Source organism: Methylophilus glucosoxydans, assembly GCF_042676145.1.
In the GTDB taxonomy this organism is placed as follows: domain Bacteria; phylum Pseudomonadota; class Gammaproteobacteria; order Burkholderiales; family Methylophilaceae; genus Methylophilus; species Methylophilus glucosoxydans.
The window spans coordinates 1,719,942-1,777,612 of record NZ_JBHTJW010000002.1 but is presented as its reverse complement, the minus strand read 5'-3'; the positions used below and the strand labels follow the sequence as shown (position 1 = coordinate 1,777,612).

Below are 57,671 nucleotides of genomic sequence, written 5' to 3'. Positions count from 1 at the left end.
AACATTCCGTCCAGCATGCCATTGCCGCCCAGCGTTTGTATCAGTTCGCGGTCTTGCATGTCGGTGGCTGTGAGTCCCAGCATCTCGGCCACTTCTGCGCTATAGGCGATCAGTTGCGGGTCTTTGACCGGGGTGGGTTGTACGGCAGACCATAGGCAGTCACTGACTTGTCTGGTGTAGTTATGGCGGATCGGGTCGCCCGGTAGTTCTCGGACAAAACGGTTATCAAAAGTTAAAGGGCGCATATGAAATGGACAATGCCGTGCATCAATAGTGCTTTAATCATAACATTTTCATCCATGCTAAACTCTGGCGCATCAAATCCCGTGCCTTTGCAGTGTTCGCACAAAACTGTTTTTGAAAGTCGTTTTCCCCTATGAACCATCTGCAAGGTTTAAGTTTTCAAGACGTCAAAAAGTTGAAAGGCGTGTTGATATTTTTTTGTCTGTTTATCGTTATGCAGCAAATGTGGTTGAGTGTTGCCGATACCGGCGTAGGGGCATGGTGGATCAACAAGGTCATTACCCGGACATTGGCTTTTACGATAGGCTGGCTGGCGGACGAACAAGTGACGGTGGCAGGCAGCCTGCTGACAGGCGCACATGCCAGCATGAATATTGCCAATGGCTGTGATGGGGTGGACATGATGCTAATGTTGATCGCTGCACTGTTAAGCTCAACATTAAGCCTGCGGCAAAAGCTGCTGGGTGCCTTATATGGGTTACTGTTTTTATTTTTAATCAATCAACTACGGTTGCTGCTGTTGTTTGAGGTATTGCAGCACGATCGCCAGTACTTTACCTTTACCCACGGTATTCTTGCGCCTTTTTTAATGTTGGGCGCCACCGGAATATTTTATGCATGGTGGCTGGCCGCCTCTACCCAACCTCTGGCGGATGATGAGTCCATATGCGCTTTGCAATAATGTTTTTCTGTTATGTCTTGGGCATTGGGCTGGCGCTCAATGCATTTTTCAGTCCCTGTATCCAGGCACTTTTACCACTTTTTAAGGGGCTATTGACTTTGATTGATGGTCATTTCGAGGTGATCTCTGCCCAGGTGACGACAGTAGGCGATGCGCAAGTCATCGACTTTGAGGTGAGATTGGCAAAGTCTTTCTGGTTGGGAAAACATTTTATTGCAGTGGACCCCACCGGCGTTGCGCATGCCAGTACGACGCTGGTGCATCTTTGGCAAAGCCTGGCTGTATGCCTCGCGCTGATCTTGTCCTGGCCAGAGATCCTTATGCGTAAACGCCTGTTGGCCCTTGCTTACGGGCTGTTAGGTACGCTGCTGGTGTGGTGCATCGATGTGCCATTCGTTTTGCTGGCGGCCTTGTGGCAAATGATTGATGCGCACTATGGCATTGCAGACTTTTCAATCTTGACTGATTGGCAACAGATACTTGAAAACGGTGGCCGGTTAATATTGGGATTGATGATAGGCTGTTTGGCCATTTTTTTGGCTTAGCTGCTTGAGAGTACAGCGGGGACTTGCCATGGTCCCTCATTACCCCCATCCATGCTGGGCATGGTTCTGCCTTCATCAAGCCTTCATAAATAAAAATTAGCATCTGTAAGCTACTGACAATTCATTATTGATAGCGCAAGATGCCTTTTTTACTGCTGTATTTCCTCATCACTTTTTCTACCTTTTCTCATGCAGCAGACATTGAGCCAGAAATCCTGACCCGTTTTAATCAGGGCGAGACACAGGATTTAATTGTTGAATATGATGATGCGTCTGTGAATAAAAGCCTGATCGCAACCCGCTTGAATAAGCGGCTCAAGACCGATAATGACGATGTGTTGGCAATCAAGCGCAAGGCGTATGCTTCGCTTAAAAGCCAAATGAAAACGCTAGAGCTGCAGCAGGGCATCCAGGCAGTCAAAGACTATCCATACTTGCCACTGAGCTTAAAGCGTTTTAAATCACTCAGGTCGCTCAAAACCTTCATGGCCAATGGCAACATCAAGGCCGTGTATGTTGACCGGATCATGCACAAGGTACTCACGCAGAGCTTGCCTTTGATCAATCAGCCTGTGGTCAGCCAGGTTAATTACAAAGGGGCAGGGGCCACCGTGGTCGTGATTGATGATGGCATCGACTTTACAAAATCGGCGTTTGGTCCTTGTACTGCTGTGGCGACGCCCTCGGCGACGTGTCGCGTGGTGGTGGCTAACACCATCGTCAATTCTGGCACAGCCAATGCCAGCCCAAATCATGGTAGCAATGTGGCGGCGACGGTATTGGGCGTGGCGCCAGAGGCCAAAATTGCAGCAATCAATGTCTTCAATAATAGTGGCGGCGCTTATACAAGCGATATTTTAAGTGCGATCAACTGGGCGGTTGCCAATCGATCCACATACAATATTGTGGCCATTAACATGAGCTTGGGGGCGTCGGATAAAAATACCAGTCCCTGCCAGTCCAATCCTTTTACCAGCCCGATACAACGGGCAAAGGATGCCGGCATTAATGTGGTGGTCGCCGCAGGCAATGATGGATATCTGGATGGCATCAGCACACCTGCTTGCGCGCCAGCGGCCATTTCAGTCGGGGCGGTGTACGACAGTAATGTTGGAGGCTTGGCCTATAGTAACTGTACCGATACGACTTCGGCCGCGGATAAAGTCACTTGTTTTTCAAACAGTGCCAATTATTTAACCCTGCTGGCGCCGGGTGCTTTAATCACTGCAGCAGGGATCACGATGGCAGGCACTTCTCAAGCATCTCCGCATGTGGCAGGGGCGGTCGCCGTATTAAGGTCAGCGTTTGTTAATGAAACAGCTGATCAAATTCAAGCGCGATTGACCAGTTTTGGCAAACCTGTCACAGATAGTCGTAACAGTCTTGTCAAACCCAGGCTGGATTTAAGCGCTGCAGCCCGTCCACAAAATGATTCATTTTCTAATCCCGCCTTGATGAGTGGCGACTCTGGCAGTGTCAGTGGCACCAATCTGCTCGCGACGGCAGAAGTGAGCGAGCCAGCCCATGCCGACCTGGCAGCGCAAAATACGGTCTGGTTGCAGTGGACGGCACCAGCTTCTGGCCAAGTAACGCTTACCGTCAATGGCAGTGTTGCGAACCCCAGACTTGCGGTGTATACCGGGACAGCAATCAGCGCATTAACGCCTAAAGCAGGCATTGATAATGCGAATTCCCCCCTGTATTTTCAAGCTAGCGCAAATACCCAATACCATATCGCCCTCAACACCAATCAAACGGATGCCGGTAGTTATCAACTGTCATGGCAATTGAACACGCAGGCAAATGCCAATTTATCCGTTACTTTTAGTGGCCCTAACCAACAACTTGCGGTGGCCACGCCTTATCTTTACACCTTAACTGTTGCCAATGGCGGGCCCTCGAATGCCACCAATGTTGCCGTACAACTGAGTTTGCCAACGGGGGCGGATCTGGTCAGTGCAGACCAACGATGCCAATTGCAGGGTAGAACACTGACTTGCCGCGTTGCACAGTTGAATGTCGGGAGTTCAAGCAGTTTTAATGTACAACTGTCGTGGACCAATACGCAGGATGTCCCACCGTTGGTCATCTCTGTGAATTCTGACTTGGCGGATGCTGACACTGGCAATAACTCGACAACATTTTCGTTAGCAGCCACTCAGGCCTCCACAGTGACTGATGTGCCGACGCTGCCTGAGTGGGGGCTCATTCTCCTGGCTTGTATGTTGATTTTTTTGAACCGCAGAAACCTCCAGAGAGTTTAGCGCTCCCTTTTCTTTTTTCATCTCGGCATTTCTTGCACGCTGAATCAAACGCGCTAAGGTATCATTACGGCTGTATTTTAAAGAATCAGTTGAATGAACGTATTTTATGAAGAGGATGGCGGCTTTAAAGTCGCCTCCATCATGTCCGAGGCCGATAGCAGCATGCAGGTCGAAGCGAGCTCGGGCAAGCGCAGCAAAATCAAAACCGCCAATGTCTTGATGCGGTTCGAAGGGAGTTTGTCCGGTTTTCTGGAGGCCGCCCAGGCCGAAGCCGAAACCCTGGATACCGATTTTTTATGGGAATGCTGTGGCGAGGATGAGTTTGGTTTTGAAAGCCTGGCCGAGGAATACTATGGCGGCAAACCCAGTCATCAGCAAGCTGCTGCCATTGCCATTAAATTGCATGGCGCGCCCATGTATTTTTACCGCAAAGGCAAAGGACGCTACAAGGCTGCGCCTGAGGACACGCTAAAAGCGGCATTGGCGGGGATGGAGAAAAAGCGCCAGCAAGCTGAACTGTTGGCACAGATGGTTGCACAACTCAAAGTGCACAGTTTGCCAGACGGCTTTGCAAGCAAACTGGACCAATTGCTCTACGCGCCGGATAAAAACAGCCTGGAGTGGAAAGCGCTGGATCAGGCGGCCAGCGAACTCAAGCAACTGCCGGTGCAAGTGCTGCATGCCAGTGGCGCCATTGCCTCGATTCATGATTATCACCTGGGGGCGTTTTTACGCGAATATTTTGCCAATGGCACGGAGTTCCCGGCCTTTACGTTGGCTGATCTCCCCGAGGCACTGCCTTTGTCAGCGGTGCAGGCCTTTAGTATTGATGACAGCACCACCACCGAAATTGACGATGCCTTATCGGTGACCGCGCTGCCTAATGGCAACACGCAGGTCGGGATTCATATTGCTGCACCAGCCTTGGGTGTGTCGCCGCATGCGTCGCTGGATAATGAGGTCATGAAGCGGCTGTCTACGGTATACATGCCCGGGCATAAAATTACCATGTTGCCAGAAGCGGCCATCCGTCCGTTTAGCCTGGATGCCGGCCAAGTAAAGCCGGCTTTGTCCCTGTATCTTGAAGTGGCACCTGATTTCAGCATTGTTAGCCATCAAAGCCGCCTGGAGCAGGTAACCATCATCGAAAACCTGCGCCACGACACGCTGGAGCCTTATTTTAACGAGCAGACGCTGGCCGAGGACAGTGGCCATCCGCTATGGCAACCGTTGGTGTTTTTGTTCCGCTTTGCCGAGAGCCTGGAAAAAGCGCGCGGTAAATATGACCCGACCCGGCCACAACCGGTGGATTACAATTTTTATGTGAGCGAGGGTAAGGTCAGCATTATCAACCGCCAGCGCGGCTCTCCCATGGATAAACTGGTGGCCGAGCTCATGATTGCCGCCAATAGCCAATGGGGCCTGTTACTGGCGCAAAACGAAGTGCCCGGTATTTATCGCGCACAAAATGGTGGCAAAGTGTACATGACCACCAAAGCCGAAGGCCATCAGGGCCTGGGCGTGGCGCAATATGCCTGGTGTACCTCGCCGTTGCGCCGCGCGGTGGATTTGATCAACCAGCGGCAACTGATCAGCGTGTTGACCCTGACGCCGCCAGTCTACCCGGCCAACAGTGATGAAATTGTCGGCCATATGCGCAATTTTGATCAAACTTATAATGCCTACAACGAGTTCCAGACACGGATGGAGCGCTACTGGTGCTTGCAGTACCTGATCCAGGAAAATATCACGGAAATCGACGCAACGGTCTGGCGTGAGAATCTGGTACGCCTGCAAAACTTGCCTTATATGACCAAGGTACACAGTTTGCCAGCGACCAAGCCCGGCAGCAAAGTCCGGCTGGCGGTACAAAAAGTCGATACTTTACTGATGGAGCTGGACTGTAAATTTCTGCACCTGATCGAAGAGACCACAGAACCCTCAACTGAAGCCGAGGCTGCGGTGGAAGCAAGCATGGAGGCGCCTAATGTTTAAATTTAACCGTAAAGTGCACAAAGCAGTCTCCGACTTTGAAATGGTGGAAGTCACCGAAATGGATGGCGTGCGCTCCATGCACTTGGGCTCGCCGACCATACAGAGCAGTATGAGCGTGAAAGACCCGTTTGCGCTGGTCCTGGCCTATTCCTGGGGCGCCCTGAGCAGCTTGTTGTTCAAGCCGGATGCGCGCAAACTGTTGCTGGTTGGGCTGGGCGGCGGGTCGATTGCCAAGTATGTATGGAAATATTGTCCGCAGATCAAGCAAACGGTGGTGGAACTCAATCCGCAAGTGATCCAGGTCGCCCGCAGCCATTTTTTTGTGCCGGATGACGATGCGCGATTACAGATCATCGAAGGCGATGGTATTGCCTATCTGCAGCAGCATCCTGGCAGTGTCGACTGGCTGATGATGGATGCCTTTGGCAGCAACGGCTTACCGCCAGACTTTTGCACCCAGGCTTTTTTTGACGACTGTGCCGATGCACTGACGCCGGATGGCTTGTTTACGATTAACCTGTGGGGCTCGGACAAAAAGTTTGATATCTACATGCAGCGCATGGAGCAGACGTTTGACCAGCGCGTGCTCATGATGCCTACCGGCAAGCCCGGTAACATCATCGTGTTCGGCTTTAAAGCCGAACTGCCCATCCCGGATCTGGCGACGTTGCGCAAACGTTCGCAAGACGCCATGCAGACGCATCGTATCAACTTTCCCGACCTCATAGACCGCCTGCAAGGCGCAAACCCCAATAACGGCAAGGAGTTTCAACTCGGTGGCTAATTTTCTGAATCATTTTTTCGCAACCTGCCCACGTGGCCTGGAAGCCATTCTCGTCGACGAACTCAAGCAGAGCGGGGCGCGCGACATTAAAGCCACCGATGGCGGTGCCAGTTTTAGCGGCGAGTTGTCGGTGTGCTATCACGCCAACCTGCATTCGCGTGTCGCCACGCGCATTCTCATGCAAGTGGGGCGGGGCCAGTATCTGAAAGAGGACGATATTTATCAGGGCGCGCTCAAAATTAACTGGCCTAACTGGTTTGATGTCAAACACAGCATGATGGTCAAGGTCACGGCCGTGCGCAGCCCGCTCAAAAGCCTGGAATTTATTACCCTGCGCGTCAAAGACGCGATTTGCGACAAATTCCGCCAGGCCGTCGGCAGCCGCCCGAACATTGATACACGCGAACCCGCGGTGCGTGTCCACGTCTACCTGACCAGCGACAACTACCAACTGTATGTCGATACTTCCGGCAACCCGCTGTACCAGCGCGGCAACCGCAAAAACAGCATAGAGGCGCCGTTGCGTGAAAACCTGGCTGCGGGCATTCTCAAGCTCACCGGCTGGCAGCCGGGCCAGGCCTTGCTGGATCCCATGTGTGGCAGTGGCACCTTTTTGCTCGAGGCGGTGATGATAGCTCTCAATATTGCGCCTGGTTTAAATCGCAATTTCGGCTTTGAAAAACTCAAAAACTTTGAATCTGATACTTTCCGTAAAATCCGCAATGCCGCAGCCAAAGCTGCCAAGCCGGTCAGTTTCCAGAGCATTTACGGCTCGGATATGGATTTACGTGCCGTACGCGTCACCAAGCAGAACCTGGAAATGGCCGGCTGGCTGGACGCCGTACAACTGACACACTGGGAATTCACGCAAGTGGTGCCGCCCGCTGACAGCGGTGTTCTGGTCGCCAACCCGCCTTATGGCGTGCGTATTGGTGAAGATGAGACCTTGGCCGCCTTGTACCCCGAAATGGCCGCTGCGCTCAAACAGAAGTTCTCTGGCTGGAATACCTATTTCCTGACCAACGACTTGCGCCTGCCCAAGCTCATGCGTCTGAGCCCCAGCAAGAAAACACCACTGTATAACGGCCCATTGGAATGCCGGTTGTTTGAAATCAAGATGGTGGCAGGAAGTAACCGTAAATAGGCAGTTGTATTCTTATCCGTCGATGCCTTATGCATCAATTTAGGTCGCATGTATTCATCCGCTGCAATCTCTAGTGTCTGTGAAGGACGACAGGTGCTGGCAGATTGCATTGCAGTCTCAAAGTGCACGCTTGGATCAAATGTTAATGATTGTTTTATCTGAACCGCATTTCTATTGTTTAGTATAAATTATAGTGGCAAATATTATCGTTAGCATTTCTTATGCTGAACGTGATTAAGCAGATTTAAGTCGTCACATTTCAACAATGAAGAATCAACTAAGAGGCTGCTATGGATGCTTTGTTGAGTTTGTTGGTCCCTGATAACTTCATGCCCCATGGCCATTGCTATTTATGGACGCCTGTCCTGTTGTGGATGTATGTTGTTTCTGACACTGTCATTGCGATTTCTTACTATACGATTCCGATGGCATTGCTTTACCTGGTTAAAAAACGCGCTGACTTGGAGTTTAACTGGGTATTTTTCATGTTTTCCCTGTTTATCTTTGCCTGTGGAACAACGCATTTGATTGCAATTGCAACCATTTGGGAGCCAGCTTATTGGCTTGATGCCACAATGAAATGCTTAACAGCCGTGGCTTCAGGGATCACGGCAGTGATGCTGTGGCGCTTGATGCCAGTTGCGTTGACGATTACCAGTACCAAGCAGCTAAAAACAACCATTGCCAGGCTAGAGTCCGAAGTGCAGAAACGATTGCTCGCAGAACAGGCCTTGGCAAAATTGAATTTGAATCTTGAGCATCTGGTCAAGGCGCGTACGGAAGATCTGAGCAATATCAATGCGAGTTTAAGACTGGAGATCGAACAAAGAAAACGCACAGAACTTGAGCTGTTTAACCAGAAACAATTGGCAATTGTCACGCTGGAGTCCATCGGCGATGCGGTGATCACCACCAATATGCAGTCCGAGGTGACTTATCTGAATCCAGTGGCCGAAAAAATGACAGGCTGGAGCAAAGCCGAGGCAATGGGGCGGCCGATTCTGGAGGTGTTCAGGATTTTGAATGAAAGCACCCGCAAGCTGGCTGCTAACCCAGTGGATGTGGTGCTGGCGCACAACAAGGTCTGCGGACTGGCCAATCATACCTTGCTGATCGCCAAATCTGGCGCTGAATACGCGATTGAAGATTCTGCGGCGCCGATTCGTGATCAGGATGGCAACATTCTAGGGGTCGTGCTGGTGTTTCATGATGTGAGTGATGCACGTCAGATGGCACAAAAAATGACCTACCTTGCCGAGCATGATTATCTGACCGACTTACCGAATCGACTGTTACTGACAGACCGTATTACGCAAGCGATCAGTGCAGCGAAAAGAAGGGGTTCCAAGCTGGCCATTCTGTTTTTTGACATAGATCATTTCAAGCGGGTGAATGATACCCTGGGCCATGAAGTGGGCGATCAATTGCTCAAAGTATTGAGCAAAAAGCTGCAAATGTGCATTCGTGCCTCTGACACGCTCAGTCGCCAGGGCGGGGATGAGTTTGTAGTGTTGTTGCCAGAGTTAACAGATGATGCCGTCCCAGCCGAAATTGCACAAAAAATACTGTTTTCCATCAAGGACCCGATCAGCATCGCAAATCACGAGTTGTTTATCACGGCCAGTATTGGGATTGCCGTATATCCTGATGATGGCGACAATGTCGATGTGCTGACACGACATGCGGATGCGGCAATGTATCATGCCAAAAATTCAGGTAGAAATAATTACCAGTTTTTTACCAAGGAAATGAGTGCACGTGTCGCGGCTCAGCTTACGATGGAAAACAGTTTGCAAAAAGCAATAGCAAACAATGAGTTAATGCTTTTTTATCAGCCAAAAGTCAGCATCAAAACCGGCAAGATCATCGGCGCTGAGGCTCTGATCCGATGGGTGCATCCGCAATGGGGTATGATGATGCCAGATCGTTTTATCAAGATTGCCGAAGACTCTGGCTTGATCAGAGGCATTGGTCATTGGGTATTGCGCGAGGCGTGTACGCAAAATAAAAAGTGGCAAGACTCCGGTTTGCCCGAGATTCCCATCGCGATTAATGTTTCGGTGGTTGAGTTGCACCATGCGCACTTTACACAAGAAGTGACTAAAGTGTTATTACAAACAGGCCTGCAACCCTATCATCTCGAACTGGAGGTGACTGAAAGCGTTGCGATTCAGACTGAGGTGACCGTGATTAACGATTTGAACAAGCTCAAAGAGATGGGTGTCCGGTTATCAGTAGATGATTTTGGGACAGGATATTCCAGTCTGTCATATCTCAAGCTATTGCCGGTAAATACCATTAAAATCGATAAAAGCTTTATTCGTGATATACAAGTGGATGCTAACGATGCGGCAATTGTCACTGCGATTATCAAAATGTCACAAAGTCTGGGATTAACAGTGATCGCAGAAGGGGTAGAAACCCAGGCACAGCTCGAATTTCTGCAATCGCATGACTGTGACGAGATGCAAGGTTATCTATTTAGCCGTCCCTTGCCTGCCGATGAATTTGCAGCGCTGCTTGCGCAGCAATAAAGCTTCCTATCTTATTGTTTTATTTAGTTTATTTATGACTGAACACCAACACCAAACGACTGACTCTTTACTGAAATTGCGTGAGCGCATTAATGCATTTGTGCAGGCACGTGACTGGGCGCAGTTCCATTCCCCAAAAAATCTGGCCATGGCCATGATAGTTGAGGCGGCAGAAGTGGTTGAGCATTTTCAATGGATGACTGAGGGCGACAGCCGCCAGTTGGATGCCGCCACGCGCGAAAAAGTGGGGCAAGAGCTGGCCGACACCTTTGTTTACCTGCTGCGGATTGCCGAGGTGTGTGACATAGACTTGATTGCGGCCACCAACGCCAAGATTGAGTTGAATGCGCAAAAATACCCGGTTGAGAAATGCAAGGGGAGTAATGCTAAATATACAGAATATCAATAGGGCACTTTTCTAAACTCAATTTCCGTCGCTATACTGCGTTGCGTATAAAAAATGTCTCCTTATATATCCACTATATGCGACGTCAAAACTTTTTAGTCGCGTCTTGTCTGACTTAGCAACTTGCATTGATAGAAGCACCCGCGCATTTAAATGTTGAATTTAATGTAGTTTGTTATATTGAAGGAATAGCCATGCGTGTAACTTTAGATTCCCCGGTAACCCGTTTGCTCGAGCAGCAACACATCGCGTTCGAGGTCATCGAAATCCCGCTCAGCGAAGACAAAAAACCGATTCGCAGCCTAGAAGAGCTGCTAACAGCACAAGGCCTGGATCCACAATCGGTCGTGCGTAGTGTCGTGTTTAAAGGGGAGCATACTGGCTTTAGTCTGCTCGCGGTGACGGGGGCTGGCCGTGCTGATTGGGCCTTGTTGCGCGCGCACTTGAGTGAGCGTAAGTGCCGTATGGCAGAATATGACGAAGTGCCTGAGGCCACCGGCTATGTGGTTGGTGCAGTGCCGCCGATTGCTTTGCCCGCTGGCTTGCGCGTGCTGGTTGACCAAAGCGTGTTGAGTTACGATCGGGTGGTGATTGGCAGTGGTGTGCTGGGCTATGCACTGGCGCTGAGTGGCAGTGATTTGCAAGCCTTGTTGAGCGCATACCCGGTTGGGCAGTTTGTGAAGGTTTAACTTCAGCTTAGAAGCGCACAGCATTAAGTGCCTGGCGTCGCAGGGATGTTAAGACTCGCCCACTGCGTGGTGAGTCCAGTCGTCAGTCAGGCTGAGCGGCTTGCCGACTTATTTGTTGTTGAAGATCGTATTCAGGGAGTTACTTTTACTGCGCTCGACCATCACGGCTGCCTGACCTGGGTTCTTGCTGATGGTGCTAGCCCAGTCCTGACTGCTGCTGTCTGACTCCTCAGCGTTATTGCCAAGCATACCAGGCAGTGCATCCTGATTGGCGTCGTCGCTGTTGTCACCAAACATTACTGTAGCGTTGTCGAGCTGGTACTGGCGTAATTGTTGCATCAAGCCTTGCGCTGTGTAGGTTTGTGGCGCCTGTTGGCCCCCAAGAATCACTTTGGCGCTTTCAACAGCGGCTTCTGCCGCGGTTTGCGGCGTCTCAGCCTGTTTGCTGTCTGTGGTTTGCACCTTGCCGGTCGCAGCACTGTTATCCGTGTTGTAAGCCTTGTTCAATAACGACGACACATTGCTGTTTTGTATACTTGAAATAGACATGATCGAAGCCCTTAATCATTATTTCGCTCACATTACCGCGTATCTTGTTAACGGCATGCCAGAAAAAAACTTTAGAACACCCTTTAATTCTTTTAATTTGCCGCATTTTTCAAGTGTGCTGGCCTGCATTTTGGGCCGGCCACCCGTCAGTGCCTGCAGATTTATGGTAAGGTTCAGCCTTGTTAGAAACACAGATATTTAATGGCGAAACATGAGTTTGGTGCGTTACTGCGTAAATGGGAGACTGGTGAGCGGCGTGAGTCCGACCAACCGCGGTTTTGCTTATGGCGATGGCGTTTTTCGCACCATGCGCCTGCTCGATGGTGAACTGCAAGACTGGCCCCTGCATTATCAAACCCTAGTTGCGGATTGCAGCAAAATCCTGATGGTCTGTCCGTCGGCTGAATTGCTGATGCAAGAATTCAAAAGCCTGATGTCTGCCGGTGAGGATGAGACCAAATTATCCGGCGTAGTCAAAATCATCATTACGCGTGGCGATGGTGCCCGCGGCTATGCGCCCCCCGCCATTGCCGAACCAACCCGCGTGTTTGTCTGGAGCCCTTTGCCAGTCTATCCTGAGGCCATATACACCCAGGGGGTCGCGCTCTATCAGTGCCAGACCCGACTGGCCAGTCAGCCATTGTTAGCGGGCATCAAGCACTTAAACCGACTAGAAAATGTCTTGGCCCGGGCCGAACTGAAAGACCCCCGCTTTTTTGACGGCTTGATGCTGGATTACCAGGATCAGGTGGTCGAAGCGGTAAGCGGTAATCTTTTCATTCGCAAGGCCGGGCAGGTCATGACCCCGATATTGGACCAGTGTGGCGTGGCCGGGGTCATGCGGCAAAAAATTCTGGACTGGTATAAAACGCAAGGCCAGCCGGTCAGCTTGACCCGGTTGACCGTACAAGATGTGCTCACTGCCGATGCCGTGATTATCACCAACAGTGTCTATGGCGTGTTACAGGTGACGCAGCTTGATGCGCAGCCATTGGCACACAATGATTGGGCACACACCCTTAGAACCCAGTTGCATTATGTTGTTCATTAAACGTTTTTTTCAATACAGTCTGGCCTTGTTGGGCCTGACGACACTGGCATTAGCCATCTGGATCGTGATCTTTTTGATCCGCCCGCTGCCCATGGCCTCAGAAACCATAGGCATGCAAATTCCGGCCGGGGCCAGTGTGCGTGCGATTGCCGACCAGTTGGTGGCTTCAGGCGTGCTCACCGAGCCTTACAGTTTTTTGCTGGTGGTGAAACTCACGGGCAGTGCCAACAAGTTGCAGGCGGGCGATTATGCCTTTAATACGCCCTTGCAAGTGATGGGCCTCATTGATGTGCTCAAGCATGGCACGTTTGACCAGTTCAAACTGCAATTGACCGAGGGTAAAACCTTTGCCGACTTCAGGCAAAAGCTGGCGCAAATGCCGGGTATCCGCCACGACACGCTCATGTTGTCCGACCAGGAACTGATGCAGCAGGTGAGTGGCCAGAACGATGCCCCCGAAGGCTGGTTTTTCCCGGATACGTATTTTCTGGATGCGCAAAGCAGTGACCTAGATTTGTATAAGCGCGCTTATCAAAAAATGGTGCAGCACTTGAATCAGGCGTGGGAACAACGCGCATCGGGCCTGCCTTACCGCACCATGTATGAGGCCTTGATTATGGCCTCGATTGTAGAGAAAGAAACCGGTGTGGAAGAAGAACGGCCGCAGATTGCCGGTGTGTTTGTGAACCGCCTGCGCAAAGGCATGCGCCTGCAAACTGACCCCACCGTGATTTATGGCATGGGCACGCGTTACCGTGGCAATATCAGCAAAAAAGACTTGCTGGCGGATACGCCGTATAACACCTATACGCGCAGCGGCTTGCCGCCGACACCGATTGCTTTGCCTGGCCTGGCCTCGATTCAGGCGGCATTGCATCCGGCCAATACCAACGCCTTGTATTTTGTTGCCAACGGCCAGGGCAGGCATGTGTTTACCGCGACACTCGAAGCGCATAACCAGGCGGTGCGGGCGTACCAGTTAAAAAAATAGTTGTCGTAAAGTTAAAGGGAAATCGGGACATGGCAGGGTTGTTTATTACGCTGGAAGGCATGGATGGTGCGGGTAAAAGTACGCATATCCCCACTATTCTTGAGTTGCTGCAAGCGACCGGCAGAGAAGTGGTGTCTACGCGCGAACCCGGTGGCACGCCTTTGGGCGAAGAGCTGCGTGCCTTGCTCTTGCACCGTGAGATGCATGTGGAGACAGAGTCGCTGCTGATGTTTGCTGCGCGCGCCGAGCATTTGCAGCAAGTCATTCTGCCCGCCTTGCAGCGTGACGCGATTGTGCTGTCAGACCGTTTTACCGATGCTTCTTATGCGTATCAATGTGGCGCACGTGGCCTGGCCATGGAAAAAATGCAGCAGCTTGAGCAGTGGGTGCAGGGCGATTTGCAACCAGACCTGACCTTGCTGTTTGATGTGCCGGTAGAGGTGAGTCTGCAACGGTTGGCGGGCGCACGCACCCCGGATAAATTTGAAGCGCAGGGCTCGGCGTTTTTTGAGCTGCTGCGCGCGCAATATCTGGCGCGGGCTGCCCAATATCCGCAACGCTTCAGAGTCATAGATGCCAATCGCCCCCTGCTTGACGTGCAGCAGAGTGTTGCAGAAATCATCCTCCAATGTTGATTACCCAAGAGTACCCATGGCAGGCCACGTTATTTGCACAATGGATGCAAGCAGGCCAGTCACGCCACCATGCGCTGTTGTTGCATGGCAAAACTGGCATCGGCAAACTGGCTTTTGCGCGCGCGATGGCCGCTGCCTTGCTGTGCTTGCAGCCTGAACACGGCCATGCTTGCGGTCAGTGTCAGTCCTGTCACTGGTTATCCGAAGGCGCGCATCCTGATTTTAGGGAGATCACGCCAGAAGATGAAGACAGCGCTGAGGGCAGCAAAAAGAAAACCCGCAAGCGGCAGCAAATCCTCATCGACCAGATTCGCGCCTTGCATGATTATTTATCGCTGAGCAGTCACCGTGTTGAAGGCATGCGCGTGGTGTTGATTCACCCGCTGGAAGCCATGAATGTCGCGGCGTCCAATGCCTTGCTCAAGTTGCTGGAAGAACCGCCGCAACGCACGCAGTTTTTGCTGGTCTCACATCAAAGACAAGCGTTGCTGCCGACCATCCTGAGCCGCTGCATGCAGGTGGAGATGCCGGTGCCCAGTGAATCACAAGGCTTGCAATGGATGCAGTTACAAGGCATTGCTCAACCCGAATGGCTCTGGCACTACAGTGGCGGGGCGCCCATTACCGTGCTGCAAGACGACCTGGACTGGTATGCCTGGTATCAGCAGTTTCAACCGCACTTACGCCGCGGTGCCGAGGTGGACGTGGTGGCTGCGGTGCCGGTGCTGATCAAGCAAGGTATGGAAGCGGCGATACAAGTGCTGCAAAAGTGGTTGCTGGACGTTTGGTTGTCCTGCCATCAGCAACCTTTGCGCTACCACCCCTCAGAGGCAGCTGCTTTGCAGGGGCTGGCCGGGCGTGTGCAGTTATCGCGGCTGCTGGCGTTTCAGCAACAGCTAAATCGTTTTAAAATGACCGCACAACATCCGCTCAATCAGGAGTTGCAGTTGGAGCAGCTGTTGTTGCAATACAAAAAAATATTTGAGGATAAACCGAATAAGTGAGTGCGCGAGATCAGATGCAAGGCGCGCGGTGTTAGAAACAACAACGTGCAACGCAGTATTGTGCTCAAGTAGTCACTATCCCTGTATCCTTCATTAACCGCTCACGTACTCTGGAGCTGATGTCATGACCGAGATGCAACCTTCTGCAGCGGCAAAACCTGGTGTGTTGTCGCTGGCGATTCGAGAAAAAGCCGCCCTGTTTGCGGCGTATATGCCTTTTGTCAAAGGCGGGGGCTTGTTTATCCCCACCAGCAAGTCTTTTAAAATGGGCGAAGAAGTGTTTATGTTGCTCACTTTGCTCAATGATCCAAACAAGCTCAAAGTGGTAGGTAAGGTGATCTGGATCACGCCGCAGGCGGTCAACAACAAGCCGCAAGGCATAGGCATTCAGTTTAGTGACAAAGATGGCGGTGCCGAAGCCAAAAAACGGATTGAATCTATCTTGGGTGCCGCACTCAAATCTAGCCGACCGTCGAATACCATTTAGTGATTAGCACGCAGACAGAAAGAATATGTTAGTAGATTCCCATTGCCACCTGAATTTTCCCGAGCTGGTCCAAAACATGGATCAAGTATTGGAGAGCATGCGCAGCAACCAGGTGGGGCATGCCTTGTGCGTCTCGGTCACGCTGGATAAATTCCCCGAAGTACTTGCCATTGCCGAGCAGTATCCCAACATTTATGCCTCAGTCGGCGTGCATCCTGATTACGAAAACATTACCGAGCCTACCGTACAAGGCCTGGTTGAACTGGCCAATCATCCACACGTGGTGGCGATTGGCGAAACCGGACTGGATTACTTCCGTTTAACTGGTGATTTGTCCTGGCAGCGCGAGCGCTTCAGAACGCATATCCGGGCGGCAAGGCAGACGGGTAAACCCTTGATCATCCATACCCGTAATGCGTCCGAGGATACGATCAAGATTATGCAGGAGGAGGACGCGGCCGAGGTCGGGGGCGTCATGCACTGCTTTACAGAAAGCTGGGAGGTGGCCCAGGCCGCGATTGCCATGGGTTTCTATATCTCGTTTTCCGGCATCGTGACTTTTAAAAATGCCCAGGCGCTCAAAGACGTCGCGCAAAAGGTGCCGCTGGCATCCATGTTGGTAGAAACCGACTCCCCCTATCTGGCACCTATCCCATTCCGTGGCAAAACCAATCAGCCCGCTTATGTGCGGCATGTGGCAGAAGAAATTGCGCGCCTGCGCGAGCAGCCATTACAGCAGATCATGGACGCAACCACCGCTAACTTTTTTAAACTGTTCAAGCACGCCCAGCCATGCAACTGACCATACTAGGCGTAGGCTCCAGCGCAGGCACGCCCGCGATCGGCTGCCAATGCGCCACATGCAGCTCGACCGATACGCGCAACAAGCGCACACGTTGCTCCAGTATGGTCACACTGGATGACGGCCGCGTGATCCTCATAGACACCTCGCCAGACCTGCGCCTGCAAGCTTTGCGCCAACAGATGCGCAGGGTGGATGCCGTGCTGTACACGCACACCCATGCAGATCACCTGCACGGCATTGATGATTTACGCGCGTTTTGCCAGATCAACCGCTGCCAGATCCCGCTCTACAGTTATCCCGAGGCGGTTACCCATATTCAGGAAAAGTTCGGTTACACCCTGCGTGACCCCATCCCCACCTACTGGGACTTACCCGTTTTGGCTGCACATACCATCGAGGGCCCGTTTGAAGCGGCTGGTCAGCACATTATTCCCATCCCCATCATGCACGGCAAAATCCGCATCTACGCCTACCGTATCGCTAACTTTGTCTACATGACCGATGTCTCCGAGATCCCGGAAAGCGCGTATGCCTTGCTGCAAGGGGTAGACCTGTTGCTCATAGATTGCCTGCGCGAAAAACCGCACCCCACGCATGTCAACGTTGAGCAATCACTGGCCCTGATTGAGCGCATAGGCGCCAAGCGCAATGTGCTCATTCATATGACCCATGAGCTTGAATACCAGGCCCTGCAAGCCAGGGTGCCTGCCAATGTCCAGGTCGGTTATGACGGCATGCAACTTGATTTTTAAACGGTGCACCAAGGGCTTTAAATCTTGCCCTAAAGCCAACTAGCCGATTAGCCAGGTCAACCAAAGCCAGACATAAACAGTTATACTTGCACAAAACAATAATTCAGCAATTTGATTTTGGATAACAGGAAGTAAACATGAAGGTATACACCCATCTTATGACCGCCTTGGTCACCGCCACACTTGCTCTGGCTGCAACCAGCGCACTGGCAGGCAAAACCTACGATGAAAACGACTTTATCAACGGCTTTAGCGGAAAATCCAAAAAAGTGGTGCTCGAAAAACTCGGCCAACCCTTTAAAAAACAGCAATCCGTCAAACCCACCAACGCCAACAGCATGATCGCAGGCATTGGCAAACAACAAGACAGCTCAAAACCTGTACAGGTTGAGATGTGGTACTACAAAAACCTGGTCAAATACGACAAAAAGAACACGTACAAAGAAACCGAAGTCACTTTTGTGAATGACAGAGTGATGAATATTGGGTTCTTTAATAATCGCTAGGCAATTCAGTTGCTGGATTAAAAAAAGCCTCGGCAGACCGGGGCTTTTTTATTTTTCCATTAACAAGTAATGATTATGCGAGGTTTATGTTGCAATGCCATGCCGCTTAAATTTTGCTTATACTTTTGACAATTAAATAATCAATGATGGATGATTATTATGAACAGTCTAATTGATTTCTTTGAACGGCTACTAACTAACTTCACATGGTCTCGACTCACATTTACATTCGTTTTGCTGTTTCTTCTGATTAGTGCAATCTTTGCATATGAAGCGTATACACAGCACTTTGCTCTGGAGAGGCTTGATAAGCAAGTTAAAATTTTCGATCAATTAGTAACATTATCTGAAAAGCTAAACTTGGAGGAAAATGACAAGGTGCTAAATGAATCCTTTAAAAGCCTAGTAGCTGGGTTTAACTCTCAGGTAAATTATAAAAGCTATGTAGGTGTGGATGGGGCAAGTTTAACTACAAGGTATTCGTTCCCTGAGTGGTTTACAAAGAGTATTTATATTTTATTTCCTTGGCTGGTTTTAAGCTTTTTTTTGGTAGTCACCATGACCTCTGGTAGGGCAAGTGCGATGGGCGGAATAATGTTCGTGTCTTCATTTTTCCTACTCATAGGACTAATTTTACCCAGCTTTAAGGAGACACCTTGGGTGATGAAATGGGCCTACCCATGGGGTGCTATGATAATTTCGGTTTTTCTAATTGTTATTTTTGATAGAAGAAAAAAAGGAATATAGGTTTTGAAGTTTAAACAGAGTCAATTACCAAAGAGTGTTAAACTGACCACATGTTGATTCAAAAAACAGCCAAGAAAATTCTTTGTAATACACAAAAAACATTGTTTGCTTGGGAGTCTAATTTGGCACAGCTGGAAAGCTGCTTGATGGTGCCCAGAAGAGGACTCGAACCTCCACGTCGTTAAACACTAGTACCTGAAACTAGCGCGTCTACCAATTTCGCCATCTGGGCTAAAGAAGCTGTGCATTTTAAAGGAAGAATAAATATTGTCAACCAGAAAAACTAAAAAATCCCTGCGTGCAAATGACCCGCAGGCCCAGCGTGAAGCTGAGTTATACCAAACACCGCTGCCTAGTCGCGAGTTGGTGTTGCAGTTGTTGTCAGACCAGGGCATTCCCCTGAGTGCTGAGCAGATTTATGTGATGCTCGATATCAGCCATGATGAGCGTGACATTTTTAACCGCCGGTTGGGCGCGATGGAGCGCGATGGCCAGTTGATGCGTAACCGCAAGGGTGCGTTTTGTTTGCCGGATAAAATCCATTTGATTGCGGGGACCGTGTTCGGACATACCGATGGTTATGGGTTCTTGGTCCCCGATGATAAAACCAAAAATCCTGAAGATATCTTTTTAGGCCCCAAGGAAATGACCTTGGTCATGCATGGCGACCGCGCCATGGTGCGGTTGGCCGGGGTGGATCGCAGAGGTCGACCTGAGGGCAAGCTGGTTGAGGTGCTTGAGCGGGCGAATAAGACCCTGGTGGGGCGTGTGATTCGCGCCCAGGGCGTGACCATCGTTGCGGCTGAAGACAAGCGTATCAGCCAGGATATCCTGATTCCATACCATCTGGATATGGATGCGCAAGTGGGACAGGTGGTGACGGTTGAGTTAACCGAATATCCTTCTTCGCACTCTAACCCCATGGGCAAAATTGTCGAGATTTTGGGCAATTATGCGGATAGCGGCATGGAGATTGAGATTGCCTTGCGCAAGCATCATTTGCCGCATCAATTCAATCCTGCGGCGCTCAAGCAGGCAGAAGACTTTCCTAAAACCGTACAAGCCAAAGATTATAAAGGCCGCAAGGATTTGCGTGATTTGGCTTTGATCACGATTGATGGTGAAACCGCACGTGACTTTGACGATGCTGTGTTTGCTGAGCCGCAAGGCAAAGGTTGGCGCCTGGTGGTGGCGATTGCGGACGTGAGCTTTTATGTGCAGCCTGGGGACGCGCTGGATAAAGAGGCGTTTGACCGCGGTAACTCGGTGTATTTTCCGCGTCGTGTGATCCCGATGTTGCCGGAGGCTTTGTCTAACGGGCTGTGTTCGTTGAACCCGGATGTTGAGCGATTGTGCATGGTGTGCGATATGCAAGTGGACGGGCAGGGCGTGGTCAAGCAATACCAGTTTTACCCTTCGGTGATGCAGTCTAAAGCGCGCATGACGTACACCAAAGTCGCTGCCTTATTGCAGGGCGAAGATGCTGCGTTGAGTGAGGAATATACCTGGCTGTTACCGCATTTGCAGAACTTGAATAGCGTATTCAGACTCATGCTCACGCAACGCGAAAAACGCGGTGCGGTGGAGTTTGAATCCACTGAAACCATGATGGTGTTTAACGATAATGGCAAAATCGACAAGATTGTGCCGGTGGTGCGCAATGATGCGCATAAACTGATTGAAGAGTGCATGCTGGCGGCCAACGTCTGTGCCGCTGACTTTTTGCTCAAAAACGAGCAGACCTGCCTGTTCCGTATCCATGAAGGGCCGACGCCAGAAAAACTGGAGGCCTTACGCCTGTTTATGGGCGAATTTGGTTTTGGTGTGGGTGGGGGCGAGAGCCCGCACGCCAAAGACTACGCCAAACTCATGCAGCGTATCAAAGAACGTCCGGATGCGCAGTTATTACAGACAGTCTTGTTACGCTCGATGCAGCAGGCGGTGTACAGCCCGGATAACGTCGGCCACTTTGGTCTGGCGTATGAGGCGTATACGCATTTCACTTCGCCGATCCGCCGCTATCCTGACTTGCTGGTGCATAGAGCGATCAAGGCTGTGGTGGAAGGTAAGCGATATCAGGCCAAAGACTGGCATCACCTTGGCGTGCACTGTTCCATGACCGAGCGCCGTGCCGACGACGCAACCCGCGATGTGACGAACTGGCTCAAATGCTTTTACATGCAGGATAAAGTGGGCGAGGTGTTCAGTGGTACAGTGGCAGGTGTCACCAGCTTTGGTTTGTTTGTGGCGCTGGATGAAGTTTATGTGGAAGGCTTGCTGCATGTCACCGATCTGGGCAATGACTATTTTATCCATGACAAAGCCCGTCATGAGATGGTGGGGGAGCGCACCGGCGTGCGCTATCGTTTAGGCGACCGCTTAACCGTGAAGGTAGTGCGTGTGGATCTTGAAACTACGCGTATTGACTTTACCCTTGTCGGCAAGTCAGAGGGCGTGGTTGATCCGACAGATGGTACTGTCACTGAATCATTGGCCGTGTCCAGCATGAAAAAGACACGGTCTGCCAAGCCGGTTGAAAAGGCGGTGCCCGCAGTGTGGGAAGCCCCCAAAACGGCTAAACAACCAGCCAAAAAATCAACCAGATCCGGCACCAGCACGTCTCGCAGCGCCGCAGAAAAGCCCGCTGCGAGCAAACCTGCTCCGGCCAGAAGCCGCTCAGCCAAAGACAAGGGCCGCCATTCTGCGCAAAAAAATAAAGGCAAACCCAAGGCGAAAGCCCGATAATCCCAGCCGTTCAATCAGATTGAAAAATTGCTTTATGAAAAATCTGGGATAATAGCGGTTAATGCAATATTGCCCTGCTTGGGGCATCTCGTCGCGCACGGGGCAGTGAATGTGGCTGCCTCTGCGCGATTCGTATTTTCACTTTTGCCTAAGCATAAGCAAAAGGGATCAAAAATTTAGGAGTGATTATGTCGGAAGCCCGCATTTTGTTTGGTTTTCATGCGGTGTTGAGTCGCATGCGTCAGCATGGTAGCAGCATTCAGGAAATTATTATTGACCAGGACCGGGTGGACGCGCGGATGCGTGATTTGCTCGAGATGGCTAAAGGGCAGAATATCCGCGTGATTCAAGCGGATCGCCAGCGCCTGGATGGCTTTATCGGTGCGCATGGCCGCCATCAGGGCGTGATTGCGCGCGTGATTGAAACGCCCATGCCTTACAAGGATATCCACGATGTGCTGGAGTCTGATCTGGATGAACCGCCGTTCTTCCTGGTGCTGGATGGTGTGCAAGATCCGCATAACCTCGGGGCTTGTTTGCGGGTGGCCGATGCCATGGGTGTGCATGCGATTATTGCACCCAAAGACCGCTCTGTTGGCCTGAATGGCACGGTGCGTAAGGTTGCCAGTGGCGCGGCCGAAACGGTGCCATTTATTGCCGTGACCAATCTGGCGCGCACCTTACGCGAGCTGAAAGAAGCGGGGGTGTTTATTGTTGGCACCACCATGGATGCGCCGGGCTCGCTACATAATACCAAGCTGCAAGGCCCTATCGCCCTGGTGATGGGGGCTGAGGGCGATGGCATGCGTCGATTGACCGAGGAAACGTGTGATGCCTTGATTACCATCCCCATGTTTGGCACGGTACAAAGCCTGAATGTGAGTGTGGCCAGTGGCATTGCGCTATACGAGATTCGCCGTCAGCGCGTCTTGGCCGTCTAACTAAAGACCTCAATCCACATGACCCTAAGCTTGCAGGATTTGTGGCAGCAACTGCGCCAACAGGACCGCCGTTTGTGGTTGGGGCAATGCCTGGCTTTTTGCGGGGCGATGGTAGCGGTGCCGATTCCGCTATTGATGCCCTTGCTGGTGGATGAGGTATTACTGCACCAACCGGGCAAACTCACGAAATTAATGACGGCGCTGCTCCCCGCCGAATGGCTGGGGCCGATTGCCATTATCGTGGTGGTGACGGTGTTCACGATCAGCTTGCGCTTAAGTAGTGTGTTGCTCGGCGTGGCGACCACCCGTATTTTTGTCGGCTTATCCAAACAGGTGACGCTGGGGGTACGGCAAATGCTGCTGGATAAACTGGGCAGGATACGCATGCAAGTCTATGAAAGCCTGGGTGCAGGGCAAGTCACTGCCAGGTTGCTCACCGATATTGAGACGCTGGACAAGTTTTTAGGCGAGACCATCGCCAAAGTGCTGGTCGCCGTCTTAAGCGTGATTGGCGTAGCTGTTGTCTTGCTCTGGATGCATTGGCAACTGGCGTTGATTATCCTGTTCTTGAATCCGTTTGTTATCGCGCTGACCATGGTCTTGGGCAAAAAGGTCAAAGCCTGGAAGCAGCGTGAGAATGGCGCCTTTGAGGTTTTGTCGCAATCGGTGAACGAGACGCTGGAAGTGATGCAGCAACTGCGGGCCAGCAATAGCGACCGCCGCTTTCTGGATAAAGCCAAGCAGGCGGCAGAGGCAGTTAGAGCCGCCGCCACGGCTTCCGGCTGGAAGTCTGATGCTTTGGCGCGTTTGTCATTCGGCGTGTTTTTATTTGGCTTTGAGATTTTTCGTGCCGTCGCCATGTTGATGGTGGTGTTTTCCAACTTGTCTGTCGGCCAGATGATCGCCGTGTTTGGCTACCTGTGGTTCATGATGGGCCCGGTGCAAGAGCTGTTGTCGGTACAAGTGTCTTATTACGCGGCCAAGGCGGCGCTGGGTCGGATCAACCAGGTATTGGCGGCGGATGAAGAACCCCATTATTCTGCCACCGTACAAGCCCTGGATGCACACTCGCCTGCAGCAATCCGCCTGCAAAACGTGACCTTTGCTTATGGCGAAGGCGATCCTATTCTGGCCGACGTGACGCTGGATATTGCACCGGGTGAGCAAGTGGCGCTGGTTGGCGTCTCAGGCGCGGGCAAGTCCACCCTGGTGCAACTGTTGTTGGGCTTATATGCCCCCACTCAGGGCCAGATCTTATTCAACGGCCAGCCGATTGAGCAGTTGGGCTATGCACAAGTGCGCGCACACTTGGGCGTGGTGCTGCAACAACCCATGTTGTTTAATGACAGCGTGCGCCAAAACCTGAGTCTGGAGACCGCTTATTCGGATGATGCCTTATGGCAGGCGCTTGAAATTGCGCAGCTGGCGCAATTTGTGCGCGATTTGCCACAAGGGCTGGCGTCGCAGCTTGGACGCAGTGGAGTGCGCTTGTCCGGTGGCCAGCGTCAACGGCTGGCGATTGCTCGCATGATGCTGAAACAGCCGCAAATCGTCATCTTGGATGAGGCGACCTCCATGCTGGATACCCATACAGAAGCTTTGCTGCATCAGGCAATGCGCACTTTTTTGCGTGGGCGCACGACCATCATCATTGCTCACAGATTATCTGCCGTGAAAGAGGCGGACCGCGTGCTGGTGTTTGATGGTGGCCGCATCATTGAGGAAGGGCAGCATGAGACGCTGGTGCAGCAGGCCGGCAGTGTCTATCAACGCTTGTATGGCCAGCAGGCCAGCTAAGATTTGAGCCGCCTGCAGCTAAATGCAGGCGCTCACAAGGTAGTACGTTAAGGCTTCAACAGTCGAGACACTTCACTGCCTGGTTTGGCAGCGTCGCCGCTGGTGTTGAGCACATGTGTGATTTCGCCCGTCCCGCCCAGCGAAACGCTGGTCATGCGCTCAAACTGGATATGTTCACCCAACGGTGCCTCAATCGCGCTACTCAGTTTGACTTCCGGGTTGTCATTAAAAAAGCAGTACACGCCCATGCCGATAGCCCTGTGCTGTGTGACGTGATCAGCCACCTTGTAAGAGGCAAAGCCGTTGCTGCTGCCATTCATCCAACTGGCCTGGTTGGGGACATCATAGGGCGCTTCACTCTGGTAAAAGTACACGGCGCCATTTTCGCCATTCCACACGGTTTGGTAGTCGTGGAAGTGCTCGACAAACAAGCCATACATGGTGACATCATCCCCGTTCACCACGATGCCATGCTTGGTTTTATTCGTAGACCAGCCGATGCCGTTGCCATGGTCGCCGCGCCATACCCACAAGTTATCGCCAATCACGTGATTGCTATTGATGATGACGCTATGCGTGGCATTGCCCACGCTGGCGCCGCCTACCCGGAAAAACACATCATGCAGGCTGATCGGGTTTTGGGCATGCGAAGTGGCGGTTTTGCTTTGGCCAACTTGCAATAACACCTCACTGTTTTTCTCACCTGCATCAAACAGCAGGCCGCCCAGGATCACGCCATCGACATCTTGCACTTGCATGGCGGGGTTGCCATGGGTCGGCAGCAGGGTGGCGATGCCTAAGCCGAGCACCACGGTATTGGCGTGCGAAATGTTGAGGGCTTTGTCTAGCGGGTAAATGCCCGGCGTCAGCAACAGATGCAGGCCTTTGGCAAGCGCCGCATTCAGGCTGTCAGCGTTATCTGTTGCCGCTTTGGCAATATAAAAACGGCTCAAGGGAATCGTCGTGCCGTTCAGGTGGGCGTCTTGCCAACTGATGCCTTGCGTCTGTTGACGCAAGGGAGGGACGTAAACCTGGTATTCACCAGCCGCGGTCACTGTCAAAAACGGCTTCTCGCGGACGATAGGCGTTTGCGGGACGTCGGTATAGGGTGGGTTAGGCCAATGCGACGCATCCGGGGCATGCTTGACGCCAACAAAGACCATATTCCAGTTGGCATTGGTCCAGCTGCCAATGTTGCTGTTTCTGGTTAACCATTGCTGCTGGGTGCCCGAATTGACTTGCTGGTCAATCAGGCTGTCGGCGATAAAGCCACCACTGGACCAGCCGCCATTATCATCCAGCAACATATTGCCACGCACATGCAGACGGCGTAGCGGTGAAGCTTGCGACACCGCCCATTGCATGGTGCCATTATCCGGCGTCACCGACAGGTTCTCTACGCTACGCCAGAAATTTTGTGTGGCATCTTCTTCGTGCCAGGTGGCCTTGACCTCAATCCCGCCCTGCAACATGACGTCATCAGGGTAGCGGCCCAGACCCATGAGCTGGGTATAAAAGCCCAGCTTGATCTTGTTATGGTAGACGCCCGGTTTGAACAATACCGCATAGCGTTCAGGCCCAAACTGGTTACTTTCTTGTTGTTTGAACAGGGCATCCAGCCTGGTCTGTACTTCTTCCGCCGGCATTTGTGGGTCGAGTACAAACACGTTCTCGCCAAAGTCGGGGGCACTGGCTTGTACTTTATGGGCATCCGCCTGGCATCCGGCTAAAAACAAAGCGGTGAGGCCCGCGCCAAATAGGGTAAACAGTGTTTTGTCGGCAATCCCGGAATACATAAACAGTTCGCTTTCTCTTACAAGTCCTCTAGTCAGGACCACGCTATTGTCCAGAAAATTCAAATTTTGTTGGCTTGCATGGCCGTCAGCAATGGGTGGTGCGATCCCGGGTTGCCAGACCTGCTGAGCTAGTTCAGCAAACTAACCCAGTTGCAAGGTACTCAAGGTTTCGCTACGCACACGTGCCAGCAGTTGCGCATCGTCAATCAATGATTCGCCATAGGAGGGAATCATGGACTTGAGCGTCTCTTGCCAGCCCTCGCTTTGCATGCGTTTGGCAAAACAGCGCTGTAATACATCCAGCATGGCCTGGACGCTCACCGATGCGCCGGGCGAAGCGCCGAGCAAGGCCGCCAGGCTGCCATCGGCGCTTGCCACAATCTCAGTGCCAAATTCGAGTTTGCCCCAATGCTGATGGCAGCGCTTGATGATTTGTACCCGCTGCCCGGCATGCGCCAATTGCCAGTGCTGGCTATCGGCCGCAGGCAGAAATACGCGCAAGGCAGACATGCGCTGCTCATGCGTTTGAAACACTTCCTTGATCAGGTATTTGGTCAGGTCCAGATTGTGTCGGCCCGCACCGAGCAGGCTCTTGATGTTTCTGACTTTGACAGATTTGGCCAGGTCGAAACGCGAGCCTTGCTTGAGAAAGCGCGTGGTGAATCCGGCATAGGGCCCAAATAGCAGGGCAGGCTTGCCTTGTATCATGCGCGTATCCAGATGCGGCACCGACATGGGTGGTGCGCCGACCGCAGCCTGGCTGTAAACCTTGGCATGATGAGTGTTGATCAGCGAGGGTTCATTACAAATCAACCATTGGCCACTGACCGGAAAACCACCATAGCCATTCGCTTCAGGGATCCCCGACTGCTGCAACAAGGGCAAGGCGCCGCCGCCGGCACCTAAAAACACAAACTGGGCCTCCAGAGTTTGTTTTTTACCGGTGACCAGATCCTGCACTTGAACTTGCCAGGGATGTTTTTCGCGCTTGTTCACTTGCTTGAGCTTGGTCACGCGGGATTGGGTGAGCAAGGTAAAGTTGGCTTGCGTCTTGAGGTGAGACACCAACTGCCTTGTCAGTGCGCCAAAATTGACATCCGAGCCATGGGCGACGCGTGTGGCAGACATGTGCGCGCCGCTTTCACGGCCACGCATCATCAGGGGCATCCACTCGTTCAGGGTTTCCGGCTGGTTGCTCCACTGCATCTCGGCGAATAAAGGATGCGCTTGTAATAACTCAAATCGCTGACGCAAAAAAGCACCGTCTTCAGCACCCCAAACCGCACTCAGGTGCGGGACGCGCTGGATAAATGCTGCCGCTTGCAGTGCCCCTTCTTTTGTCAGGGTAGACCAATATTGCAGAGACACCTCAAAGGCGGCGTTGATCTCCAGCGCGCGCCGAATCTGAATGTCTCCCTGCCGGTTTTTGGGGGTGTAGTTGAGCTCACAATACCCCGCATGGCCAGTGCCTGCATTATTCAGTGCATCAGAACTTTCAAGCGCAACGTCTTCGAGTTGCTCCACCATGCATATGCTTAAGGTCGGGTCGAGTCTATGCAATAGAGACGCCAGCGTTGCGCTCATAATGCCGCCGCCAACCAGCACGACATCGATGTCTGTTGTTGCCATGGTGCGAGTGTCCCCTCATTGTCGCGCCTGCAGATTGGGCGCAAATTATATTGACGCCGCGCATTATAAATCGAAAAACCACGCGTATCATCTAAACTTGATGCTTTCGTGACGCATGCCAATAAGCCTGGGGCTAACTTGTCAATAAATTGCTTTTACGGTAAGCTTAAGGATGAAATTAAAAAGGTTCAAAACCACAAAAAAATCAAGCCTGGCTTAGGTTTATCTTCAACCGGATTTGACTGGAACAAGATTTACTGGGTCGTTGATCTGAATTTCCGATTTGGTGTTGTCTCATTGCAGTCGTTATGCTCTTGAGACACCTAAATTTAGGCGCATGAAAATGTTTGCGAGTGGCTAGCCGGCATAGCCACCATGCGGATCTAGTCCGATCAGGCTTAAAAACACAAAAGGGTTGGGGTGTATATGAAAAATCCGTTGGAATCTGTTGCAGGATCCGTTCTCTCTGGTGTGTTGCTCACGCTGGCGCTGGTTTTTTTCCTCAAAAATTTTGTGGTTGCAGGAGGCTGATACGATGGAGCTGGTTCCGGCACTCGCAAGATGGTTTCATGTATTGGCAGGCATTACCTGGGTGGGCCTGCTTTATTATTTTAATCTGGTGCAAATGGCAGGCTTGAAAGCGGCCGCTGCAAACGGTACGGCTGCGGGTATTAACAAACATATCGCGCCACGTGCCTTGCTGTGGTTTCGTTGGTCTGCTGTGGTGACTTGGTTGGCGGGTGCGGCATTGTTGGGCCCACATTTTACCGATGCGTTCGCCTTGCGAGGCGGGTTTGAATTGATTGGTGTTGGTGCCTGGCTGGGGACCATTATGCTGTTTAATGTTTGGGTGCTGATTTGGCCCAATCAGAAAAAAATACTTGGCATGGTGGCTGCGGATGAACAGGCGAAAAACAATGCAAGACGTGTTGCCATGTTCGCCTCACGCACGAACTTGATGCTTTCTTTACCCATGCTGTTTTTTATGGCCAATGGGTTGAGTCATCGAGCCGTATTAGGGTTTTAGCGGGTTTAAGACGTTTACGGCGGCTTAAGCCGCCGTTTTTGTTTTTTGAAAAAGGGTTTGAAATGCATTCGGAACATTTAATGAACACCTATGGCAGACAGCCAGTGACCTTTGTTAAAGGTGAGGGCGTCTGGCTCACAGACACTGCCGGTGATCGCTATCTGGATGCGCTGTCTGGCGTGGCGGTGAATGGTTTGGGGCATACCCATCCCAAATTTGTAGCGGCGCTCAATGCACAAATCGCCAAACTGATCCATGTCTCCAATATCTACCAGATTGCAGAACAAGCAGCGTTGGCCGACAAAGTGGCTGAGTTGTCTGGTATGGATCGCGTATTTTTCTGTAACTCAGGCTGTGAAGCCAATGAGGCCGCGATTAAATTGGCGCGTTTGTACGGACACAACAAAGGCATAGACCATCCTGAAATCATCGTCATGGATCAAAGCTTTCATGGCAGGACCATGGCTACTTTGTCAGCGACCGGTAACCGTAAGGTGCAAGCCGGTTTTGAGCCCTTGGTAAGTGGGTTTGTCCGCGTGCCTTTTGATGACATCGAAGCCGTCAAAGCAATTGCAGCCCATAAAAACAATGTGGTGGCTATTCTGGTTGAGCCAGTGCAAGGCGAGGGCGGGATTCATATTCCAGCCAGTTTGAAAGCCTATTTGCAAGGCTTGCGTGCGCTGTGCGATGCCAATGGCTGGTTGCTGATGCTGGATGAAGTCCAGTCAGGCATTGCCAGAACCGGCACCTGGTTTGCTTTTCAGCATAGTGGCATCCTGCCGGACGTGATGACATTGGCCAAAGGCCTGGGTTCAGGCGTGCCGATTGGGGCTTGTGTCGCGCGTGGCGTGGCCGCAGAAACCTTTACGCCTGGTAAGCATGGGTCAACCTTTGGCGGGAACCCGCTGGCCACGGCTGCTGGTCTGGCCACATTAAATATCATTGCCGAAGAACAATTACGTGAAAACGCACAGACGGTTGGCGACTATATTCGCGAACAGTTTACGCTTGCGCTCAAAGGCGAAGCCGGAGTCGTCAATGTACGCAATGCCGGCATGATGATCGGGATTGAGCTGGACAAACCATGTGCCGAGCTGGTCAAGCAGGCGTTGGCAGCAAAACTATTGATTAACGTCACCTCAGAAAAAGTGATTCGTTTGTTACCACCGCTGATCATGAATAAGCAGGAAGCAGATGAGTTGGTAAGCAGGTTAACGCCCCTGATTTTAAATTTCTTAAAGGCAAATGCTTGATTACGCAAGCGTCTACACATCATGAGTATTAAACATTTTTTGCAATTTAATGACCTGACACGCGACGAGATAGAGCACATCTTTACCCGTGCCAAATGGATTAAATCGCAATTTAAAGATTACAAACAATACTGGCCGCTGGTCGATCGCACGCTGGTCATGATTTTTGAAAAAGCCAGTACGCGTACCCGCTTGTCTTTTGAGGCCGGCATGCAGCAACTGGGCGGATCAGCCATCTATCTCAACACCCGTGATTCGCAACTGGGGCGTGGCGAGCCGGTTGAAGACGCGGCACAGGTGATTTCGCGCATGAGCGACATCGTTATGATCCGCACGTTTGAGCAAAGCATCATTGAGCGTTTTGCGCAAAACTCGCGCGTGCCGGTGATCAATGGCCTAACCAACGAATATCACCCATGCCAGATCCTGGCGGATATTTTTACCTTTATCGAGCACAGAGGCTCAATCCAGGGTAAAACCGTGGCCTGGATTGGCGACAGCAATAACGTCTGTAACACCTGGTTGCAGGCGGCAGAAGTGCTGGACTTTAATGTGCATGTGTCGACCCCGCCTGGCTATGAAGTCGAACCAGAGCGCGCTAACTTGTATGGCACGGATCATTTTGAGTCATTTGCTGACCCGATGGAGGCAGCTCTCGGCGCGGATCTGGTCACGACCGATGTCTGGACCAGCATGGGCTTTGAGGCCGAAAACGAAGAGCGCCGCAAAGACTTTGCCGATTGGCAAGTCGACGCTGACATGATGAAGGTCGCAAAAGCCGATGCCGTGTTTATGCACTGCTTGCCTGCGCACCGTGGTGAAGAAGTTTCGGCCGAGGTCATTGATGGCGCGCAGAGCGTGGTCTGGGACGAAGCCGAGAACAGACTGCACACGCAAAAAGCGCTGATGGAATATTTGTTGTTGGGCAAAGTTTGATTTTTCACCACTGAGACCCAGAGTGTTTCAAGGTGGTTTTCTCCTTGCCCTCTGTGATCTCTGTGGCAAAAAATTGTTTTTTATAGGTTCACTCTGACACGAAGTTGAAATTAAGCGTGTCAGACAGGCGTGACAGTAAACGTGACGCCAAAAGCATGTGTTAGCCACAGAGAACAGAGAGGTCGCAGAGAAAAAGCGCTTTTACAGATTTTCTCTTTATCTCGTTAGCTGTGAGGTAAAAATATTTTTTATGGAAATACAACTTCAATGAGCGATATTAAAAAAGCCGTATTGGCCTATTCTGGCGGCCTGGACACTTCCGTGATTCTGAAATGGTTGCAGGACACTTATCAATGTGAGGTGGTCACCTTTACTGCCGACCTTGGTCAGGGTGAAGAGCTGGAGCCCGCGCGCGAAAAAGCCAAAAAATTTGGCGTAAACGAAATCTATATTGATGACCTGCGTGAAGAGTTTGTGCGTGACTTTGTGTTCCCGATGTTCCGTGCCAACACCGTTTACGAAGGTGAATATTTGCTTGGGACCTCGATTGCGCGTCCGCTGATTGCCAAGCGCCTGATTGAAATTGCCAACGAAACCAAAGCGGATGCTATTTCGCATGGTGCCACCGGCAAGGGTAACGACCAGGTGCGTTTTGAGCTGGGTGCCTATGCCTTGAATCCCAACATCAAAATAATCGCCCCATGGCGTGAATGGGATCTTCTGTCCCGTGAAAAACTGCTGGCCTATGCCGAAAAACATGGCATCCCGGTTGAGATGAAGCACAAGCAAGGGGGCAGCCCTTATTCAATGGATGCCAACCTGTTGCATATTTCCTACGAAGGCCGCCACCTGGAAGACCCGGCAGCGGAAGCCGAGGAAGACATGTGGCGCTGGACCGTATCCCCTGAAAAAGCCCCAGACGCGGCCGAGTATCTGGACCTTGAGTTCAAACAGGGTGACATCGTTGCGCTTAATGGCAAATCCATGAAAGCACACGAGATTCTGGCTGAGCTGAACCGCTTGGGTGGCAAACATGGTGTGGGTCGTCTGGACCTCGTGGAAAACCGCTATGTAGGCATGAAGTCCCGTGGTTGCTACGAAACTCCAGGCGGCACCATTATTCTGAAAGCGCACCGTGCGATTGAAAGCATTACGCTGGACCGCGAAGTGGCGCACTTGAAGGATGATTTGATGCCACGTTACGCCAGCCTGATCTATAACGGCTATTGGTGGAGCCCAGAGCGTGTTGCCTTGCAAACTTTGATCGACCATACCCAGGCGACGGTGAATGGCTGGGTGCGCGTGAAGTTGTACAAAGGCAACGTGATTGTGGTTGGCCGTGACAGCAAAACTGATTCGTTGTTTGACTCGACCATTGCGACGTTTGAGGATGACAAAGGCGCTTACGACCAGAAAGATGCCGGCGGGTTTATCAAGTTGAATGCTTTGCGCATGCGTATTGCAGCCAACTTGCACAGCCGTAAAAAATAATTCTTATGGCTCATCGACGCGTCATTGCCTACGACTCTACCTTGCGCGATGGCGCGCAAGCGCAGGGAGTGTCTTTTTCGGTTGAGGATAAACTCAAGGTGGTTCAGCGTCTGGACCAGTTGGGCATCGGCTACATTGAGGCCGGTAATCCTGGCTCTAACCCGAAAGACCTCGAGTTTTTTGCCCGCGTCGGCGAGCTCCATCTGCAGCATGCCAAAATTATTGCGTTTGGCAGTACACGCCGCATTGGCATTACCGCAGCAGAAGACAAAAATTTGCAGTCACTGTTATCAGCCAACACAACGGCGGTGGCCATTTTTGGCAAGAGTTGGGATTACCAGGTCACTGACATTCTGCGTACGACGCTAGACGAAAACCTGGCCATGATTGCCGATACCATTGCCTACCTCAAGGCGCAAGGCAAAGAGGTGGTGTTTGACGCCGAGCATTTTTACGATGGCTATCAAGCCAATGCCGACTATGCCATGCAGACATTGCAAGCCGCGGTAGACGCTGGGGCGGATGTGTTGGCCTTATGTGATACCAATGGCGGCACTTTCCCGAACGAGGTATTCAGCATCACGCAAACAGTGGTGAACCGTTTCCCTGCAGTGCAGATTGGCATTCATTGCCATAACGACTGTGAAATGGCGGTCGCCAACTCGGTGGCTGCTGTGCAGGCTGGCGCCATGCAGGTGCAAGGCACCATCAACGGTATCGGTGAGCGCTGTGGTAACGCCAACCTGGTGTCGATTATCCCTAATGTGCAGCTAAAACTGGGTTTGGCCTGTATTTCAGAGTCGCAATTATCCGGGTTGACGGCCGCCGCACGCTTTGTCAGTGAAGTCGCCAATGTTGCGTTTAACGACAAGGCGCCTTATGTCGGGCAGGATGCCTTTGCACACAAGGGCGGCATGCATATTGATGCAGTGAATAAGAATCCGAAATCTTATGAGCACATCAACCCTGGCATGGTTGGCAATGAGAGACATATTCTGGTCTCTGAAGTCGCGGGGCGCGGGGCGATTTTGCGCAAGTTGCAACAAATTGATCCTAGCCTGACCAAAGAGTCTCAAGCGGCAGTGAATATCCTGGAGCAACTGAAAGCACTGGAGCATGAGGGATATCAGTTTGAAAATGCCGAGAGCTCGTTTGACTTGCTGATGCAGAAGTTACTGGGCAAGTTCAAGCCGTTTTTCAGCCTCAAGCAATACCATGTCAATATTTACGAACCGTCCGCGGATGGGCTGAATTCCTCGGTGACGATACACATCAGCGTGAATGGCCAGGAAACCAGCGCAACCGCTCAGGGCGATGGTCCCGTGAACGCCCTGGACAAGGCCATGCGCAAGGCGCTGCAGCCGTTTTATCCGGCCATCAATGAAATCAAGCTGGTCGATTACAAAGTGCGGGTGCTGGACTCCAACCTGGCCACGGCAGCGAAGGTGCGCGTGTTGATTGAGTCTACCGATCAGCAAAGCAACTGGACCACCATCGGTGTTTCTTCTGACATCATCCAGGCATCCTGGCTGGCCTTGAAGGATGCGATTGAATACAAGTTGTCGCAATCGCGGACAAGCCCATAAGCGCAGCAAACCCGAACGCTGATTAGTCAGCAGGTTGCAGCAACACCAGTTTAAGGTGTTCCTGTTCTACCGGACGTAGCGTCACCTGCTGATATTGAATCAAGCCTTGCGTCGGGTGTTGAAAGGCGCGCTGTCCACCTTGCCTTTCCAGCACATCATGCTGTTTCCAGAACGCTGCAAACTCTGCACTGGCATTGCTCAGTTCGTCGATGAGTTTCTTGATTTCAGGCTCTTCCAGCCGTGTGCGGCTGTCCGCTCTGAATTCTGCCACCAGTCTGCGCGCGCGCATGTCCCAGTTCACTACAAACTGTTTTGCCGCCGGATGCGCAAACACAAAGCGTAGCAGGTTAGGGTGTTCGCCAGCAGGCCACTCAATATCCAGCAGTCCACTAAATAAATCACTTGCTGCGGTATTCCAGGCCAACATGTCCCAGGTGCGGCCCATGATATACGCCGGAATCTGGATGTGTTTCAGCATGGTCACCAGGGTTTCCGGCGCCGTATCAACTTGGTTCTGGTGGGCATGCGGGTCACGGCGGTCTGCCATGTCAAACAGATAGCTACGTTCAGATTTGCTCAGTTTGAGCGCATTGGCCAGGCGGTCCAGGGCTTCGGCCGACACATTGACTTCGCGCGCTTGCTCGATCCAGGTGTACCAGGTAGCGCTGATCCCTGCCAATTGAGCCACTTCTTCGCGTCGTAGCCCTTGGGTGCGACGGCGAACGCCTGACGGAAAACCAAAGGCTTCCGGGCTGCCACGCTGGCGCATGGCTTGTAAAAATTCTGCGAGTTCCTGGCGTCTTGAATCCATCTTTTCCTATTGAGCATCAATTGCTTGCGTGTGCAGCGGCTGTTTAAAGTGGTAGTTTCAATACTAGTATAAATCATATTCTTGTAAGGGTATTGAAACTTAGGTATTCTGCGCAGGTTATTTATTTTGTGTGGTTTGAAAGGAACTGTCATGGCAGGTAAAACGCTGTACGACAAATTATGGGATTCGCATGTGGTGCGTGAAGAAGCAGACGGCACCTGTCTGATTTACATTGACCGCCATCTGGTGCATGAAGTGACCAGCCCACAGGCTTTTGAAGGCTTGCGTCTGGCCGGGCGTAAACCATGGCGTAATTCCAGCATTGTGGCTAACCCTGACCACAATACACCGACCAAAGACTGGGACAAAGGCATTGAAGATCCAGTGTCCCGTTTGCAGGTGGAAACGCTGGATAACAACATCAAAGAGTTTGGTGCCTTGGTGTATTTTCCTTTTAAAAACAAAGACCAAGGCATTATTCATGTGATTGGGCCTGAAAATGGCACGACCTTGCCTGGTATGACCGTGGTCTGTGGCGATAGCCATACCTCAACTCATGGCGCCTTTGGCGCGTTGGCGCACGGCATCGGTACCTCAGAGGTTGAGCATGTCTTGGCTACACAAACCCTGGTCGCGAAAAAATCCAAGCGCATGCTGGTGAAGGTCGATGGCCAATTGGGCAAAGGCGTGACGGCCAAAGACGTGGCGCTGGCGATTATCGGCAAAATCGGTACCGCTGGTGGTACGGGTTACGCGATTGAGTTTGGCGGAGAAGTGATCCGTGGCTTGTCCATGGAAGGGCGCATGACACTGTGTAACATGGCGATTGAAGCCGGCGCACGTGCGGGCCTGGTGGCCCCGGATGAGAAAACATCGGCTTACCTTGAAGGTCGCCTGCATGCGCCTAAGGGCGAGCATTGGGCGCAGGCTGTCGCTTACTGGAGTACCCTCAAATCCGACGCCGATGCCGAGTTTGATACCATCGTCACATTGAACGGTGCAGACATTGCCCCGCAAGTGACCTGGGGGACCTCGCCTGAGCAAGTGCTGCCCATCGGCTCCACTGTGCCGGATCCTGCCCAGGAAGCCGATGCAACCAAACGCACCAGTATTGAAAACGCGCTCAAATACATGGGCTTGACTGCCAATACCCCGATTGAGCAAATTCAGCTCGATAAAATCTTTATTGGTTCCTGCACCAATTCGCGTATTGAGGACTTGCGTGCCGCTGCCAGTGTGGCCAAAGGTAAAAAAGTGGCCAGCAATATCAAGCTGGCGATGGTGGTGCCGGGCTCTGGTCAGGTGAAACGTCAGGCCGAAGCTGAAGGCTTGGACAAGATTTTTATTGAGGCTGGTTTTGAGTGGCGTGAGCCTGGCTGCTCCATGTGTCTGGCCATGAACTCAGACCGCTTGAGCCCTGGTGAGCGTTGCGCTTCAACCTCTAACCGTAACTTTGAAGGCCGTCAGGGTCCGGGCGGACGTACGCATTTGGTCAGCCCTGAAATGGCGGCAGCTGCTGCGATTGCCGGTCATTTTGTTGACGTGCGTAGCGCCTAAGAGGAGAACATTATGAAAGCATTTACTACCTTGAATGGGCTGGTTTGTCCGCTGGATCGAGCCAACGTGGACACTGACGCGATTATTCCCAAGCAGTTCTTAAAATCAATCAAACGGTCTGGCTTTGGCCCGTATTTGTTTGACGAGTGGCGCTATACCAACTATGGCGAGCCTGGTATGGATTGCAGTACGCGTCCATTAAACCCGGATTTTGTCTTGAACCAGCCGCGTTACCAAGGTGCACAAGTCCTGCTTGCGCGTGACAACTTTGGCTGCGGTTCTTCACGTGAGCATGCGCCATGGGCGATTGAAGACCAAGGCTTCCGCGTCATTATTGCGCCCAGCTTTGCCGATATTTTCTTTAATAACTGCTATAAAAACGGTATTTTGCCCATCGTGGCTGCTGCCGAGCAGGTAGATCAGTTGTTCAAAGAATGCTTTGCCAATGAAGGGTATACGCTGAATGTCGATCTGGTAGCGCAAACAGTGACCACGCCTTCTGGCCAGTCATTCAGCTTTGAGATTACACCGACACGCAAGCACAATTTGCTCAATGGCCTGGATGAGATCGGCCTGACCTTGCAGCATGCAGATGAAATCAAAACGTTTGAAGAGAAACATAAGGCTGCACAACCCTGGTTGTTCGCATAAAAACGTAATTCATCTGCGACACAATGAACTGGCGTTGTTGCGCGGTGCTCGAAATCCTCATGTATTCAATATACATTCAGGTTTCTGCGCTCCGAGCGCCTAGCCACTCCATAGCTCGCGACGGTTTTTCATCGTTTTTATTGAGATTGTATATATAGTTAGGAAAAAATAATGGCATTGAATATTGCAGTGTTGCCAGGCGATGGCATCGGCCCGGAAATTATTAAACAAGCCTTGCGCGTACTGGATGTGTTGCACAAAGAAGGTCTGGAAATGACCTTCACCGAGGCACCGTTGGGTGGTCAGGCGTATGACCAGTTCGGTCATCCCTATCCAGAGTTTACGCAAAAAGTTTGCCGTGAAGCGGATGCTGTTTTGTTGGGCGCGGTAGGCGGCCCACAGTATGACACCCTGGACCGTCCATTGCGTCCAGAGCGCGGTTTGCTGGCGATTCGTAAAGACTTGGGTCTGTTTGCCAACTTGCGTCCAGCGGTGCTGTTCCCAGAGTTGGCTAACGCTTCTACGCTAAAACCTGAAGTGGTGGCTGGTCTGGATATCATGATTGTGCGTGAACTGACCGGTGACGTCTATTTTGGTCAGCCACGCGGCATGCGCACCAACGAGCAGGGCGTGCGCGAAGGTTTTAATACCATGATTTACAGTGAGCCAGAAGTCCGCCGTATTGCGCACGTCGCTTTTCAGATCGCGATGAAACGCCAGAAAAAACTGTGTTCAGTAGACAAGGCCAATGTGCTGGAAACCACCGAGTTCTGGAAAGAAATCGTGATCGATGTAGCGAAAGAATACCCGGAAGTCGAGTTGAGCCATATGTATGTGGACAATGCCGCCATGCAGCTGATTCGCAACCCGAAACAGTTTGACGTGATGGTAACCGGTAACATTTTTGGTGACATCCTGTCTGATGAGGCCTCCATGCTGACTGGTTCAATTGGTATGCTGGCTTCTGCATCCTTGAACGAGAGCAAAAAAGGCCTGTATGAGCCATCACACGGTTCTGCACCGGATATCGCCGGCAAGAACCTGGCTAACCCGATTGCCACCATTTTGTCTGCGGCCATGATGTTGCGCTACAGCTTCGATAATGAGGCTGCCGCCACCCGCATTGAAAATGCTGTGAAAAAGGTCCTGGCAGCGGGCTACCGTACCGGCGACATCTATGAAGAAGGCACCAAGCGCGTGTCATGCTCCGAGATGGGCGACCAAATCGTAGCGGCCATGTAACACGGGTTGCGCGGGCGGATGTAATTTCATCACGCTCGCGCAGATTTAGCTGTGATATAGTCCTTTGCTTGTTTTGCAGCGTATTGAAATTAAAAAGGAATTTAAAAATGGCGCAATTTGATAATGTCAGTGTAAAAAAGAAAGCTAATGTCTATTTTGATGGCAAATGTGTGAGTCACACCGTGCTGTTCCCGAATGGCACGCGGTGTACCGTAGGCGTAATTTTTCCGAGTACATTGACCTTTAATACAGGCTCCCCGGAGTTGATGGAAATCAACGATGGTGTTTGCAAGGTACGCGTGAAAGGCGAGGAAAACTGGACCACCTACAAGGGCGGTGAGAAATTCACGGTACCGGGTAATTCCAGTTTTGAGATTGAAACAGTAGAGACCGTAGACTACGTCTGCCACTTCGAATAATTGCGATTGCTCGGCATGACTGCGTTGGTCGCGCTGGTCGTACTCAATGTACTGCCTGCGCGCTTCCGCCTTGTCCTGCCATCGCTTGTGAGGTTTTAAAAAAATGCCTAGCTTTGATATTACATCCGAAGTCGATATGGTTAATTTGAAGAATTCGATTGATGCTGCCAGCAAGCAGATTACCAATCGCTATGACTTTAAAGGTACTTCGGCCAACATCGAGTTTAACGAGAAAGACAAAGTGATCACTTTGTTTGGGGACAATGATTTTCAGCTGGATCAAGTGAAGGATATTTTGCTGCCAGCCATGGAAAAAAAAGAGCCAGAGTCTTCCAAGCGACTGGAGCACAAGGATGTGCAAAAGGTGTCTGGTAACAAGGTCAAGCAGGAGTTGATTGTGCGTGATGGCATTGATAGCGACCTGGCCAAAAAAATCACCAAGCTGATTAAAGACAGTGGCATGAAAGTCCAGGCCACCATTCAGGGCGACACCGTGCGCGTGAATGGGGCGAAGCGAGACGTCTTGCAAGAGGCGATTGCGTTTGTGAAAAAGAGTATTACTGATTTTCCGTTGAAATTTGGTAACTTTAGAGACTGATGACGGTCAGCATTGGTCATTTGAGGAGAGGATGATGTTTAAAACGTTAATTTTGGGTGTGATCACTGCATTGACCTTGGCCGCTTGCAATACCATTGACGGCATGGGCAAGGATCTGGAAAAGGCTGGCGAAGCCGTGCAAAAGTCAACCAAATAAGGGTTGAATCAAAATTATCTGCGTTTATCCGCACGGCTGTGCGGTTAACAATAAAGGTTGAATATGTTGAAGGTAGGGTTTGTAGGCTGGCGTGGCATGGTGGGTTCTGTGCTGATGCAACGCATGCGTCAGGAAAATGATTTTGCGGATATCGAACCGCAGTTTTTCACCACCTCGCAAGCAGGCGGTGCAGCACCCAATGTGGGTAAAGCATCTCCCGCGCTTAAAGATGCGAAAAATATAGACGTATTGAAGCAGATGGAGGTGATTGTCACCTGCCAGGGCGGCGATTACACCAGTGAAGTGTTCCCGCAATTGCGCGCTGCGGGCTGGAACGGTCACTGGATTGATGCTGCCTCGACCTTGCGTATGGAAGATGATGCCGTGATTATTCTTGATCCGGTCAATATGCATGTCATTAAAGATGCGCTCGCGAATGGCGGAAACAACTGGATAGGTGGCAATTGTACGGTTTCGTTGATGCTGATGGCGCTCAATGGCTTGTTCAAGGCCGATCTGGTTGAGTGGGCAACGTCCATGACCTACCAGGCTGCGTCTGGTGCCGGTGCACAAAATATGCGTGAATTGATTACGCAAATGGGCGTGGTCAATGCCTCTGTGGCTGACTTGCTGGCCGATCCTGCTTCTGCGATTCTGGATATCGACAAACAGGTGGCCGATACCATCCGCAGTGAAGCGCTACCGCAATCCAACTTTGGCGTGCCGCTTGCCGGTAGCCTGATCCCCTGGATAGACAAGGATTTGGGCAATGGTCAAAGCAAGGAAGAGTGGAAGGGGGGCGTTGAGACCAACAAGATTCTGGGGCGCTCGGCAAATCCGATTGTGATTGATGGTTTGTGTGTGCGTATTGGCGCCATGCGTTGCCATTCACAGGCTTTGACGCTCAAACTGCGCAAAGATGTGCCGCTCGATGAGATCAACCAGATGCTGGCGGAAGCCAACCCCTGGGCAAAGGTGATTCCCAACGAACGCGAAGTGAGTATGCGTGAGTTAACGCCAGCGGCGATTACCGGCACGTTGACCACGCCGGTGGGGCGTTTGCGCAAACTGGCAATGGGTGGCGAATATCTGTCCGCGTTTACAGTCGGCGACCAGTTATTGTGGGGGGCAGCCGAGCCATTGCGACGCATGTTAAGAATTTTGGTAGAAGCTTAAGTAGTTTGTGAAGTAGCAGCCCGTAAAGCTATGATTTATCAATGAAATCATAGTCTTTTCGGGCTTTTGCTTTTTTGGGGCTAGTGTTTAATGGATGCGAGACACTAAAAACAGTGTATTTATTGCCTGCAAGCCGTCTGCACGCGCTTGCGTGGCTGTCTGAATGATGCTATTTTGACAAAAGCCATGAATGAAAAAAGGGTGAATCGGTGCGTAAAATTCAATTAAAAAAAATAGCCTTTGCCTTGAGTCTGGGTGCTGCCATGTCAGCGCATGCTGCCGGATTGGGTACCATCACGTCCAGCTCAAAACTGGGGGAACCACTCAATGCTGAAATCGAGCTGTTGGCCGTCACGCCTGCAGAGTTGAGCAGCATTCAAGCTGCGCTTGCCAGTGAGCAGGTATATCAGGATCAAATGCTGGAAAAGCCTGCGGCTTATCCATTCATCAAAATTGAGGTTGGCAATAATACAAAAGGTCTTCCTATCCTCAAGTTGAGCAGTACACAACCGATTACAGAAGCCTTCCTGGACATGCTGATCCAGGTAGACTGGCCGACCGGTCGCCTGGTAAAAGAGTACACCTTACTGTTAGACCCGCCCGGTTTTAACTCTAATTATGCTGCCGAAGCTGCGGCGACGCCCACGGTGAAACAGTCAGAAGCCCAACCTGCGCCAGCCGTGGCCGCTGAGAGCCGTCCTGCAGAAACTAAGAGTGCGAAGGCTCCGACTGCAGCCAAGCTAGCGGTCAAAAAAGTCGAGCCTAAATCACCGGCTCAAGACACTGCCTCTGAGGCGCAAGCGTTGACGACAGAGCGTGGTGATACGCTATATGCCATCGCGCGCCAGATGAAGCCAGAAAATGTCAGCATGGATCAAATGCTGGCTGCGCTTTATCAATCCAATCAGGACGCTTTTGACGGTAAAAACATGAACCGTCTCAAGGTAGGTAAAATCATTCGCCTGCCTGACCAGGCAAGCCTGGAGCGTCTGAGTCGCAAGCAAGCGCAGCAAGTGGTGGCTGAGCATACGGCCAACTGGCTAGCTTATAAAAATACGCTGGGCAAAGTGGTTAAGGAAAGTGCGCCTGCCCAGACCGGTGGCAACACTCAACAATCTGCAGGCAAGATTGGCAGTGCGGGTGACAAACCATTGCCACAGTCCAAGCCAGCCAAGGATGTGTTAAAGCTTTCGGCAGGTGACGAAAAATCGACTTCGTTGACTGACAAGGCCAACAGTAAGGCCTCCGCGACTGCTGCACAAGAGGACGCGACCGCCAAAGCGAATGCGATCAAAGAAGAGCAAGCACGTGCTGCAGCGCTTGAGAAACAAGTGGCCGACATGAAAAAGCTCGTGGAAATGAAAAGCAATGCCATGGCACAGGCTGAAAAAAATGCTGCGCAGGCAGCGTCTGCATCCAACGCTGAACAGAATAAAACGGCTACCGAGCCAGTTAAGCCTGAACCAGCCAAGTCAGAATCTACAACCTCTGCCCCGGCTAAAGCAGAAGCAGATAAGGCCGCTGGTGAGAAAACTGAGCCGGCTAAAACCGAGTCACCCAGCACTGTTGCAGAAAACAAGCCAGCGGCACCACCGGTTGAGCCTGCGCCTGAAGTTGCGACCACCCAACCCTCATTTATGCACGTGTTGCTTGAGCGTCTGAAGTCAATTAACCCTGTCTTGCCATTTGCCTTGATTGGATTGCCTATCTTGCTTTGCATTTGGGCTGTGATCCGTATTCGTCGTAAAAAGCAGATTGATAACTTTGAAGACGTGATTGTGACCTCGCCGGCCACTGAAATGCAAAACAATACAGTGTTCGGGGATACACAAGCGGCTGCTTCGGGCGACACTTCATTTCTGACCGACTTCTCGCAGAGTGGGGTAGGCGGCATGATTGACTCTCATGATGTTGATCCGATTGCCGAGGCTGAGGTGTATATGGCCTATGGCCGCGATGCGCAGGCCGAAGAAATCCTCAAAGATGCCATTCAAAAAGATCCTGACCGCCATGAGCTCAAACTTAAACTGCTGGAAATTTATCAGGCAAGCGCGAATAAAGGCGCATTTGAGTCGTTGGCCAGTGATCTTTATGCCAAGCTGGGGCCAGCTGACAGTACCTGGGCAAAAGTGACGGCCATGGGACAGAAGCTGGACCCTGAAAACAGCCTGTATCAGGTCAGTGCAGAGCCCGTCAGCGCACCGGAGGATAGCAATGCCAATGCTGCCATTGCAACTGAACCCTCTGCTCCCGCCCAAAATGAAGAAGGCTACCATTTCAATTTTGAGGCTCCCGCTTTAGAGTTTGAGTCTGCAAATGCAGCGGTCTCGGCTTCAAGCGAGCCTGTTGAGACGTCTCAGAATAATGAGGTCGCCGAAACTGAGAAAAATGAGGCTGAGGCTGCCATTGGTATGAGCCAACAAGCGGAGGACGAGCCATTGGTTTTTGAGCCAACTGGGTTGGCTGAAACTGATGTTGCCAAAGAAACGCTTACAGAGCCTGGCGCAACAGCACTAACGCTCGAGGATGAGCCGTTGTCATTCACCGCGCCCGAGCGTGCTGCAGCTGAACCGGAAGTGTCAGCTCTCAACAGCACTGGGCTTGAAGATGTGGCAGATTCTGTAAATGAGGCCGCCGCTACTGAACCTGCGCTGCAGGTCGCCAGTGCCGAGGCTGAGTTGACCCCAAAATCACTGGATTTGCCATCACTCAATCTGGATGATGCTGAACAGGCTGCGGCGCCATTTGCCGCGCCTGCTAATTCAGTCAGTGGCGAGCCGGCATTGTCCAATGAAGACGCTGTATTCGAGTCACTGCCGGAGCTCTCTCTGGAATTGGGTGGGCCTAACGATGCAGCCGGAAATGATCCTGAGGACTTGTCTTTGGACGATCTGGATATGGAAGCTCCGGTGGCCTCATTGAATGAGCCAGTTGCGCCAGAGGCTGCTGCTCCTGAAGCTGAGTTTCCTGAGATTTCCCTGGATGTGAGCGAAGCAGTGCCTACGCCAGCCGAAGATCCGGTCGACGAGCCTGAAGAGGTCAACACCAAGCTGGATTTGATTCAAGCCTATATTGATATGGAAGATGTCATTGGTGCCAGGGAGTTGATCGAAGAGGTGATGGCAGAAGGTGGTGAGCGTCAGCGGCAACGCGCCAGCGAGTTACTCGAGAAAATTGCATAATCAAAGGCCGGGTTTCCGGCCTTGTTTTTTGTATGCCTTGATTAGGCGTTATCGCACTCAGCCCTTATACTAAGCGCCATGAAAATTGCGATTGGCATAGAATATCATGGCGCTCACTTTCAGGGCTGGCAAAGTCAGCCCAATGGTGCCGGGGTACAGGATGCATTAGAGCGCGCAATTGCGCTGGTTGCAGGCGAACAGGTGCGTTTGCATGCGGCGGGACGGACGGATAGCGGGGTGCATGCATTGATGCAAGTGGCCCACTTTGAGACTTCAATTGTCAGACCATTGAATGCCTGGGTGCGTGGCAGTAATGCACATTTACCACCCTGGGTACGTGTATTGTGGGCAAGCGAAGTCGCAGATGATTTTCATGCCAGGTTTAGTGCAAGGGCACGCAGTTATCAGTATGTGCTATACAACCACCCGGTTGCGCCTGCGAGTCAGCATGGAAGAGTAGGCTGGTATCATAGGCCACTGGCGGTTGCCGCCATGCAGCAGGCCATGCAAACCCTGCTTGGCGAGCATGATTTCAGTGCGTTTAGGGCCAGTGAGTGTCAGGCCAGTAGCCCGGTGCGCACCCTCTCTCAGGCAGCGCTTAAGGCGCAGGGGCGTTATCTGATTTTTCACTTTCAGGCCAATGCCTTTTTGCAGCATCAAATCCGCAATATGGTCGGCGCATTGGTCTATGTTGGACAAGGGAAGCTGGATGTCTCAGCGTTTGCCGAGCTGCTGCAACAGCGGGATAGACGGCTTGCTCCGCCCACCTTCATGCCCGATGGTCTGTATTTTACCGGCGTTCAATATGAGGCCGCCTGGCAATTGCCGCCATGTAGTGCCGATTGGGATGCATTCAACACGGATTGAAACCTGACTGAACAACATGAGAAGAACCAGAGTTAAGATTTGCGGGATTACCCGGTTAGAAGATGCGCTGGCGGCGATCGCTGCTGGCGCAGATGCGTTGGGGTTTGTATTTTACGCGCCCAGTCCGCGTGCGGTGAGCGCTGAGCAGGCAAGGGCAATTGTGGCTGCGTTGCCTCCATTTGTCAGCAAAGTGGGATTGTTTGTCAATGCGCCAGCCGACGAGGTGCGCCAGGTGATTGCCACGACCGGTCTGGATTGTTTGCAGTTTCATGGCGATGAGTCTGCGCAGGATTGCGCACAATTTAATCTGCCATATTACAAGGCAATCCGCGTCAAACCAGGGGTAAATTTGATACAATGCGAGTCTGATTTTGCTTCTGCGACCGCTTTGCTACTGGATACCTATTCTGAAAAGGCCGTGGGCGGAACCGGCGAAGCCTTCGACTGGTCACTGATCCCGTTGCAGATGCAAAAGCCCTTGATTCTCGCTGGCGGATTGCAAGTAGAGAATGTGGCGCAAGCTGTTGAGCAGGTTCAGCCCTATGCCGTGGATATTAGCGGTGGGGTGGAAGTACAAAAAGGGATAAAGTCCCCACAAAAAATAGCTGCATTCATGCGGCAGGTCGTGCAGGCAGATGCTGTACATAATGGGCGGTTTGAGTAACGAGATAGATACGGAGTAATACATGCAAGTCTATGATATGCCAGATGCGCGTGGCCATTTTGGTCCTTTTGGTGGGGTTTTTGTAGCTGAAACCTTGGTCGAGGCGTTGGAAGAACTGCGCCTGATGTATGAAAAATACCGTCACGACCCTGAATTTCTGGCTGAGTTTGCTTATGATCTCAAGCATTTCGTCGGTCGCCCCAGCCCGATTTACCATGCCAAGCGTTTGTCCGACAAAGTCGGTGGCGCTCAAATTTACCTCAAGCGCGAAGACCTGAATCACACGGGTGCGCACAAAATCAATAACACGATAGGTCAAGCATTGTTGGCTAAACGCATGGGTAAGCCACGCGTGATTGCCGAAACCGGGGCCGGTCAACACGGCGTGGCAACAGCTACGATTGCGGCCCGTTTGGGTCTGGAGTGTGTGGTCTATATGGGCTCGGAAGATGTGAAGCGCCAGGCGCCTAACGTGTTCCGCATGAAGCTGCTGGGAGCGACCGTTGTGCCGGTTGAAAGTGGCTCAAAAACGCTCAAAGATGCCTTAAACGAAGCCATGCGTGACTGGGTGACCAATATCTCGGATACGTTTTACATCATTGGTACCGTTGCCGGCCCACATCCTTACCCGATGATGGTCAGGGACTTTCAGGCCGTGATCGGCGTGGAGGCCAAACAGCAGATGCAGGAAATGCTGGGTCGCCAGCCCGATGCTGTGGTGGCCTGTGTTGGTGGTGGTTCCAACGCGATGGGGATCTTCTATCCCTATATTGATGTAGAAGGCGTACGCCTGATTGGCGTAGAGGCGGGTGGTCATGGCTTGACCACTGGCCAGCATGCCGCACCTTTGACCGCTAACAGCCCAATCGGTGTCTTACATGGCAACCGTACCTATCTGATGCAGGATGAAGACGGCAACATCATAGAAACGCATTCGATTTCTGCCGGCCTGGATTATCCCGGTGTGGGTCCTGAGCATGCCTGGTTGAAAGACATCAAGCGCGCCGAGTATGTGGCCATTACGGATGATGAAGCCATGGCTGCCTTCCATAACTTGTGCCGTACCGAAGGCATTATCCCCGCGCTGGAGTCCAGTCATGCCTTGGCTTATGCTGAAAAGTTAGCCAAGACCATGTCACCAGATCAGGTTGTGTTAGTGAACTTGTCTGGACGCGGCGACAAAGATATCAACACCGTCGCAAGCTTGGCCAATATTACATTGTGATGCGCAGCAGCCAGGGAGAAAGACCTCTCTGGTGCATGTGCATCTTTCATTTTCTGAACCCTTAAAAACACAGATTCTTATGTCCCGTATTCAATCGGTTTTTGCCTCGCTCAAGTCGCAAAACAAAAAAGCATTGATCCCCTATATCACAGCAGGTGACCCGCACCCCGATCAGACCGTGCCTTTAATGCATGCGATGGTTGCTGCTGGCGCAGACATGATCGAGCTTGGCGTCCCTTTTTCTGATCCGATGGCCGATGGCCCCGTCATTCAGCGTGCCAGTGAGCGCGCGTTGGTGCACAAAATGGGCTTGCGTAAAGTGCTGGGCATGGTGAAGACCTTCAGGGAAACCAATCAGCAGACGCCGATTATCCTGATGGGTTACGCTAACCCCATTGAAGCCATGGGCGCTGCAGAATTTGTTACATTGGCTCAAGCCTCAGGTGTCGATGGCGTGTTGACTGTGGATTATCCGCCTGAAGAGTGTGATACGTTCAATCAAACGCTCGCAACTGCAGAGATAGACAGCATTTTCCTGTTGTCTCCGACGACAGAGCCTTCACGTACCGAGCTGATTGTGAAACAGGCGACTGGATTTCTTTACTACGTTTCGCTGAAGGGCGTGACAGGGGCGGCCAACCTGGATATCACGGAAGTGAAAAAACGCGTGGCTGAAATTCGTCAGCAGACAAGTTTGCCCATAGGCGTAGGCTTTGGTGTGAAAGATGCGGCCACCGCGCGCGAAGTGGCCGCGATTGCCGATGCGGTGGTTGTCGGTAGCCGAATGGTGTTGGCGATTGAACAATCCGATGCGGCTAACTTGCAGTCAAATGTACAAGCCTTGGTAAAAGAATTACGTACTGCGATTGACTCTGTTTAAGCTGTGATGAACAGGTATTCAGAGATCGTCATCTATCAGTAGGAGAAGTTATGAGTTGGTTAGACAAGATTCCACAAAAGATTAAACGTGCGGTAGGCTCGGTACAGAAGCGTAACGTGCCCGAGGGCTTATGGCATAAATGTGATGCCTGCCAGACCGTGTTATACCGGACCGATCTGGACGCGAACTTGGAGGTTTGTCCGCAATGTGGGCATCATCATCGTCTGGGTGCGCGTGATCGTTTGAACGTCTTGCTGGATGAAGCGGGACGCGTTGAAATTGGTGCCGATGTCACGCCCGTGGACGCACTCAAGTTTAAGGATAGTAAAACCTACGCCGAGCGGATGAAGGCTGCCCAGCGTGATGTCAAAGAAAAAGATGCACTGATTGTGATGCGCGGAACGATTGAAGGCGTGCCTGTCGTTGCTGCCGTGTTTGAATTTAAATTCATGGGCGGCTCTATGGGCTCAGTCGTTGGTGAGCGTTTTGTGCGTGGGGTACAAGCAGCCATCGAGCAGAAATGTGCCTTTATCTGTATCTCTGCCAGTGGCGGTGCGCGCATGCAAGAGGGCTTGCTCTCATTAATGCAAATGGCCAAAACCAGTGCGGCATTGACCAAGTTGTCCGAAGCAGGCTTGCCTTACGTGTCGGTATTGACTGATCCGACCATGGGTGGGGTTTCTGCCAGTTTTGCCATGCTCGGGGATGTGATTATCGCCGAACCGAATGCCTTGATCGGCTTTGCAGGCCCGCGTGTGATCGAACAAACAGTACGTGAAACCTTACCAGAGGGCTTTCAGCGTGCAGAATTTTTGCTGACGCATGGTGCGATTGACATGATCGTCGACCGTCGTGAAATGCGTGGCAAATTAAGCCAGGTGTTATCCAGCTTGTTGAACATTGCCAAAGCTGCCTGATGTCCACTGTGATACCCGAGCATCCGCAAACGGTTGAGGATTGGCTCGGTTATATTGAGTCATTGCATCCCAAGTCTATTGAGATGGGCTTGGGCAGGGTGCAAGCCGTTGCGCAGCGATTACAGCTCACTTTCCCATTCACCGTCATTACGGTGGGTGGCACCAACGGCAAAGGCTCGACCTGTGCCATGCTGGAGCACATTTATACTGCGGCCGGTTATCAGGTCGGCTGCTATACTTCCCCACACCTTGTGCACTATCAGGAGCGCGTGCGCTTTAACGGGCAGGTCATTGCCGATGATCGCTTATGCCAGGCCTTTTCCGCCGTCGAGCAGGCGCGGGGCGATATCACACTCACCTATTTTGAAATGGGGACGCTGGCGGCCTTATGGGCGTTTGAACAACAGGCGTTGGATGTCGTGGTGCTGGAAGTCGGCTTGGGCGGACGCCTGGATGCCGTGAATATCGTCGATGCCGCCTGTGCCATTGTCACCAATGTAGACCTGGACCATATGGAGTATCTAGGGGATACGCGTGAATTGATTGGCCGCGAGAAGGCTGGCATCTACCGGGCTCAGCAAATTGCTATCTGCGGCGACGCCGAACCGCCGCTGTCCTTGCTTGCCTATGCAGAGCAATTGGGCGTTAAGCTATACCGCTACGGTAGTGACTACCAGATAGACATCCGCGAGTCACACGTCGCGCATTATGAAGATGCGTTCGGCGTGTTGGATATTGCCAGTTTGCGTTTGTATGGCCGCTACCAATGGAATAATGCCGCCAATGTAATTTTTGCCGTACGTGCATTGCAATCAAAGTTGCCAGTAACTTCTTCGGTCATGTTACAGGCGCTAATAGACACCGAAGTGACAGGACGTTTTCAGTATTGGCAACGCTCCCCCGACATTATTCTGGATGTCGCCCATAATCCACATGCTGCGCGTGCCTTGCGTGATAATCTCCAGCAGCTTAGTACCGGTGGTGGACGCGTCATCGCGGTGTTTTCCATGTTGTCTGACAAAGACATCGCCAGTGTTGTCGATATCCTGCATGATGTCTTTGACGAATGGCATATTGCCCAGATTGCGCATCCGCGCGCGGCAGATATTCACGAGTTAAACACATATCTGGCCCATCAGGTTGCGCCTGATCGGCTGCATACATATGCCGCGTTGCCTGATGCCTTGCGAAGCGCCTATAAGAAAGCAGCGAAAAATGATAAAATTATCGTATTCGGTTCCTTTTTTACCGTGGCCGCAATCCTTGAATTAACGCCTGATCAGTGGGGCTGCTAGAGAGCGTCCTGCACTTGAAATCTGCTGAGTGAGAACTTCAACACATTATGGCGAGAGATGCTTTGACTGAAAATGAGCTGTTGCTCAAGAAAACTGCCCGCAGGCGGTTAGTGGGTGCGGTCACCCTGGTAATTCTGATGCTAATTATCCTGCCGTTCGTGCTCAAGGATAGAGTCGTGGATACCAGCCAGGAAAATGTCGAAATCACTGTGGTAAACCGCCAGGCGACCCGGGAACCGATTTTAGAGCTGCCAGAAGATGAAGTTGTGCTTGATAATGAAGCCGCGCCTGCAGGCAATGAACCCCCTCCCACTCAAGTTGTAAAACCCGTCGCGACCGAGTCCGCAGGGTCTACCCCAGTTGCAGCAGAAACACCAAAGCCTGCGAAAGTCGAAGCGGCGCCTGTTGTGACTGCCGAGCCTGTCGTTGCCAAAGTTGAACCCAAAGTTGAACCCAAAGTTGAACCCAAAGTTGAACCCAAAGTTGAACCCAAAGTTGAACCCAAAGTTGAACCCAAAGTTGAACCCAAAGTTGAACCCAAAGTTGCGCCAGTGAAACCTGCGGTTAAAGAAGCCGCTGTAGAATCCGATAAAAAAGCAGGCAAGTTTTTTGTCCAGTTTGGGGTTTTTTCTGATCCAAAAAATCTTGAAAATCTTCAGGTCAAGCTGAAGCACGCAGGGTTTGAAACAGCCACTGAGAAAGTCGATGTGGCTGGACAGAAGCTGCGGCTGCGGACAAGGACTTATGCGACACGTAACGAAGCGGCAGCCACCCTCAAAAAATTGGAAGCGGCAGGTTTTAGCGGTATCGTCGCCAGTAAGTCATAAGTACTTATGACAGTATTTGATTATGTAGTATTAGGCATTCTTGGTTTTTCGATTTTGGTCGGTCTCATGCGTGGTGCCATTCATGAGCTGTTTTCTGTGCTTGGATGGGTATTGGCTTTTTATTTAGCCAACCGCTTCAATAGTCAGGTGATCGCTTATATGCCAGAACAGATTCCTGGTGAGGCGATCAAGGCCATGGCCGCATTTTTACTGGTATTTTTACTGGTATTGTTTGTTTGTACCTTGCTGGCGCTGTTGTTGACCACGTTGATTAAAGCGGTCGGATTAGGTGGTATGAACCGTATTTTGGGCGGTGCGGCTGGGGCGCTGAAGGGGCTGCTGATTGTCTGTATTCTGGTGATGTTGGCTGCCATGACGGAACTTCCAAAGGATCCGCGCTGGTCAAATGCCATGTTCAGCGCGCCAATTGAAGTGCTGGTCTTGAAATTGCTACCCTGGATGCCATCTAGTATTGCCAAGCATGTGCATTTGGACCAGCAACAGCTCGACGAGTCAGTGATTTAATTTGTAATCTCAAGTGTTTGATAGGATGTCACTATGTGTGGAATTATCGGTATTGTAGGCAAGAACCCGGTGAATCAGTTGTTGTATGACGGATTGCTGGTCTTACAGCACCGTGGTCAAGATGCCGCTGGCATCGTGACCTGTGATGGCAATACCTTCCATATGCATAAAAATAATGGCCTGGTGAAAGACGTCTTTCATACGCGCCACATGCGCAATCTGGTTGGTAATGTGGGTATCGCGCATGTCCGTTATCCAACTGCGGGTTCCTCCAGTGCGGCAGAAGCCCAGCCTTTTTATGTCAACTCACCATTTGGCATCGTGTTGGGCCACAACGGTAACCTGACTAACTCAGAGCAGTTGAAGTCAGAAATGTTCCGCCAAGATCTGCGTCATATCAATACCAATTCAGACTCTGAAGTGTTGTTGAATGTCTTGGCACACGAAATTGAAAGCACCTCAAAAAATGCCCTGTTAAACAGTGATATGGTGTTTGATGCAGTGGCAGGCGTGCACAGACGTTGTAAAGGTGCCTACGCTGTGGTCGCCATGATTGCTAATTTCGGGCTGCTGGCGTTCCGCGATCCGCATGGCATCCGTCCGCTGGTTATCGGCAAACAGGAAACAGAAAAAGGCACCGAGTATATTGTGGCTTCCGAGAGCGTGGCACTGGATGTACTGGGCTTTACGCTACTGCGTGATGTTGAGCCTGGTGAGGCCGTGTTTATTGATATGGATGGCAACCTGTGCAGCCGCCAATGTGCCGAAAATGCCAAGCTGACTTCCTGCATTTTTGAATATGTCTATCTGGCTCGCCCGGACTCTGTGATTGATGGCGTGTCTGTCTACCAGACCCGTCTGGACATGGGGACCTTGCTGGCAGAAAAAATTAAACGCGAATGGGCTGATAAGCAGATTGATGTCGTGATTCCGATTCCTGATACCAGCCGTCCAAGTGCGTTGCAACTAGGTATTGCCTTGGGTCTGGATTATCGCGAGGGCTTTATTAAAAACCGCTATATTGGCCGTACCTTCATCATGCCAGGTCAGGCCTTGCGCAAGAAATCCGTGCGCCAGAAGTTGAATCCAATCGGGATTGAATTCAAAGGCAAAAACGTCTTGCTGGTAGACGACTCAATTGTGCGTGGCACCACCTCACAGCAAATCGTGCAAATGGCGCGCGATGCCGGTGCGAACAAGGTTTACTTTGCCTCTGCTGCGCCACCGGTGCGTTATCCTAACGTGTATGGCATTGATATGCCCAGCCGTCATGAATTGCTGGCAACCAACCGTACCGATGAAGAGATTTGCGCTGAAATCGGTGCAGATGCCTTGATTTACCAGGATCTGGACGCCTTGCGTGAAAGCATTACCAAATCCAATCCGCACATGACTGAATTTGATTGCAGTTGCTTTGATGGCAAATACGTGACCGGCGACATTGACGCCGCTTATCTGAATCGTATTGAGTCTGCCCGCAGTGACATGAGTAAAAAACAGTTGCCGCCAAACTCAACCACCCAGCTGGATCTGAACTTGTTATCAACGGATTTGGTGGGCGTCGAGTAAGACTTGACAGCCTACTTTAAAAGGCGTTTAATGAAATTGCGCTGATTTGAGTGGCGAACTTTAAACGAAGCCAAACTCAGCTTGCGGGCGCATTATAAATACTGCTAAAGCGAGAGCCCAAAGACCCGTTTTAGCGCAATGCTGAAACGGGTTTTTTATTGCCGTCCGTTTGCGGACAGAAGTTTGAGGAAGTATGAACGATCAATACCATTTGGAAACGCTGGCGGTGCGCGCTGGCACCTTAACCACCGAGTTTGGCGAAAACTCAGAGGCGCTGTTTTTAAACTCAAGTTTTCGCTTTAAAAATGCAGCGCAAGCGGCAGCACGTTTTGGCGGCACCGAGCCAGGTAATATTTATTCACGCTTTACCAACCCGACCGTCACCATGTTCCAGGATAAACTGGCCGCGCTGGAAGGCGCCGAACAATGCGTGGCGACTGCCAGTGGCATGTCTGCCATTCTGGCTTGCATCATGGGGATGTGCAGTGCAGGCGATCATGTGGTGGCTTCACGCAGTATTTTTGGCACTAGCGTGCAGTTGTTCACCAACATCCTCAAGCGCTGGGGCTTGGAGGTGACGCTGGTTTCCTTAACGGATCTTGATGCCTGGCAAGCGGCCATCAAGCCGAATACCAAACTGTTTTTTGCTGAAACGCCATCTAACCCGCTAACCGAGATTGGGGATATTGCCAAACTGGCAGCGATTGCCCATGCCGCAGGTGCTTATCTGGCGGTAGACAATTGTTTTTGTACACCAGCCTTGCAGCAACCGCTTAAATTGGGTGCGGATATTGTGATTCATTCCGCCACCAAATATATCGATGGACAGGGTAGGGTGCTGGGCGGGGCGGTGTTGGGTAGTAAGGCCTTGATGGAGCCTGTGTATGGCTTCTTGCGTACAGCCGGGGTGACCATGAGTGCATTCAATGCCTGGGTGTTTGTGAAGGGGCTGGAAACATTGCAAGTGCGCATGGGGGCGCATGCGGCGCGTGCATCGGCTTTGGCGCAATGGCTGGAGCAACAGCCTGGCGTTGAACGTGTATTTTATCCTGGGTTAAGCTCGCACCCGCAATATGCTCTGGCGCAGCAGCAACAGCGACTGGGCGGCGGCATCGTCAGCTTTGAAGTGAAACCACGCGCCGGTCAAACCGGTCAGGAAGCCGCCTGGGCATTGATTGATGCCACACGCTTGATTTCGATTACTGCGAACCTGGGGGATGCCAAATCCACCATCACCCATCCAGCCACGACCACGCATAGCCGGGTGAGTGCTGAGGCGCGTGCTGAGGCGGGTCTCAAGGATAACCTGGTTAGAATCGCTGTTGGGCTTGAGCATGTTGAGGACTTGAAAGCCGATTTGCAATTGCTGACAACGTATTAATTTGTGTGCATGGTCCGTGAGTCGATTTGACTGCGAGTAGCATGGTCTGCAAAGGGAGCATTTAGGCTCCCTTTGCATTTTACATAGGTTATCCCTGCTCACGTTGAGGCACGTAAGGCCCGGGGTCTATCGGTGGTGATTTAGCAAGCGGAAGTGCGCTATTTATGCTAAAATCGCGTGATAACTTTTAACTATAAATTGGGTCAAGAATGAGTCAGTCTCCAGATCAATTTGCTAAAGAAACCCTGCCTATCAGTTTAGAAGACGAGATGCGCCGCAGCTATCTCGATTACGCCATGAGCGTGATTGTAGGACGGGCGCTCCCGGATGTTCGTGATGGTCTCAAGCCTGTGCACAGACGTGTATTGTACGCGATGCACGAGCTGTCTAACGATTACAACAAGCCCTACAAAAAATCTGCGCGTATCGTCGGCGATGTGATCGGTAAGTATCACCCGCATGGTGATACGGCTGTGTACGACACCATCGTCCGTATGGCGCAGGACTTTTCATTGCGCTACATGCTGGTAGACGGCCAGGGTAACTTCGGTTCGGTCGATGGCGACAATGCTGCCGCGATGCGGTATACCGAAATCCGTATGTCCAAGATCGCACATGAGCTATTGGCGGATATCGAGAAAGAAACCGTAGATTTTGGCCCTAACTACGACGGCAGTGAGCAAGAGCCGCTCATTATGCCGACCCGTATTCCTAATCTGCTGATTAACGGTAGCTCAGGCATTGCCGTGGGCATGGCAACCAATATCCCGCCTCACAACCTCAACGAAGTATTGAATGCGTGTTTTGCCCTGCTCAAGCAGCCAGAAATCAGTGTGGATGAGTTGATTGAATTGATCCCAGCCCCTGATTTCCCGACAGCCGGGATTATTTATGGCACGGCAGGCGTGAAAGAGGGCTACCGCACTGGCCGTGGCCGTGTGGTAATGCGTGGTCGCACCCATTTTGAAGACCTGGACAAAGGCGGTCGTCAGTCCATCATCATTGATGAGTTGCCATATCAGGTAAATAAAAAGACCCTGATTGAAAAAATTGCCGAGCTGGTCAACGAGAAGAAAATAGAAGGTATTTCTGACCTGCGCGACGAGTCCGACAAGTCCGGCATGCGCGTGGTGATTGAGCTCAAGCGTGGCGAAGTGCCAGAGGTGATTTTAAATAACCTCTACAAGCAGACACAACTGCAAGACACGTTCGGCATGAACATGGTGGCCCTGATGGATGGCCAGCCACGGTTGCTTAATCTCAAACAGATGTTGGAAGCGTTCCTGCGTCATCGCCGTGAAGTGGTGACACGCCGGACTGTGTTTGAGTTACGTAAAGCGCGTGACCGTGGGCATGTGCTGGAAGGCTTGGCAGTGGCGTTGGCCAACGTGGACGAGATGATTGCCATCATCAAGGCCGCGCCAACCCCACCTGAAGCGAAAAAAGAGTTGATGGCCCGCAGCTGGCATTCACCCGTGGTCGAGGAAATGCTCAAGCGCGCCGCCATGGAGGCCTCGCGTCCAGAAGGACTGTCGGTCGATTTTGGCCTGACACCGCAAGGTTACAAACTGTCAGATGTACAGGCGCAAGAAATTCTGCAAATGCGTTTGCAACGGTTGACTGGTCTGGAACAGGACAAGATTGTCAGCGAATACAAAGAAGTGATGGATATCATTGCTGACTTGCTGGATATTTTGGCCAAACCTGAACGTGTCACCGCCATTATTGTGGACGAGTTGAATGAAATCCAGAAGCAGTTTGGTGACAAGCGCCGTTCAGAGATCGAGCAGAATACGCAAGATTTATCGCTGGAAGATCTGATTACACCGCAGGATGTCGTGGTGACCTTATCACATACAGGCTATGTCAAATCGCAGCCGCTAGACGAATACCGTGCCCAAAAACGCGGTGGTCGTGGCAAGCAGGCGGCCGCCACCAAAGAAGATGACTTTATCGACAAGATGTTTGTCGCCAACACGCACGACTACATCCTGTGCTTCAGTAGCCGTGGTCGTGTGTACTGGTTAAAAGTGTATGAAGTACCGCAAGGTAGCCGTGTCAGCCGTGGCAAGCCGATTGTGAACCTGTTCCCGCTGGAGGAAGGCGAGAAGATCAATGCGATCCTGCCGGTGAAAGAGTTTGACGAAAATCACTTCGTCTTTATGGCGACCGCAATGGGGACCGTGAAGAAAACAGCGCTGACCGAGTTTGCAAATCCACGTAAGTCCGGCATTATTGCCATTAACCTGGATGATGGTGACTACCTGATTGGTGCTGAAGTAACCAACGGCCAGAACGATATTGTGTTGGTCTCCAATGGTGGTAAAGCGGTCTGGTTTACCGAAGATGATGTGCGTCCGATGGGACGCGCGACGCGCGGTGTACGCGGCATGAAGCTGGCTGCGAAACAACAGGTTCTGTCCTTGCTGATTGCCGAGAACGATCAGCAGTCTGTGTTGGTTGCCACTGAAAATGGTTACGGTAAACGTACAGTGTTGTCCGAGTTCCGTCATTCCGGTCGCGGTACCCAGGGTGTGAAAGCTATTGCCATCAGCGAGCGTAACGGTCTGGCCATTGCTGCCAAGCTGGTGACGGCTGAGGATGAAATCATGTTGATCACGACCGGTGGCGTGCTGATCCGCACCCGCGTCAAGGAAATCCGTGACATGGGCCGTGCCGCACAAGGCGTGACGCTGATTAATCTGGGCGAAGGTGAAAAACTGTCTGGCTTGGAAAAAATTGTCGAAACTGACGACGACACTGACACCGACATCGAAGAATGACCTTACTCAAGAATATTTAGGCACATGAAACAGATTTTTAATTTTTCTGCCGGGCCGGCAGTGTTACCAAAACCTGTGCTGGAACGTGCCCAGGCTGAAATGCTGGATTGGCATGGTTCAGGCATGAGCGTGATGGAAATGTCTCATCGCGGCAAGGAATTTACCAGTATTCTTGAGAAAGCCGAAGCCGACTTACGCCAGTTATTAGCGATTCCCGGCAATTACAAAGTATTGTTTTTACAGGGCGGGGCGATTGCAGAGAATGCCATCATTCCCATGAACCTGTTAAACGGCAAGTCTGCAGATTATGTGGTGACGGGTTCCTGGAGCAAGCGTAGTGTTCAAGACGCAAAAGCTTATGGCCAGATCAACATTGCCGCAACGGCAGAAGCAGATGGCTTCACTCATGTGCCCGCATTTTCCGACTGGAAGCTCAATAAAGAGGCGGCCTACGTTCATTACTGCACCAATGAAACCATCAATGGGGTGGAGTTTCTTGAAGTGCCTGAGACGCATGGTGTGCCGATTGTTGCCGACATGTCTTCGCATATCCTGTCACGCCCGATTGACGTTTCAAAATACGGTGTGATTTATGGCGGCGCACAGAAGAATATAGGCCCTGCCGGATTGTGCTTGGTCATTGTCCGTGAAGACTTGCTGGAACAAGCCTCCCCGCTCACGCCGGCAGTGTTTCATTGGAAAACGCAGGCAGATAACCAAAGTATGATCAATACGCCACCGACCTACAGCATTTATATTGCTGGTCTGGTGTTTGAGTGGTTACTGGCTCAGGGCGGCGTGGAAGCGATTGAGAAAGTCAACATTGCCAAAGCCAACCTGCTGTATGAGTATCTGGATCAAACCGAGTTTTACAGTAATCCAATTGCGCACGCCTATCGTTCGCGCATGAATATTCCCTTCCGTTTGCGTG

Annotated in this window: 51 protein-coding genes and 1 tRNA gene (2 of these 52 cut by a window edge); 46 read left to right on the top strand and 6 right to left on the bottom strand. The window is 51.6% G+C overall.

Features of this window, described 5'->3' with window-relative positions:
• Positions 1–245: the beginning of a protein adenylyltransferase SelO gene (locus ACFQ1T_RS11125; RefSeq protein WP_379076597.1), read on the bottom strand. 1,342 nt of this gene lie to the left of the window's left edge; 245 of the gene's 1,587 nt are visible here — the first part of the coding sequence; the start codon lies at positions 243–245; its stop codon lies beyond the left edge, outside the window.
• Between the two features lie 182 nt (positions 246–427).
• Here ACFQ1T_RS11125 and ACFQ1T_RS11120 point away from each other — a divergent pair, with 182 nt between their 5' ends.
• From ACFQ1T_RS11120 to ACFQ1T_RS11080, 9 genes are all read left to right on the top strand, one after another.
• Positions 428–925 (top strand): hypothetical protein, encoded by a 498-nt coding sequence (locus ACFQ1T_RS11120; RefSeq protein ID WP_379076594.1) that lies wholly within the window; start codon positions 428–430, stop codon positions 923–925.
• Positions 910–1,470, top strand: coding sequence for a hypothetical protein (locus ACFQ1T_RS11115; RefSeq protein ID WP_379076591.1), 561 nt, complete (start codon positions 910–912; stop codon positions 1,468–1,470). The genes ACFQ1T_RS11120 and ACFQ1T_RS11115 overlap by 16 nt, the downstream gene beginning before the upstream one ends.
• Before the next feature lie 140 nt (positions 1,471–1,610).
• Complete coding sequence (locus ACFQ1T_RS11110) at positions 1,611–3,734, top strand: IPTL-CTERM sorting domain-containing protein (protein WP_379076588.1); 2,124 nt, start codon at positions 1,611–1,613, stop codon at positions 3,732–3,734.
• Positions 3,735–3,827: 93 nt separating this feature from the next.
• Positions 3,828–5,729, top strand: coding sequence for a ribonuclease catalytic domain-containing protein (locus tag ACFQ1T_RS11105; protein ID WP_379076585.1), 1,902 nt, complete (start codon positions 3,828–3,830; stop codon positions 5,727–5,729).
• Positions 5,722–6,513: a polyamine aminopropyltransferase gene (locus tag ACFQ1T_RS11100; RefSeq protein WP_313988953.1), complete on the top strand. Its 792-nt coding sequence runs from the start codon at positions 5,722–5,724 to the stop codon at positions 6,511–6,513. Before ACFQ1T_RS11105 ends, ACFQ1T_RS11100 begins: the two co-directional genes overlap by 8 nt.
• Positions 6,506–7,657, top strand: a complete 1,152-nt coding sequence (locus tag ACFQ1T_RS11095; RefSeq protein ID WP_379076581.1) for a THUMP domain-containing class I SAM-dependent RNA methyltransferase — start codon at positions 6,506–6,508, stop codon at positions 7,655–7,657. Before ACFQ1T_RS11100 ends, ACFQ1T_RS11095 begins: the two co-directional genes overlap by 8 nt.
• Before the next feature lie 290 nt (positions 7,658–7,947).
• Entirely contained in the window at positions 7,948–10,191 is a 2,244-nt protein-coding gene (locus tag ACFQ1T_RS11090) for a putative bifunctional diguanylate cyclase/phosphodiesterase (RefSeq protein ID WP_379076578.1), read from the top strand.
• Between the two features lie 34 nt (positions 10,192–10,225).
• The gene (locus ACFQ1T_RS11085; RefSeq protein ID WP_379076575.1) at positions 10,226–10,600 is read left to right on the top strand and encodes a nucleotide pyrophosphohydrolase; all 375 of its coding nucleotides are present in this window, start codon (positions 10,226–10,228) and stop codon (positions 10,598–10,600) included.
• Between the two features lie 191 nt (positions 10,601–10,791).
• Positions 10,792–11,286 carry an aminoacyl-tRNA deacylase gene (locus ACFQ1T_RS11080; RefSeq protein WP_379076572.1) on the top strand — a complete coding sequence of 165 codons (495 nt, stop codon included), beginning with the start codon at positions 10,792–10,794 and terminating at the stop codon, positions 11,284–11,286.
• A 108-nt stretch (positions 11,287–11,394) separates the two neighbouring features.
• On the opposite strand, the gene ACFQ1T_RS11075 is transcribed toward ACFQ1T_RS11080, so the two are convergent.
• Positions 11,395–11,835 carry a hypothetical protein gene (locus ACFQ1T_RS11075; protein ID WP_379076569.1) on the bottom strand — a complete coding sequence of 147 codons (441 nt, stop codon included), beginning with the start codon at positions 11,833–11,835 and terminating at the stop codon, positions 11,395–11,397.
• Positions 11,836–12,046: 211 nt separating this feature from the next.
• Between ACFQ1T_RS11075 and pabC the strand changes: the two genes are divergently transcribed.
• The 9 genes from pabC to ACFQ1T_RS11030 all read left to right on the top strand — a co-directional run bounded on the left by pabC (position 12,047) and on the right by ACFQ1T_RS11030 (position 18,813).
• Positions 12,047–12,886: an aminodeoxychorismate lyase gene (pabC, locus tag ACFQ1T_RS11070; protein ID WP_379076565.1), complete on the top strand. Its 840-nt coding sequence runs from the start codon at positions 12,047–12,049 to the stop codon at positions 12,884–12,886.
• Positions 12,873–13,877, top strand: a complete 1,005-nt coding sequence (mltG, locus tag ACFQ1T_RS11065) for an endolytic transglycosylase MltG (RefSeq protein ID WP_379076562.1) — start codon at positions 12,873–12,875, stop codon at positions 13,875–13,877. Before pabC ends, mltG begins: the two co-directional genes overlap by 14 nt.
• Before the next feature lie 29 nt (positions 13,878–13,906).
• A complete protein-coding gene (gene tmk, locus ACFQ1T_RS11060) occupies positions 13,907–14,512 on the top strand; it encodes a dTMP kinase (RefSeq protein WP_379076559.1) in 606 nt (201 codons plus the stop codon).
• Positions 14,506–15,516, top strand: coding sequence for a DNA polymerase III subunit delta' (holB, locus tag ACFQ1T_RS11055; protein ID WP_379076556.1), 1,011 nt, complete (start codon positions 14,506–14,508; stop codon positions 15,514–15,516). The genes tmk and holB overlap by 7 nt, the downstream gene beginning before the upstream one ends.
• Before the next feature lie 124 nt (positions 15,517–15,640).
• Positions 15,641–16,003: a PilZ domain-containing protein gene (locus ACFQ1T_RS11050; protein ID WP_275355029.1), complete on the top strand. Its 363-nt coding sequence runs from the start codon at positions 15,641–15,643 to the stop codon at positions 16,001–16,003.
• Positions 16,004–16,028: 25 nt separating this feature from the next.
• Complete coding sequence (locus tag ACFQ1T_RS11045) at positions 16,029–16,805, top strand: TatD family hydrolase (protein WP_379076553.1); 777 nt, start codon at positions 16,029–16,031, stop codon at positions 16,803–16,805.
• A complete protein-coding gene (locus ACFQ1T_RS11040; protein ID WP_379076550.1) occupies positions 16,796–17,560 on the top strand; it encodes an MBL fold metallo-hydrolase in 765 nt (254 codons plus the stop codon). The genes ACFQ1T_RS11045 and ACFQ1T_RS11040 overlap by 10 nt, the downstream gene beginning before the upstream one ends.
• 137 nt (positions 17,561–17,697) lie before the next feature.
• Positions 17,698–18,066: a hypothetical protein gene (locus tag ACFQ1T_RS11035; RefSeq protein WP_194746858.1), complete on the top strand. Its 369-nt coding sequence runs from the start codon at positions 17,698–17,700 to the stop codon at positions 18,064–18,066.
• A 159-nt stretch (positions 18,067–18,225) separates the two neighbouring features.
• Positions 18,226–18,813, top strand: a complete 588-nt coding sequence (locus ACFQ1T_RS11030; RefSeq protein ID WP_313988986.1) for a hypothetical protein — start codon at positions 18,226–18,228, stop codon at positions 18,811–18,813.
• Positions 18,814–18,960: 147 nt separating this feature from the next.
• Here the strand turns inward: ACFQ1T_RS11030 and ACFQ1T_RS11025 are convergent.
• Positions 18,961–19,045, bottom strand: a tRNA-Leu gene (locus tag ACFQ1T_RS11025).
• A 35-nt stretch (positions 19,046–19,080) separates the two neighbouring features.
• Between ACFQ1T_RS11025 and rnr the strand changes: the two genes are divergently transcribed.
• The 3 genes from rnr (at position 19,081) to ACFQ1T_RS11010 (ending at position 24,296) form a co-directional block, all read left to right on the top strand.
• Positions 19,081–21,558, top strand: coding sequence for a ribonuclease R (gene rnr, locus ACFQ1T_RS11020; RefSeq protein WP_379076546.1), 2,478 nt, complete (start codon positions 19,081–19,083; stop codon positions 21,556–21,558).
• A 188-nt stretch (positions 21,559–21,746) separates the two neighbouring features.
• A complete protein-coding gene (gene rlmB / locus ACFQ1T_RS11015) occupies positions 21,747–22,499 on the top strand; it encodes a 23S rRNA (guanosine(2251)-2'-O)-methyltransferase RlmB (RefSeq protein ID WP_194746855.1) in 753 nt (250 codons plus the stop codon).
• 18 nt (positions 22,500–22,517) lie between these two features.
• Positions 22,518–24,296, top strand: a complete 1,779-nt coding sequence (locus tag ACFQ1T_RS11010; protein ID WP_379076541.1) for an ABC transporter ATP-binding protein — start codon at positions 22,518–22,520, stop codon at positions 24,294–24,296.
• Positions 24,297–24,343: 47 nt separating this feature from the next.
• On the opposite strand, the gene ACFQ1T_RS11005 is transcribed toward ACFQ1T_RS11010, so the two are convergent.
• Entirely contained in the window at positions 24,344–26,092 is a 1,749-nt protein-coding gene (locus tag ACFQ1T_RS11005; RefSeq protein WP_379076538.1) for an adenylyl cyclase, read from the bottom strand.
• 141 nt (positions 26,093–26,233) lie between these two features.
• On the bottom strand, positions 26,234–27,721 hold the full coding sequence (gene mqo / locus ACFQ1T_RS11000) for a malate dehydrogenase (quinone) (protein ID WP_379076535.1): 1,488 nt from the start codon (positions 27,719–27,721) through the stop codon (positions 26,234–26,236).
• Between the two features lie 535 nt (positions 27,722–28,256).
• Here mqo and ACFQ1T_RS10995 point away from each other — a divergent pair.
• The 5 genes from ACFQ1T_RS10995 to cimA all read left to right on the top strand — a co-directional run bounded on the left by ACFQ1T_RS10995 (position 28,257) and on the right by cimA (position 34,014).
• Entirely contained in the window at positions 28,257–28,748 is a 492-nt protein-coding gene (locus tag ACFQ1T_RS10995) for a urate hydroxylase PuuD (protein ID WP_379076532.1), read from the top strand.
• Between the two features lie 62 nt (positions 28,749–28,810).
• Entirely contained in the window at positions 28,811–30,001 is a 1,191-nt protein-coding gene (locus tag ACFQ1T_RS10990) for an aspartate aminotransferase family protein (RefSeq protein ID WP_313989003.1), read from the top strand.
• Positions 30,002–30,022: 21 nt separating this feature from the next.
• Entirely contained in the window at positions 30,023–30,937 is a 915-nt protein-coding gene (argF, locus tag ACFQ1T_RS10985; RefSeq protein WP_313989006.1) for an ornithine carbamoyltransferase, read from the top strand.
• A gap of 267 nt (positions 30,938–31,204) precedes the next feature.
• Positions 31,205–32,428: an argininosuccinate synthase gene (locus tag ACFQ1T_RS10980; RefSeq protein WP_275355048.1), complete on the top strand. Its 1,224-nt coding sequence runs from the start codon at positions 31,205–31,207 to the stop codon at positions 32,426–32,428.
• 5 nt (positions 32,429–32,433) lie between these two features.
• Positions 32,434–34,014, top strand: a complete 1,581-nt coding sequence (gene cimA / locus ACFQ1T_RS10975) for a citramalate synthase (protein WP_379076527.1) — start codon at positions 32,434–32,436, stop codon at positions 34,012–34,014.
• A gap of 22 nt (positions 34,015–34,036) precedes the next feature.
• On the opposite strand, the gene ACFQ1T_RS10970 is transcribed toward cimA, so the two are convergent.
• On the bottom strand, positions 34,037–34,825 hold the full coding sequence (locus tag ACFQ1T_RS10970) for a helix-turn-helix transcriptional regulator (protein ID WP_194746848.1): 789 nt from the start codon (positions 34,823–34,825) through the stop codon (positions 34,037–34,039).
• Between the two features lie 150 nt (positions 34,826–34,975).
• On the opposite strand from ACFQ1T_RS10970, the gene leuC reads away from it, so the two are divergent.
• The 20 genes from leuC to serC form a co-directional block, all read left to right on the top strand.
• On the top strand, positions 34,976–36,382 hold the full coding sequence (gene leuC, locus ACFQ1T_RS10965; RefSeq protein WP_379076523.1) for a 3-isopropylmalate dehydratase large subunit: 1,407 nt from the start codon (positions 34,976–34,978) through the stop codon (positions 36,380–36,382).
• 12 nt (positions 36,383–36,394) lie between these two features.
• Positions 36,395–37,033, top strand: coding sequence for a 3-isopropylmalate dehydratase small subunit (gene leuD, locus ACFQ1T_RS10960; RefSeq protein WP_194746846.1), 639 nt, complete (start codon positions 36,395–36,397; stop codon positions 37,031–37,033).
• Between the two features lie 177 nt (positions 37,034–37,210).
• Positions 37,211–38,275, top strand: coding sequence for a 3-isopropylmalate dehydrogenase (leuB, locus tag ACFQ1T_RS10955; protein ID WP_275356369.1), 1,065 nt, complete (start codon positions 37,211–37,213; stop codon positions 38,273–38,275).
• 107 nt (positions 38,276–38,382) lie between these two features.
• Positions 38,383–38,694 carry a pyrimidine/purine nucleoside phosphorylase gene (gene ppnP / locus ACFQ1T_RS10950; protein WP_379076520.1) on the top strand — a complete coding sequence of 104 codons (312 nt, stop codon included), beginning with the start codon at positions 38,383–38,385 and terminating at the stop codon, positions 38,692–38,694.
• A gap of 103 nt (positions 38,695–38,797) precedes the next feature.
• A complete protein-coding gene (locus ACFQ1T_RS10945; RefSeq protein WP_194746843.1) occupies positions 38,798–39,292 on the top strand; it encodes a YajQ family cyclic di-GMP-binding protein in 495 nt (164 codons plus the stop codon).
• A 34-nt stretch (positions 39,293–39,326) separates the two neighbouring features.
• Complete coding sequence (locus ACFQ1T_RS10940; RefSeq protein ID WP_313989020.1) at positions 39,327–39,449, top strand: entericidin A/B family lipoprotein; 123 nt, start codon at positions 39,327–39,329, stop codon at positions 39,447–39,449.
• A 63-nt stretch (positions 39,450–39,512) separates the two neighbouring features.
• Positions 39,513–40,625, top strand: coding sequence for an aspartate-semialdehyde dehydrogenase (gene asd, locus ACFQ1T_RS10935; RefSeq protein WP_313989022.1), 1,113 nt, complete (start codon positions 39,513–39,515; stop codon positions 40,623–40,625).
• Positions 40,626–40,834: 209 nt separating this feature from the next.
• On the top strand, positions 40,835–43,807 hold the full coding sequence (locus ACFQ1T_RS10930) for a FimV/HubP family polar landmark protein (protein WP_379076517.1): 2,973 nt from the start codon (positions 40,835–40,837) through the stop codon (positions 43,805–43,807).
• A gap of 78 nt (positions 43,808–43,885) precedes the next feature.
• Positions 43,886–44,674 (top strand): tRNA pseudouridine(38-40) synthase TruA, encoded by a 789-nt coding sequence (gene truA, locus ACFQ1T_RS10925; protein ID WP_379076514.1) that lies wholly within the window; start codon positions 43,886–43,888, stop codon positions 44,672–44,674.
• Between the two features lie 16 nt (positions 44,675–44,690).
• Positions 44,691–45,338 (top strand): phosphoribosylanthranilate isomerase, encoded by a 648-nt coding sequence (locus ACFQ1T_RS10920; RefSeq protein WP_194746838.1) that lies wholly within the window; start codon positions 44,691–44,693, stop codon positions 45,336–45,338.
• Between the two features lie 22 nt (positions 45,339–45,360).
• Positions 45,361–46,563, top strand: a complete 1,203-nt coding sequence (trpB, locus tag ACFQ1T_RS10915) for a tryptophan synthase subunit beta (protein WP_194746837.1) — start codon at positions 45,361–45,363, stop codon at positions 46,561–46,563.
• A 79-nt stretch (positions 46,564–46,642) separates the two neighbouring features.
• A complete protein-coding gene (trpA, locus tag ACFQ1T_RS10910; protein WP_379076510.1) occupies positions 46,643–47,443 on the top strand; it encodes a tryptophan synthase subunit alpha in 801 nt (266 codons plus the stop codon).
• A gap of 50 nt (positions 47,444–47,493) precedes the next feature.
• On the top strand, positions 47,494–48,360 hold the full coding sequence (gene accD, locus ACFQ1T_RS10905; RefSeq protein ID WP_194746835.1) for an acetyl-CoA carboxylase, carboxyltransferase subunit beta: 867 nt from the start codon (positions 47,494–47,496) through the stop codon (positions 48,358–48,360).
• On the top strand, positions 48,360–49,655 hold the full coding sequence (gene folC / locus ACFQ1T_RS10900) for a bifunctional tetrahydrofolate synthase/dihydrofolate synthase (protein WP_379076506.1): 1,296 nt from the start codon (positions 48,360–48,362) through the stop codon (positions 49,653–49,655). The genes accD and folC overlap by 1 nt, the downstream gene beginning before the upstream one ends.
• A 47-nt stretch (positions 49,656–49,702) precedes the next feature.
• On the top strand, positions 49,703–50,482 hold the full coding sequence (locus ACFQ1T_RS10895) for an SPOR domain-containing protein (protein WP_379076503.1): 780 nt from the start codon (positions 49,703–49,705) through the stop codon (positions 50,480–50,482).
• A 6-nt stretch (positions 50,483–50,488) separates the two neighbouring features.
• Complete coding sequence (locus ACFQ1T_RS10890) at positions 50,489–51,007, top strand: CvpA family protein (protein WP_338657551.1); 519 nt, start codon at positions 50,489–50,491, stop codon at positions 51,005–51,007.
• A 33-nt stretch (positions 51,008–51,040) separates the two neighbouring features.
• Positions 51,041–52,576 carry an amidophosphoribosyltransferase gene (gene purF / locus ACFQ1T_RS10885; protein ID WP_275355070.1) on the top strand — a complete coding sequence of 512 codons (1,536 nt, stop codon included), beginning with the start codon at positions 51,041–51,043 and terminating at the stop codon, positions 52,574–52,576.
• Between the two features lie 193 nt (positions 52,577–52,769).
• Positions 52,770–53,957 carry an O-succinylhomoserine sulfhydrylase gene (locus tag ACFQ1T_RS10880; RefSeq protein ID WP_379076498.1) on the top strand — a complete coding sequence of 396 codons (1,188 nt, stop codon included), beginning with the start codon at positions 52,770–52,772 and terminating at the stop codon, positions 53,955–53,957.
• Positions 53,958–54,166: 209 nt separating this feature from the next.
• Positions 54,167–56,740, top strand: a complete 2,574-nt coding sequence (gene gyrA, locus ACFQ1T_RS10875) for a DNA gyrase subunit A (protein ID WP_194746829.1) — start codon at positions 54,167–54,169, stop codon at positions 56,738–56,740.
• Between the two features lie 24 nt (positions 56,741–56,764).
• A protein-coding gene (gene serC / locus ACFQ1T_RS10870; protein WP_379076495.1) for a 3-phosphoserine/phosphohydroxythreonine transaminase crosses the window boundary here: on the top strand, positions 56,765–57,671 show its 5' portion. It continues 173 nt past the right edge of the window; the window shows 907 of its 1,080 coding nt (coding positions 1–907); it begins with the start codon at positions 56,765–56,767; its stop codon lies off the right edge, out of view.

Bases quoted from the DNA above. Each gene is read 5' to 3' on its own strand.
- pabC (WP_379076565.1), top strand. From the start codon at position 12,047: ATGAGTTTGGTGCGTTACTGCGTAAATGGGAGACTGGTGAGCGGCGTG.
- gyrA (WP_194746829.1), top strand. From the start codon at position 54,167: ATGAGTCAGTCTCCAGATCAATTTGCTAAAGAAACCCTGCCTATCAGT.
- ACFQ1T_RS10895 (WP_379076503.1), top strand. From the start codon at position 49,703: ATGGCGAGAGATGCTTTGACTGAAAATGAGCTGTTGCTCAAGAAAACT.
- ACFQ1T_RS11080 (WP_379076572.1), top strand. From the start codon at position 10,792: ATGCGTGTAACTTTAGATTCCCCGGTAACCCGTTTGCTCGAGCAGCAA.
- mltG (WP_379076562.1), top strand. From the start codon at position 12,873: ATGTTGTTCATTAAACGTTTTTTTCAATACAGTCTGGCCTTGTTGGGC.
- purF (WP_275355070.1), top strand. From the start codon at position 51,041: ATGTGTGGAATTATCGGTATTGTAGGCAAGAACCCGGTGAATCAGTTG.
- ACFQ1T_RS11045 (WP_379076553.1), top strand. From the start codon at position 16,029: ATGTTAGTAGATTCCCATTGCCACCTGAATTTTCCCGAGCTGGTCCAA.
- ppnP (WP_379076520.1), top strand. From the start codon at position 38,383: ATGGCGCAATTTGATAATGTCAGTGTAAAAAAGAAAGCTAATGTCTAT.
- leuD (WP_194746846.1), top strand. From the start codon at position 36,395: ATGAAAGCATTTACTACCTTGAATGGGCTGGTTTGTCCGCTGGATCGA.
- ACFQ1T_RS11005 (WP_379076538.1), bottom strand. From the start codon at position 26,092: ATGTATTCCGGGATTGCCGACAAAACACTGTTTACCCTATTTGGCGCG.
- ACFQ1T_RS11010 (WP_379076541.1), top strand. From the start codon at position 22,518: ATGACCCTAAGCTTGCAGGATTTGTGGCAGCAACTGCGCCAACAGGAC.
- tmk (WP_379076559.1), top strand. From the start codon at position 13,907: ATGGCAGGGTTGTTTATTACGCTGGAAGGCATGGATGGTGCGGGTAAA.
- argF (WP_313989006.1), top strand. From the start codon at position 30,023: ATGAGTATTAAACATTTTTTGCAATTTAATGACCTGACACGCGACGAG.
- mqo (WP_379076535.1), bottom strand. From the start codon at position 27,721: ATGGCAACAACAGACATCGATGTCGTGCTGGTTGGCGGCGGCATTATG.
- ACFQ1T_RS11105 (WP_379076585.1), top strand. From the start codon at position 3,828: ATGAACGTATTTTATGAAGAGGATGGCGGCTTTAAAGTCGCCTCCATC.
- ACFQ1T_RS11075 (WP_379076569.1), bottom strand. From the start codon at position 11,835: ATGTCTATTTCAAGTATACAAAACAGCAATGTGTCGTCGTTATTGAAC.
- ACFQ1T_RS11050 (WP_275355029.1), top strand. From the start codon at position 15,641: ATGACCGAGATGCAACCTTCTGCAGCGGCAAAACCTGGTGTGTTGTCG.
- ACFQ1T_RS11085 (WP_379076575.1), top strand. From the start codon at position 10,226: ATGACTGAACACCAACACCAAACGACTGACTCTTTACTGAAATTGCGT.
- ACFQ1T_RS11115 (WP_379076591.1), top strand. From the start codon at position 910: ATGCGCTTTGCAATAATGTTTTTCTGTTATGTCTTGGGCATTGGGCTG.
- ACFQ1T_RS11110 (WP_379076588.1), top strand. From the start codon at position 1,611: ATGCCTTTTTTACTGCTGTATTTCCTCATCACTTTTTCTACCTTTTCT.
- folC (WP_379076506.1), top strand. From the start codon at position 48,360: ATGTCCACTGTGATACCCGAGCATCCGCAAACGGTTGAGGATTGGCTC.
- trpA (WP_379076510.1), top strand. From the start codon at position 46,643: ATGTCCCGTATTCAATCGGTTTTTGCCTCGCTCAAGTCGCAAAACAAA.
- ACFQ1T_RS10890 (WP_338657551.1), top strand. From the start codon at position 50,489: ATGACAGTATTTGATTATGTAGTATTAGGCATTCTTGGTTTTTCGATT.
- ACFQ1T_RS10940 (WP_313989020.1), top strand. From the start codon at position 39,327: ATGTTTAAAACGTTAATTTTGGGTGTGATCACTGCATTGACCTTGGCC.
- ACFQ1T_RS11090 (WP_379076578.1), top strand. From the start codon at position 7,948: ATGGATGCTTTGTTGAGTTTGTTGGTCCCTGATAACTTCATGCCCCAT.
- ACFQ1T_RS10990 (WP_313989003.1), top strand. From the start codon at position 28,811: ATGCATTCGGAACATTTAATGAACACCTATGGCAGACAGCCAGTGACC.
- ACFQ1T_RS11040 (WP_379076550.1), top strand. From the start codon at position 16,796: ATGCAACTGACCATACTAGGCGTAGGCTCCAGCGCAGGCACGCCCGCG.
- trpB (WP_194746837.1), top strand. From the start codon at position 45,361: ATGCAAGTCTATGATATGCCAGATGCGCGTGGCCATTTTGGTCCTTTT.
- cimA (WP_379076527.1), top strand. From the start codon at position 32,434: ATGGCTCATCGACGCGTCATTGCCTACGACTCTACCTTGCGCGATGGC.
- ACFQ1T_RS10970 (WP_194746848.1), bottom strand. From the start codon at position 34,825: ATGGATTCAAGACGCCAGGAACTCGCAGAATTTTTACAAGCCATGCGC.
- accD (WP_194746835.1), top strand. From the start codon at position 47,494: ATGAGTTGGTTAGACAAGATTCCACAAAAGATTAAACGTGCGGTAGGC.
- ACFQ1T_RS11100 (WP_313988953.1), top strand. From the start codon at position 5,722: ATGTTTAAATTTAACCGTAAAGTGCACAAAGCAGTCTCCGACTTTGAA.
- ACFQ1T_RS10945 (WP_194746843.1), top strand. From the start codon at position 38,798: ATGCCTAGCTTTGATATTACATCCGAAGTCGATATGGTTAATTTGAAG.
- truA (WP_379076514.1), top strand. From the start codon at position 43,886: ATGAAAATTGCGATTGGCATAGAATATCATGGCGCTCACTTTCAGGGC.
- ACFQ1T_RS11030 (WP_313988986.1), top strand. From the start codon at position 18,226: ATGAACAGTCTAATTGATTTCTTTGAACGGCTACTAACTAACTTCACA.
- asd (WP_313989022.1), top strand. From the start codon at position 39,513: ATGTTGAAGGTAGGGTTTGTAGGCTGGCGTGGCATGGTGGGTTCTGTG.
- ACFQ1T_RS10920 (WP_194746838.1), top strand. From the start codon at position 44,691: ATGAGAAGAACCAGAGTTAAGATTTGCGGGATTACCCGGTTAGAAGAT.
- leuC (WP_379076523.1), top strand. From the start codon at position 34,976: ATGGCAGGTAAAACGCTGTACGACAAATTATGGGATTCGCATGTGGTG.
- ACFQ1T_RS11035 (WP_194746858.1), top strand. From the start codon at position 17,698: ATGAAGGTATACACCCATCTTATGACCGCCTTGGTCACCGCCACACTT.
- ACFQ1T_RS10995 (WP_379076532.1), top strand. From the start codon at position 28,257: ATGGAGCTGGTTCCGGCACTCGCAAGATGGTTTCATGTATTGGCAGGC.
- rlmB (WP_194746855.1), top strand. From the start codon at position 21,747: ATGTCGGAAGCCCGCATTTTGTTTGGTTTTCATGCGGTGTTGAGTCGC.
- ACFQ1T_RS10980 (WP_275355048.1), top strand. From the start codon at position 31,205: ATGAGCGATATTAAAAAAGCCGTATTGGCCTATTCTGGCGGCCTGGAC.
- holB (WP_379076556.1), top strand. From the start codon at position 14,506: ATGTTGATTACCCAAGAGTACCCATGGCAGGCCACGTTATTTGCACAA.
- ACFQ1T_RS10880 (WP_379076498.1), top strand. From the start codon at position 52,770: ATGAACGATCAATACCATTTGGAAACGCTGGCGGTGCGCGCTGGCACC.